The 56,734-nt window shown below is 64.6% G+C and carries 56 protein-coding genes and 1 pseudogene (2 of these 57 only partly in view); 32 read left to right on the top strand and 25 right to left on the bottom strand.

Translation table 11 applies throughout. The features are described from left to right. Positions 1–1,001, top strand: partial view of a rod shape-determining protein RodA gene (gene rodA / locus SIL87_RS04525; RefSeq protein WP_319613014.1) — the 3' portion only. 157 nt of this gene lie to the left of the window's left edge; the window shows 1,001 of its 1,158 coding nt (coding positions 158–1,158); its start codon lies off the left edge, out of view; its stop codon occupies positions 999–1,001. A gap of 2 nt (positions 1,002–1,003) precedes the next feature. Here the strand turns inward: rodA and gshB are convergent, their stop codons facing one another. Together gshB and SIL87_RS04515 are read right to left on the bottom strand one after the other, a co-directional pair. Beyond that, positions 1,004–1,996: a glutathione synthase gene (gene gshB, locus SIL87_RS04520; RefSeq protein ID WP_319613013.1), complete on the bottom strand. Its 993-nt coding sequence runs from the start codon at positions 1,994–1,996 to the stop codon at positions 1,004–1,006. A 25-nt stretch (positions 1,997–2,021) separates the two neighbouring features. Beyond that, a complete protein-coding gene (locus SIL87_RS04515; protein ID WP_319613012.1) occupies positions 2,022–2,336 on the bottom strand; it encodes a hypothetical protein in 315 nt (104 codons plus the stop codon). A gap of 5 nt (positions 2,337–2,341) precedes the next feature. On the opposite strand from SIL87_RS04515, the gene SIL87_RS04510 reads away from it, so the two are divergent. Further along, positions 2,342–2,785, top strand: coding sequence for a DUF29 domain-containing protein (locus tag SIL87_RS04510; RefSeq protein ID WP_319613011.1), 444 nt, complete (start codon positions 2,342–2,344; stop codon positions 2,783–2,785). Positions 2,786–3,025: 240 nt separating this feature from the next. Here the strand turns inward: SIL87_RS04510 and SIL87_RS04505 are convergent, their stop codons facing one another. Together SIL87_RS04505 and SIL87_RS04500 are read right to left on the bottom strand one after the other, a co-directional pair. Further along, positions 3,026–3,379 (bottom strand): hypothetical protein, encoded by a 354-nt coding sequence (locus tag SIL87_RS04505; RefSeq protein ID WP_319613010.1) that lies wholly within the window; start codon positions 3,377–3,379, stop codon positions 3,026–3,028. After that, positions 3,376–4,020 (bottom strand): bactofilin family protein, encoded by a 645-nt coding sequence (locus SIL87_RS04500; protein ID WP_319613009.1) that lies wholly within the window; start codon positions 4,018–4,020, stop codon positions 3,376–3,378. Before SIL87_RS04500 ends, SIL87_RS04505 begins: the two co-directional genes overlap by 4 nt. Before the next feature lie 252 nt (positions 4,021–4,272). On the opposite strand from SIL87_RS04500, the gene SIL87_RS04495 reads away from it, so the two are divergent. Then, entirely contained in the window at positions 4,273–5,247 is a 975-nt protein-coding gene (locus tag SIL87_RS04495) for an adenosine kinase (protein WP_319615905.1), read from the top strand. Positions 5,248–5,335: 88 nt separating this feature from the next. On the opposite strand, the gene SIL87_RS04490 is transcribed toward SIL87_RS04495, so the two are convergent. The 4 genes from SIL87_RS04490 to rpsF form a co-directional block, all read right to left on the bottom strand. Continuing rightward, positions 5,336–6,565 carry an SAM-dependent methyltransferase gene (locus SIL87_RS04490; RefSeq protein ID WP_319613008.1) on the bottom strand — a complete coding sequence of 410 codons (1,230 nt, stop codon included), beginning with the start codon at positions 6,563–6,565 and terminating at the stop codon, positions 5,336–5,338. Between the two features lie 220 nt (positions 6,566–6,785). Further along, the gene (gene rplI / locus SIL87_RS04485) at positions 6,786–7,343 is read right to left on the bottom strand and encodes a 50S ribosomal protein L9 (protein WP_319613007.1); all 558 of its coding nucleotides are present in this window, start codon (positions 7,341–7,343) and stop codon (positions 6,786–6,788) included. Between the two features lie 12 nt (positions 7,344–7,355). Continuing rightward, positions 7,356–7,640, bottom strand: coding sequence for a 30S ribosomal protein S18 (gene rpsR / locus SIL87_RS04480; RefSeq protein WP_319613006.1), 285 nt, complete (start codon positions 7,638–7,640; stop codon positions 7,356–7,358). Between the two features lie 3 nt (positions 7,641–7,643). Continuing rightward, positions 7,644–8,120 carry a 30S ribosomal protein S6 gene (rpsF, locus tag SIL87_RS04475; protein WP_319613005.1) on the bottom strand — a complete coding sequence of 159 codons (477 nt, stop codon included), beginning with the start codon at positions 8,118–8,120 and terminating at the stop codon, positions 7,644–7,646. Positions 8,121–8,351: 231 nt separating this feature from the next. Here rpsF and SIL87_RS04470 point away from each other — a divergent pair, with 231 nt between their 5' ends. The 9 genes from SIL87_RS04470 (at position 8,352) to SIL87_RS04430 (ending at position 20,776) form a co-directional block, all read left to right on the top strand. Continuing rightward, on the top strand, positions 8,352–9,989 hold the full coding sequence (locus SIL87_RS04470; RefSeq protein ID WP_319613004.1) for an amidase: 1,638 nt from the start codon (positions 8,352–8,354) through the stop codon (positions 9,987–9,989). Between the two features lie 254 nt (positions 9,990–10,243). Further along, the gene (locus SIL87_RS04465; RefSeq protein ID WP_319613003.1) at positions 10,244–12,862 is read left to right on the top strand and encodes a glycoside hydrolase family 99-like domain-containing protein; all 2,619 of its coding nucleotides are present in this window, start codon (positions 10,244–10,246) and stop codon (positions 12,860–12,862) included. Between the two features lie 101 nt (positions 12,863–12,963). Next, entirely contained in the window at positions 12,964–14,835 is a 1,872-nt protein-coding gene (locus tag SIL87_RS04460; protein WP_319612784.1) for an IS1634 family transposase, read from the top strand. 51 nt (positions 14,836–14,886) lie between these two features. Continuing rightward, positions 14,887–16,131 (top strand): glycosyltransferase, encoded by a 1,245-nt coding sequence (locus tag SIL87_RS04455; RefSeq protein WP_319613002.1) that lies wholly within the window; start codon positions 14,887–14,889, stop codon positions 16,129–16,131. A gap of 72 nt (positions 16,132–16,203) precedes the next feature. Beyond that, complete coding sequence (gene rfbB / locus SIL87_RS04450) at positions 16,204–17,259, top strand: dTDP-glucose 4,6-dehydratase (RefSeq protein WP_319613001.1); 1,056 nt, start codon at positions 16,204–16,206, stop codon at positions 17,257–17,259. 286 nt (positions 17,260–17,545) lie between these two features. After that, a complete protein-coding gene (gene rfbA / locus SIL87_RS04445) occupies positions 17,546–18,427 on the top strand; it encodes a glucose-1-phosphate thymidylyltransferase RfbA (protein ID WP_319613000.1) in 882 nt (293 codons plus the stop codon). Further along, positions 18,424–18,978, top strand: coding sequence for a dTDP-4-dehydrorhamnose 3,5-epimerase (rfbC, locus tag SIL87_RS04440; protein ID WP_319612999.1), 555 nt, complete (start codon positions 18,424–18,426; stop codon positions 18,976–18,978). The genes rfbA and rfbC overlap by 4 nt, the downstream gene beginning before the upstream one ends. Beyond that, positions 18,978–19,874 carry a dTDP-4-dehydrorhamnose reductase gene (rfbD, locus tag SIL87_RS04435; protein ID WP_319612998.1) on the top strand — a complete coding sequence of 299 codons (897 nt, stop codon included), beginning with the start codon at positions 18,978–18,980 and terminating at the stop codon, positions 19,872–19,874. The genes rfbC and rfbD overlap by 1 nt, the downstream gene beginning before the upstream one ends. Next, positions 19,871–20,776 (top strand): glycosyltransferase, encoded by a 906-nt coding sequence (locus SIL87_RS04430; protein WP_319612997.1) that lies wholly within the window; start codon positions 19,871–19,873, stop codon positions 20,774–20,776. The genes rfbD and SIL87_RS04430 overlap by 4 nt, the downstream gene beginning before the upstream one ends. Here the strand turns inward: SIL87_RS04430 and SIL87_RS04425 are convergent. Beyond that, positions 20,702–22,612, bottom strand: a complete 1,911-nt coding sequence (locus tag SIL87_RS04425) for an AI-2E family transporter (protein WP_319612996.1) — start codon at positions 22,610–22,612, stop codon at positions 20,702–20,704. The two genes, SIL87_RS04430 and SIL87_RS04425, sit on opposite strands and share 75 nt — an antisense overlap. A gap of 204 nt (positions 22,613–22,816) precedes the next feature. Here SIL87_RS04425 and SIL87_RS04420 point away from each other — a divergent pair, with 204 nt between their 5' ends. From SIL87_RS04420 to SIL87_RS20140, 5 genes and pseudogenes are all read left to right on the top strand, one after another. After that, positions 22,817–24,043, top strand: coding sequence for an MFS transporter (locus SIL87_RS04420; protein WP_319612995.1), 1,227 nt, complete (start codon positions 22,817–22,819; stop codon positions 24,041–24,043). 86 nt (positions 24,044–24,129) lie between these two features. After that, positions 24,130–25,296, top strand: a complete 1,167-nt coding sequence (locus SIL87_RS04415; protein ID WP_319612994.1) for a glycosyltransferase family 4 protein — start codon at positions 24,130–24,132, stop codon at positions 25,294–25,296. A gap of 260 nt (positions 25,297–25,556) precedes the next feature. Further along, the gene (locus tag SIL87_RS04410; RefSeq protein WP_319612993.1) at positions 25,557–26,975 is read left to right on the top strand and encodes a hypothetical protein; all 1,419 of its coding nucleotides are present in this window, start codon (positions 25,557–25,559) and stop codon (positions 26,973–26,975) included. Further along, on the top strand, positions 26,947–28,119 hold the full coding sequence (locus SIL87_RS04405; RefSeq protein WP_319612992.1) for an IS4 family transposase: 1,173 nt from the start codon (positions 26,947–26,949) through the stop codon (positions 28,117–28,119). Before SIL87_RS04410 ends, SIL87_RS04405 begins: the two co-directional genes overlap by 29 nt. 103 nt (positions 28,120–28,222) lie before the next feature. Beyond that, positions 28,223–28,300 (top strand): annotated as a pseudogene (locus tag SIL87_RS20140) (SEC-C metal-binding domain-containing protein); the annotation flags it as partial. 387 nt (positions 28,301–28,687) lie between these two features. Here SIL87_RS20140 and SIL87_RS04400 read toward each other — a convergent pair. Continuing rightward, entirely contained in the window at positions 28,688–29,362 is a 675-nt protein-coding gene (locus tag SIL87_RS04400; protein ID WP_319612991.1) for an Npun_F0296 family exosortase-dependent surface protein, read from the bottom strand. A 305-nt stretch (positions 29,363–29,667) separates the two neighbouring features. Between SIL87_RS04400 and SIL87_RS04395 the strand changes: the two genes are divergently transcribed. The 10 genes from SIL87_RS04395 to tolB all read left to right on the top strand — a co-directional run bounded on the left by SIL87_RS04395 (position 29,668) and on the right by tolB (position 37,629). Next, complete coding sequence (locus tag SIL87_RS04395; RefSeq protein WP_319612990.1) at positions 29,668–30,417, top strand: YebC/PmpR family DNA-binding transcriptional regulator; 750 nt, start codon at positions 29,668–29,670, stop codon at positions 30,415–30,417. A 269-nt stretch (positions 30,418–30,686) separates the two neighbouring features. Further along, positions 30,687–31,178, top strand: a complete 492-nt coding sequence (locus tag SIL87_RS04390; RefSeq protein ID WP_319612989.1) for a hypothetical protein — start codon at positions 30,687–30,689, stop codon at positions 31,176–31,178. 198 nt (positions 31,179–31,376) lie between these two features. After that, the gene (gene ruvC, locus SIL87_RS04385; protein WP_319612988.1) at positions 31,377–31,895 is read left to right on the top strand and encodes a crossover junction endodeoxyribonuclease RuvC; all 519 of its coding nucleotides are present in this window, start codon (positions 31,377–31,379) and stop codon (positions 31,893–31,895) included. Then, positions 31,892–32,503, top strand: a complete 612-nt coding sequence (ruvA, locus tag SIL87_RS04380; protein ID WP_319612987.1) for a Holliday junction branch migration protein RuvA — start codon at positions 31,892–31,894, stop codon at positions 32,501–32,503. The genes ruvC and ruvA overlap by 4 nt, the downstream gene beginning before the upstream one ends. Further along, entirely contained in the window at positions 32,500–33,543 is a 1,044-nt protein-coding gene (ruvB, locus tag SIL87_RS04375; protein ID WP_319612986.1) for a Holliday junction branch migration DNA helicase RuvB, read from the top strand. The genes ruvA and ruvB overlap by 4 nt, the downstream gene beginning before the upstream one ends. Then, the gene (gene ybgC / locus SIL87_RS04370) at positions 33,540–34,001 is read left to right on the top strand and encodes a tol-pal system-associated acyl-CoA thioesterase (RefSeq protein WP_319612985.1); all 462 of its coding nucleotides are present in this window, start codon (positions 33,540–33,542) and stop codon (positions 33,999–34,001) included. The genes ruvB and ybgC overlap by 4 nt, the downstream gene beginning before the upstream one ends. Before the next feature lie 2 nt (positions 34,002–34,003). Then, the gene (gene tolQ / locus SIL87_RS04365; protein ID WP_319612984.1) at positions 34,004–34,720 is read left to right on the top strand and encodes a protein TolQ; all 717 of its coding nucleotides are present in this window, start codon (positions 34,004–34,006) and stop codon (positions 34,718–34,720) included. Continuing rightward, a complete protein-coding gene (gene tolR / locus SIL87_RS04360; RefSeq protein WP_319612983.1) occupies positions 34,720–35,163 on the top strand; it encodes a protein TolR in 444 nt (147 codons plus the stop codon). Before tolQ ends, tolR begins: the two co-directional genes overlap by 1 nt. A gap of 65 nt (positions 35,164–35,228) precedes the next feature. Continuing rightward, positions 35,229–36,188: a hypothetical protein gene (locus SIL87_RS04355; protein ID WP_319612982.1), complete on the top strand. Its 960-nt coding sequence runs from the start codon at positions 35,229–35,231 to the stop codon at positions 36,186–36,188. Positions 36,189–36,219: 31 nt separating this feature from the next. Then, positions 36,220–37,629, top strand: a complete 1,410-nt coding sequence (tolB, locus tag SIL87_RS04350) for a Tol-Pal system beta propeller repeat protein TolB (protein ID WP_319612981.1) — start codon at positions 36,220–36,222, stop codon at positions 37,627–37,629. Positions 37,630–37,655: 26 nt separating this feature from the next. Here tolB and SIL87_RS04345 read toward each other — a convergent pair whose 3' ends face one another. After that, on the bottom strand, positions 37,656–38,522 hold the full coding sequence (locus tag SIL87_RS04345; protein WP_319612980.1) for a lytic transglycosylase domain-containing protein: 867 nt from the start codon (positions 38,520–38,522) through the stop codon (positions 37,656–37,658). A 359-nt stretch (positions 38,523–38,881) separates the two neighbouring features. On the opposite strand from SIL87_RS04345, the gene SIL87_RS04340 reads away from it, so the two are divergent. Genes SIL87_RS04340 through SIL87_RS04325 form a run of 4 tightly spaced genes read left to right on the top strand, consistent with a single transcriptional unit; the run spans position 38,882 to position 41,969 of the window. After that, entirely contained in the window at positions 38,882–40,303 is a 1,422-nt protein-coding gene (locus SIL87_RS04340) for a lactate utilization protein B (RefSeq protein ID WP_319612979.1), read from the top strand. Beyond that, positions 40,300–40,992, top strand: coding sequence for a LutC/YkgG family protein (locus tag SIL87_RS04335; protein ID WP_319612978.1), 693 nt, complete (start codon positions 40,300–40,302; stop codon positions 40,990–40,992). Before SIL87_RS04340 ends, SIL87_RS04335 begins: the two co-directional genes overlap by 4 nt. A 30-nt stretch (positions 40,993–41,022) precedes the next feature. Beyond that, positions 41,023–41,595: a Smr/MutS family protein gene (locus SIL87_RS04330; RefSeq protein ID WP_319612977.1), complete on the top strand. Its 573-nt coding sequence runs from the start codon at positions 41,023–41,025 to the stop codon at positions 41,593–41,595. Then, positions 41,592–41,969 carry a helix-turn-helix domain-containing protein gene (locus tag SIL87_RS04325; RefSeq protein WP_319612976.1) on the top strand — a complete coding sequence of 126 codons (378 nt, stop codon included), beginning with the start codon at positions 41,592–41,594 and terminating at the stop codon, positions 41,967–41,969. The genes SIL87_RS04330 and SIL87_RS04325 overlap by 4 nt, the downstream gene beginning before the upstream one ends. On the opposite strand, the gene SIL87_RS04320 is transcribed toward SIL87_RS04325, so the two are convergent. The 9 genes from SIL87_RS04320 to SIL87_RS04280 form a co-directional block, all read right to left on the bottom strand. Further along, positions 41,962–43,020 (bottom strand): threonine aldolase family protein, encoded by a 1,059-nt coding sequence (locus SIL87_RS04320; RefSeq protein ID WP_319612975.1) that lies wholly within the window; start codon positions 43,018–43,020, stop codon positions 41,962–41,964. The two genes, SIL87_RS04325 and SIL87_RS04320, sit on opposite strands and share 8 nt — an antisense overlap. Positions 43,021–43,157: 137 nt before the next feature. Continuing rightward, positions 43,158–43,625 carry a type II toxin-antitoxin system RatA family toxin gene (locus SIL87_RS04315; protein ID WP_319612974.1) on the bottom strand — a complete coding sequence of 156 codons (468 nt, stop codon included), beginning with the start codon at positions 43,623–43,625 and terminating at the stop codon, positions 43,158–43,160. Between the two features lie 2 nt (positions 43,626–43,627). Next, positions 43,628–44,572, bottom strand: a complete 945-nt coding sequence (gene lipA / locus SIL87_RS04310) for a lipoyl synthase (RefSeq protein ID WP_319615904.1) — start codon at positions 44,570–44,572, stop codon at positions 43,628–43,630. Between the two features lie 7 nt (positions 44,573–44,579). Next, positions 44,580–45,977: a dihydrolipoyl dehydrogenase gene (gene lpdA / locus SIL87_RS04305; protein ID WP_319612973.1), complete on the bottom strand. Its 1,398-nt coding sequence runs from the start codon at positions 45,975–45,977 to the stop codon at positions 44,580–44,582. After that, entirely contained in the window at positions 45,970–46,464 is a 495-nt protein-coding gene (locus SIL87_RS04300) for a GNAT family N-acetyltransferase (RefSeq protein ID WP_319612972.1), read from the bottom strand. The genes lpdA and SIL87_RS04300 overlap by 8 nt, the downstream gene beginning before the upstream one ends. Before the next feature lie 144 nt (positions 46,465–46,608). Further along, the gene (locus tag SIL87_RS04295) at positions 46,609–47,907 is read right to left on the bottom strand and encodes a pyruvate dehydrogenase complex dihydrolipoamide acetyltransferase (RefSeq protein ID WP_319612971.1); all 1,299 of its coding nucleotides are present in this window, start codon (positions 47,905–47,907) and stop codon (positions 46,609–46,611) included. A gap of 15 nt (positions 47,908–47,922) precedes the next feature. Beyond that, positions 47,923–49,275, bottom strand: coding sequence for a pyruvate dehydrogenase complex E1 component subunit beta (locus SIL87_RS04290; protein WP_319612970.1), 1,353 nt, complete (start codon positions 49,273–49,275; stop codon positions 47,923–47,925). Positions 49,276–49,278: 3 nt separating this feature from the next. Beyond that, positions 49,279–50,313, bottom strand: coding sequence for a pyruvate dehydrogenase (acetyl-transferring) E1 component subunit alpha (pdhA, locus tag SIL87_RS04285; protein ID WP_405055210.1), 1,035 nt, complete (start codon positions 50,311–50,313; stop codon positions 49,279–49,281). Positions 50,314–50,515: 202 nt separating this feature from the next. Further along, positions 50,516–50,899: an FtsB family cell division protein gene (locus tag SIL87_RS04280; protein WP_319612968.1), complete on the bottom strand. Its 384-nt coding sequence runs from the start codon at positions 50,897–50,899 to the stop codon at positions 50,516–50,518. A 238-nt stretch (positions 50,900–51,137) separates the two neighbouring features. Here SIL87_RS04280 and SIL87_RS04275 point away from each other — a divergent pair, with 238 nt between their 5' ends. Beyond that, a complete protein-coding gene (locus SIL87_RS04275) occupies positions 51,138–51,479 on the top strand; it encodes a hypothetical protein (RefSeq protein ID WP_319612967.1) in 342 nt (113 codons plus the stop codon). Positions 51,480–51,505: 26 nt separating this feature from the next. Here the strand turns inward: SIL87_RS04275 and SIL87_RS04270 are convergent, their stop codons facing one another. From SIL87_RS04270 to nusA, 5 genes are all read right to left on the bottom strand, one after another. Then, on the bottom strand, positions 51,506–52,465 hold the full coding sequence (locus SIL87_RS04270) for an L-threonylcarbamoyladenylate synthase (RefSeq protein WP_319612966.1): 960 nt from the start codon (positions 52,463–52,465) through the stop codon (positions 51,506–51,508). Continuing rightward, on the bottom strand, positions 52,462–52,926 hold the full coding sequence (gene rbfA, locus SIL87_RS04265; RefSeq protein ID WP_405055209.1) for a 30S ribosome-binding factor RbfA: 465 nt from the start codon (positions 52,924–52,926) through the stop codon (positions 52,462–52,464). Before rbfA ends, SIL87_RS04270 begins: the two co-directional genes overlap by 4 nt. Next, positions 52,896–55,613 carry a translation initiation factor IF-2 gene (gene infB, locus SIL87_RS04260; protein WP_319612965.1) on the bottom strand — a complete coding sequence of 906 codons (2,718 nt, stop codon included), beginning with the start codon at positions 55,611–55,613 and terminating at the stop codon, positions 52,896–52,898. The genes rbfA and infB overlap by 31 nt, the downstream gene beginning before the upstream one ends. Positions 55,614–55,696: 83 nt before the next feature. Beyond that, positions 55,697–56,464: an RNA-binding protein gene (locus SIL87_RS04255; RefSeq protein ID WP_319612964.1), complete on the bottom strand. Its 768-nt coding sequence runs from the start codon at positions 56,462–56,464 to the stop codon at positions 55,697–55,699. Beyond that, positions 56,400–56,734, bottom strand: partial view of a transcription termination factor NusA gene (gene nusA, locus SIL87_RS04250; RefSeq protein ID WP_319612963.1) — the 3' end only. The gene runs 1,180 nt beyond the window's last position; the window shows 335 of its 1,515 coding nt (coding positions 1,181–1,515); its start codon lies beyond the right edge, outside the window; the stop codon is at positions 56,400–56,402. The genes SIL87_RS04255 and nusA overlap by 65 nt, the downstream gene beginning before the upstream one ends.

Here is a 56,734-nt window from a genome sequence, read left to right as displayed (position 1 = left end):
ACGGCCAGCCCTATGCCACCCCGCAGATCGAGCGCTTCTTCGCCGCCCTCATCATGATGATCGCGATCGCCATGATCGATATCCGCATCATCGCCAAACTCGCCTGGCCGCTCTACGGCCTCGGCATCGTCCTTCTCCTCGCAGTCTGGAAATTCGGCCATGTCGGCCTCGGCGCCAAGCGCTGGCTCGATGTCGGCGGCGTCCATGTCCAGCCTTCCGAACTCATGAAGCTGTTCCTCGCCCTCGCCCTCGCCTCGTGGTTCCAGCGCGCCAGCTACGAGCGCGTCGGCAACCCGCTATTCCTGATCCCGCCGGTCCTCGCCATTCTGGTTCCCGCCGCCCTCATCCTCAAGGAGCCCAATCTCGGCACCGCCGTCATCACCATGAGCATCGGCGCCGCCATCCTGCTCGGCGCCGGCGTGCGCTGGTGGAAATTCGCCATCGTGATCGCTTTGGTCGCCATCATCGCGCCCTTCGCCTACGCCCATCTGCACGGCTACCAGAAAGAGCGCATCCTCACCTTCCTCCACCCGGGGCGCGACCCGCTGGGTGCCGGCTACAACATCATCCAATCCAAGATCGCCCTCGGCTCGGGCGGCATGTGGGGTCAAGGCTTCCTGCACGGCACGCAGAACCAGCTCAACTTCCTGCCCGAAAAACAGACCGATTTCGTCTTCACCATCATCGCCGAGGAATTCGGCTTCGCCGGCTCGCTGGTCCTGCTCGGCATCCTGTTCTCGATGGTTGCAATGGCGGTCTACACCGCGCTGCGCTGCCATCACCAGTTCGGCCGCCTCGCCGCCCTCGGCATCGCGACCAACCTGTTCCTCTACTGCTTCGTCAATCTCGCGATGGTGATGGGCCTGATCCCGGTCGGCGGCGTCCCGCTGCCGCTGGTCTCCTACGGCGGCTCGGCCCTCACCGCGGTCATGCTCGGCTTCGGCGTCCTGATGTCGATCCACGTCCACCGGGACGTGGAATTCGCCCCCACCGACGACTGAATCTATCCCGCCCGATCCTGGCCCACCCGATCCTGGCCCACCCGATCTTGCCCTGCCCGCTTCGCCTCGATCCGGTCCCAGATCGCCGCCGCCAGATCCGCCCCGCCGAACCGCGCGACCTGCTGAATCCCGGTCGGCGATGTCACATTGATCTCGGTCAGGTAATCCCCGATCACGTCGATCCCGGTGAACATCAACCCGCGTTCCTTGAGCGTCGGCCCGATCCGCGCGCAGATCTCGTGATCCCGTGCCGTCATCGTGGTCGGCCGCGCCACCCCGCCGGCATGCATGTTCGAGCGCGCATCGCCGTCCACCGGCACCCGGTTGATCGCGCCCATCGCCTCGCCGTCGATCAGAATGATCCGCTTGTCCCCCGCCCGCACCGCCGGCTCGTAGCGCTGGATCATCAGCGGCTCGCGTGAAACCCCGAAATGCATGTCCATCAGCGCGCCCAGATTCTCATCATCCGGCTTGATACGGAAAATCCCCGCGCCGCCATTGCCGAACAGCGGCTTGACGATGATGTCCTTGTAGCGCGCCCGGAAATCCCGCACCGCCGCCCGGTCCCATGCGATCATGGTCGGCGGCATCAGGTCGGGAAACTCCATCACCAGCAGTTTCTCCGGCGCATTGCGCACCGAAGCCGGGTCGTTCACCACCAGCGTGCGCGGATGGATATGTTCGAGCAGATGCGTCGCGGTGATATACGCCATGTCGAAGGGCGGGTCCTGGCGCATCAGCACCACATCCATCGAAGCAAGGTCGATCACCTCGGTCTCACCGGCGGTGAAATGCGCCCCGCGCTCGCGCCGCACCGTCACCTTGCGCACCCGCGCGCGCAGCACCCCCGCTTCCAGCCACATATCCGGCACCCGATAGTGCCACAGCGCATGCCCGCGCGTCTGCGCTTCGAGCATCAGCGCGAAACTCGAATCCCCATCGATATCGATGCTCTCCATCGGGTCCATCTGGACCGCGACCTTCAAACCGCTCATGCGTCCTCCGATCTCTCGTTGACGCTCATCTACCAGCCCCGGCCCCGCCATGCCAGACAAGCGGAATCGGCCGCCGCCCCATCCCCACCCCCACCCACAACCCGAACAAACAAAAGTCTTTTGCTTCTTTTCTACAGAAAAGAAGACCTTGCGTTGCCTCAGTTCCCTGCCGGAGAAAATAGCCCTCCAAATCAATACGTTGTCTGAAAGCTTCCACGCCAGCTATGATGCAGACACCCTCATTCTCGTTGACTTTCCAGCCGGAAAAGCCGAAAAATTTTGCAGATATCTTCATCTGATCTGGAAAAAGAACCAATCGCGCGCCTTCCTTGCGGAGCACTCCGAATGAGCAATTCCACCCTCTACGACCACGATTTTTACGCCTGGGCAAATGAACAGGCAGCCCTCCTGCGCGCCGGCCGTCTGTCCGAGGCGGATATCGAACATGTCGCCGAAGAGATTGAGAGCATGGGCAAAACCGAAAAGCGCGAACTCACCAGCCGCCTGACGGTGCTCCTGCTTCACCTGCTCAAATGGCAATACCAGCCAGGCCGCAGGGGCGCATCATGGCAAGCGACTATCCGCGTGCAACGCCGCGATCTCGCTGTGCATATGAACGACAACCCAAGCTTGAAAGCCATCCTGCCGCAAGTTCTCGATCAAGCCTACGGTAACGCGTTGATCGAAGCCGGCGCTGAAACAGGCTTGCTCGAATCAGCCTTTCCCGCCGTCTGCCCCTGGACCTTCGACCAGATCAAAAGTCCCGATTTCTGGCCTGATGAGGGCTGATGTCTCTGACCCATCACCTCTTGCCAAGTATTGCGCCCCCTTGGCGGCCTCTCAACCAGTCCCCGCGCGCCTGAGACGCCCCCCTCGCCCCCGGGATTTCCGCGGTGAAGTCCCGGCGACTACCCCGCGCTTTCCATGATGCCGCTTCTGGGGCAGTCCATTCCCGGCTCCCTGGGGATTACCGGGACAACAAACCGGCCCAACGAAAGCAATCTCAAATTATAGGCGCGGTCCCGCACTTCAAACCCGCCCATCCCCCCGTTCGCGCATCAAGCTCGCCACGCAGGAGGATTGCGAAACCCCACGCGGCAACGGCATCGCCGCGCTCACTGCGGGCACGCCGGTCGGCCCAGGGTACAAAATCACATTGAGCCGGCAGACCGAGGAATCGTAGAGCCACACCTGCGCCGACCCATCGATCCGCCGCAACGCCGGCTTGCCGAGATCGGCCTGCAACCCTTCGGCCGAGGTGCCCACCAGCGTCACCGGCACCGCCGTCCCGGTTGCCGCCGCCGCAACCGGGCGCGGCCCCGCGCTGCAACCGGCGAGGCCGGTCGCCAGCAGCAGCACCGCAACCCGCGTCCGCAGCCTCATTCCGAAGCGGCGGCGCCTTCGGTGATCATCTCGATCCGCCCGGTGATCTGCCCACCATCCTCGACCTGCAGGCGGCGGCAGCGCGCAGTGCCCAGAACCCGCCCGGTCGCGCGCACGATCAGCGCATGCCGCGCGGTCAGCGTCCCGTCGATCGTCCCGGCGATCTCCGCCTCCTCGACCTCGACCTCACCCTTGAACACCCCGCCCTGCGTGATGGAGAGTTCGGTCGCCTTGATCATGGTCGCCTCGACGGTGCCTTCGACCACGAGCCGCTCGGCATCCTGCACCACGCCCTGCACGGAAATCCCGCGCCCCACCACCAGGGTCCGCCGCTCCGCATTCTCGGCGCGCGGCCCCACCGTCGGGCGGAACGTCGCACCGCTCAGCGGCGAGGCGGGCGGCGTCGGCTGCGCCGGGGTCGGCTGGGTCGGGGCAAACGGTGATCGTGCCATGGACATCTCCTGTTCGGTCGATTCGGGGGAATTTCGTGCGGAACCCGGTACTGCGGGCCGAAACGGCGGCATGCTCAGGCCGTCATCGGAACCCGGCACGCGCGCTGCGCCATCCGGTCCCGTCGCGCCGGGCGTGTCATCCGCTTTGGTCGAGGTCGGCTGCTCGTCGCGTTTTCTGAAACTGATCATGAACCCTCCGCTCGCTTCGCGCTCAGCGCAGCTAGCACGCGCCCTGCCGCACCGACAATCGCTGAACCCGAAAAAACCCTCTTTTATCCCCAAGGTTCCGCAAACCCATCAAGTTGCCGAACCGCAATCTCTCGTCCATCTGAAATCGAGATTCCGTCCATGTTCCGGTCATATGCCAGCACGGTCTGGCATCTCACCACCGCCGATGCTACGCGCAGCCCGATCCCATCATCGTCCGGCCAGGAGTTCCGCATGAGCGCACGCTACGACATCATCGGCATCGGCAACGCCATCGTCGACGTCCTCGCCCTCACCACCGACGATTTTCTCGACCGGCACGACATGCGCAAATCCAGCATGGCCCTGATCGACGCCGCCACCGCCGAACGCCTCTCCGCCGCCATGCCCCAGGGCAAAACCGCCTCAGGCGGTTCGGTCGCCAACAGTTGCGCCGTCGCCGCCGGTCTCGGCGCCCGCGTCGCCTTTCTCGGCAAAGTCGCGGACGATGCCCTCGGCCACGCCTTCGCCGCCGACCTCGCAGCCATCGGCGTTGATTTTCCCACCGCCCGCGCCGCCACCAGCGCCCCCACAGCCCGCTGCCTCATCCTCGTCACGTCGGACGGCCAGCGCACCATGAACACCTATCTCGGTGCCTGCGTCGAATTCTCCGAAGCCGATCTCGACGAATCCGCCATCGCCGACGCCGAAATTCTCTACCTCGAAGGCTACCTGTTCGACCCGCCGCACGCCCAGGCCGCCTTCCGCAAAGCCGCCGCGATCGCCCGCGCCGCCGGGCGCAAAGTCGCCCTGTCCCTCTCCGATGCCTTCTGCGTCGACCGCCACCGCGCCGGCTTCCTCGATCTGCTCACCAGCGTCGACATCCTGTTCGCCAACGAAGTCGAAATCTGCGCCCTGTTCGAACAGAACGAATTCGACAGCGCCGCCAACATCGCCGCCCAAACCATCCCCCTCGCCGTCCTCACCCGTAGCGAAGCCGGCAGTGTCGTCATCCAGGGCGCAACCCGCCACCACGAAAAAGCCGCCCCCGCCACCGTGGTCGACACCACCGGCGCAGGCGACGCCTACGCCGCCGGCTTCCTCGCCGCACTTGCGAAAAACCAACCCCTGCCCGAATGCGCACGCCTCGCCAGCGCCGCCGCCGCCGCCGCGATCAGCCAGATCGGCGCGCGGCCTGATGCGGCAACGCTGCGGGCGCTAGTGGTGTGACAGGGGAACGTCAGGATAGGACAGATAAAAGCGGTTCTTTTTTGTAAAAAAGAACCAAAAAACTTTTTTTAGTCTGGGCCGGTGCCGCCTATGCTGTCTGGCGGGCGGCTTTGCGTTCGGTCTCGGTGATGTAATCGCGCGTCAGAGGCACGGCATCCTGACGGCGGGCAAGCTGGAGTTGGAATACCATGTGGTCCTGCACGGCAAAGGCGAGTTCGGACCCTGAAAGATAGAATTCGAACATCCGGCAGAACCGTTCGTCGTAGAGCGAAGCAATGGTATCGCGGTTGGCCGCGAAACGTTTGCGCCAGTGGTTTAACGTCTTCGCGTAATGCAGCCGCAGGATCTCGATATCGGTCGAGCGCAGCCCCGACCGCTCGACCGGCCCGAACACTTCCGACAGCGACGGCGAATACCCGCCGGGGAATATATACTTCGCCAGCCACGGGCTGGTCCCCGCCGGCCCGTCGAACCGTCCGATCGCATGGACGAGAGCGACACCGTCAGGATGCAGACAGCGCTTGATCGTGTCGAAATACGCCTGATAATTCGGCAGCCCGACATGCTCGAACATCCCCACCGACACGATGCGGTCGAACGTCCGGTTCATATTTCGATAATCCATCAACTCGAACGTCACCCGCTCCGCAAGCCCCTCCGCCTGCGCCCGGCTTCGCGCCTCGTTGAGCTGCTCGACCGAAAGCGTAATCCCGGTCACCCGCGCGCCATAATCCCGTGCCAGCGTCAGCGCCATCCCGCCCCAGCCGCAGCCGATATCGAGCACGGTGAGGTCCGGGCGGTCGAGCATCAGCTTGGCCGCGATATGGCGCTTCTTGGCAATCTGCGCCTCATCGATGGTCTCATCCCCGCGCGGAAAATAGCCGCAGGAATACTGCCGGTCACGATCCAGAAACAGCGAATAGAGCCGCCCGTTCAGATCGTAATGATGCGCCACGTTCCGCCGGGCCTTGCGGGCATCGTTGATCTGAACCAGCGGACGCGCCGCCCGGTTGAACACCGCCTGCGCACGCAACAGCGGCACATCCCGTTCGGCCCGTTCCACGCTCGCCATCAACACATGGAGAACATCGTGGATCGAACAATCGACCGGGGTGATCGTCCCATCCATATACCCTTCGCCGAGCGCCATCCCGGGTCCGAACGCAAGGCGGCGCACCGTCGCATCGTCATGGATCGCAATGGTGGCGGTGGGACCCGGCTCACCCGCGTAATGGCTCGCCGTTCCGTCCGGCCAGATGACATCGAGTTCGCCGTACACGATCAACCGGGCCAACAGCTTGTTCAACATCCCGCGCATCGCCCACCTCATCACGAAAGCTTAACCTTTTCATGATTTAGGTATATCGCGGGGTCGAAAAAAGGGGCTTGAAAGGGTATGAGTGCTGCCCGATTTACATATCAGCCACCGAAACGACCCCGCCCGAAGCGCACCTGCCCGAAGCTCACCCGCACCGGACATAAAAAAACGCCGGGGACTGACCCCGGCGCTGTCTTTCTCGTCCTGAACCCGCCCGGGTTCAGGCGGTTTCGCTGGACTCGTCGTCCTCGAAGGTCGCTTCCATCTCGTACTCGTCCTCATCGCGCGTGAGCGCCTCACCACGGGCCTGCTTGTCGGCCTCCTCGGTGCTGCGCGCGACATTGACGGTCACGGTCATGATCACTTCCGGGTGAAGAGCCACTCGCACCGTCGCCAGCCCGAGCGTCTTGATCGGGTGGTCGAGCAGCACCTGGTCCCGATCGATCGTCAGACCACCGGCCACGCAGCCATCCGCGATATCCCGCCCGGTGACCGACCCATAGAGCGACCCGGCATCGCTGGCCTGACGGATCAGAACCACCGACAGCCCATGCACCCGCTCGGCCAGACGCTCGGCCTCGCCCCGGCGCTTGATGTTCTGCGCCTCCAATTGCACCCGCTCACGCTCGAAGCGTTCGCGGTTGTTCTTGGTCGCACGAACCGCCTTGGCCTGCGGGAGCAGGAAATTGCGGGCATAACCGGGTTTGACTTTGACCACTTCGCCCATCTGGCCGAGTTTCTCGACGCGCTGGAGCAGGATCAGTTCGACTTGTGCCATGTTGCGTGCTCCTCAATCGACCACGTAGGGCAGCAGGGCGAGGAACCGGGCGCGCTTGATGGCGCGCGCGAGTTCGCGCTGCTTCTTGGCGGAAACCGCCGTGATCCGGCTCGGCACGATCTTGCCACGCTCGGACAGGAAGCGCGACAGTAGCCGCACGTCCTTGTAATCGATCTTCGGTGCCCCGGCGCCCGAAAACGGGCAGGCCTTGCGGCGGCGATAGAACGGGCGGCGGGCGCCAACGGCGGCGCGACGGGCGCCGGGGTTGACTTCGGTATCGTCAGTCGTGCTCGACATAGCTCAATCCTCCTCGACCAGATCGTCATCGCGATCGGTGCGGAACTCGTCACGGGCGCGGAATTCCTCACGGTCCTCAGGACCACGGCGGCGGCCACTATCGAACCGCCCGGCGGGCTTCGGCCCGCGGAACCCGCGTTCACGCTCACGGTCATCGCCGCGACGCGCCAGCGGTGCCGACGGCGCTTCCTCGATTTCCTCGACCCGCAGGGTCATGAACCGCAGAACGTCCTCGTTCAGCCCGAGCAAACGCTCCATCTCGTTGACCGAAGCCGATTCAGCCTCCAGCCCGAGCAGAACGTAATGCCCCTTGCGATTCTTCTTGATCCGGTAAGCGAGGTTGCGCAGCCCCCAATATTCCCGCTTCCTGACCGCACCGCCCTCGCCTTCGAGCTGGGTGGTGATGTCATCCGCGATCACATCGACCTGCTGCTGCGTGATTTCGCTGCGCGCAATCAGCACGCATTCATATAACGGCATGATACCCCCTATGGGTTGCTTCAGCCCCGGCGCGACCATCACTGATGAACGCACCAATTTCCCCCATGGAAACGGGCATAGCCGCGCACGATGCCACGTACCCGGCAGGGAGCGCGCCCTCTCGCACACCTTCCCCCCCAATGCAAGGCCAACATTTGCAAGGCCAACATCCCGCTTGCCCTGTCCCGCAACACCCTTATGCTACTGACGCAGAGGTTGCAGGAGCATCGCATGGATCAGTCGGCCGGCCCCATCGTCACGAACCGCGACATCGAAGGTGCCGAACGCACCCTGGGTGTCAGCTTCACCCCGGCCGAACGCACCCTCCTCGCCCCCGCGATCGCCAACCAGATCGCCCACGCCGCCGCCCGCCGCGCCATGCCCATCCCGCTCTCCGACATCCCGCCCGCCACCATCTTCGATCCCCGCCTCCCCGGCACCACCATGCCCGCACCCGCTGCCCTCCATCTCCCCCGAACCGAAATCCCCTGCCCCACCGACGACACCGAAATCGCCTTCGCCCCGGTCACCGCGCAAATCCACTGGCTCCGCACCGGCGCCCTCACCGCCACCCGCCTGACCCGGATCTACCTCGACCGTATCGCCCGCCAGAACCCCGCTCTCCTCTGCTACGCCCGCCTCAACCCCGCCGCCCTCGATCACGCGGCCCACCTCGATGCCCGCGCCGCCACCGGCGCCTGGGCCGGCCCGCTCCACGGCATCCCCTACGCCTGCAAGGACATCATCGACACGGCAGGCATCATCACCGATTGGGGTGCCGAACCCTATCAGGGCCGCACCCCGGACACCGACGCGCTCGTGGTCCAGCGCCTCCACGCCGCCGGCGCGATCCTGCTCGGCAAATCCACCGTCGGCGCCCTCGCCTATGGCGACCTCTGGCACGGTGGCCGCACCCGCAACCCGTGGAATCCCGAGGAAGGCTCGTCCGGCTCCTCCGCCGGTTCCGCCGCCGCCACCGCCGCCGGGCTCTGCAGCTTCGCCCTCGGCACCGAAACCTACGGCTCGATCGTCTCGCCCACCACCCGCTGCGGCACCACCGGCCTGCGCCCCACCTTCGGCCGCATCGCCCGCACCGGCACCATGCCGCTCTGCCCCAGCCTCGATAAAATCGGCCCGATCGCCCGCACCACCACCGATTGCGCCCTCATCCTCGCCACCATCAACGGCGCCGACCCCTCCGACCCCTCCAGCATCGCCTCCTCCTTCGGCGGCGACCTCCGCACCCTCCCCGCCAACCTCCGCCTCGGCTATTTCCCCGACGACATCGCAACCGACGACACGATCACCCCGGAACTCCTCGACCATTGCCGCGCCCTCGGCCTCACCCCCACCGCCTGCCGCCGCCCCGACCTGCCCTATGACAGCCTGAGCTCGATCCTGATGGCCGAAGCCGCCGCCACCTTCGAGCCCCTCACCCTCAGCGACCGCGACGACCTCCTCACCTGGCAGGACGAAAACGCCTGGCCCAACCAGTTCCGCGCCGCCCGCCTGCTCTCCGCGGTCGACCACATCCAGCTCGACCGCCTCCGCCGCCGCACCATGCAGGTCATGAACGACATCTTCACCGAAATCGACATCCTGATCGGCCCCAGCCTCGCCGGCCCGATGCTCGGCATCACCAACTTCACCGGCCACCCCTGCCTCTGCCTGCCCGCCGGCTTCATCCACTCCCCCAGCCGCATCGCCGATACCCTCGCCGGCACGAAAACCGCCGCAACCAGCACAACCCACCGCGTCCCCCACTCGATCAGCCTCTGGGGCCGCCTGTTCGACGAAACCCCGCTCCTCGCCCTCGGCCACGCCCTCGAAACCCGCCTCGCCCTCGATCTGAGGCCGTCCGGGTGCTGATCGAAGACAAGTCAAGCGAGCGCTTCTTTTTTGGAAAAAAGAAGCAAAAAACTTTCTTCAACTTGGTCTCAGACCTGTTCAACAGCACAGCCCCAATTACAAAAGTTTTTTTGCTTCTTTTTTTACAAAAAAAGAAGATCCTTCCTTCTCCCACCCCAACCCCAGTCCCCCCATGACATCCGCCCCGCCCCGTGTCATAATTTGGACAATCCGATGAACCATGACGACAAACCGCAGGGAACGTAACGACTGACATGGGCGACACGGCTTCACGTCCCGGCGATCTATCCGCCCCGCTCGCCCGTGAGGTCGCGATCATCCTCGAAAGCGGCCTGTTCGATCCCGGCTATTACGCCGCCCAGAAGCCCGATCTCCCGCCCGATTCGGAACCCGCGATCCATTTCTGCGTCATCGGCTGGCGGGATGGCCGCAAGCCCAACCCCTATTTCGACCCCGCCTTCTACCGCGACCGCAACCCCGACATCGCCGCCGCCGACGTCAATCCCCTGGTCCATTACATCGAATTCGGCGACCGCGAAGGCCGCGATCCCTCGCCCATGTTCCATGCCCTCTGGTACCGCGACGCCTACGGCATCACCGGCGGATCGGTCGCTCTGGCCGACTACCTCAACCGCCGCCGCACCGGTCAGGTCAGCCCGGTCCCGCTGTTCAACCCGGTCTTCTACCTCGAACAGAACCCGGACGTCGCCGCCACCGGCTCGGACCCGTTCGAACATTTCTGCGCCTTCGGCATCCACGAATCGCGCGACCCCTCGCCCGATTTCGACACCGGATTCTACGTCGCCCGCTACCGCGACGACATCGGCGACCAGAACCCCCTGCTGCACTACCTCGCCCATCGCAACGGCCGCTTCCTGCCCAAACGCCCGGCCCACGAACGCCTGATCGCCGGTGCGGTCCGCGCCGCAACCCGCCCCGCGCCGGAATTCGAAACCGTCCAGCGCCTGCCCCCCGCCATGCCGCGCCTCGCCACCCTCCTCGCCTACTACCTGCCCCAATTCCACCCGATCCCGGAAAACGACGCCTGGTGGGGCACCGGCTTCACCGACTGGACCAACCTCGCCCGCGCCACCCCCCGCTTCGCCGGCCACTACCAGCCCCGCGTCCCGCGCGATCTCGGCTATTACTCATTGAACGACCCCGCCACCCTCCCCCGCCAGATCGACATGGCCAAAGCCGCCGGAATCGACGGGTTCGTCTTCTATTACTACTGGTTCAACCGCAAACGCCTGCTCGAAGCCCCGCTCGAACGCCTCCTGTCGGACCCCTCCCTCGACACACGCTTCTGCCTGATGTGGGCCAACGAAAACTGGACCCGCCGCTGGGACGGGCTGGAACGCGAAATCCTCCTCGCCCAGGATTACGAAGCGGAGGACGACGCCGCCCTGATCGACGATTTCGCCCGCCATTTCGCCGACCCGCGCTACATCCGCCTCGAAGGCCGCCCCCTGCTGATGATCTACCGCGCCGCCCTGATCCCGGACGGCCCGGCCACCATCGCCCGCTGGCGCGCCCTGTTCGCCGAACGCCACGGCGAAACCCCCCTCATCTTCATGGCCCAGAGCTTCCACGACAACGACCCCGCCCCCCACGGGCTCGACGGCGCGGTGGAATTCCCGCCCCACAAACTCGTGGTCGGCGCCCCCATGATCAACGCCAGCCTCGACCGGTTCGACCCCGAATTCGCAAGCGACGTCTACCGCTACAATGATATCGTCACCGCCTCCCTCGCCGCCCCCGATCCCGCCTACCCGCTGATCCGCACCGCCGTCCCCGGCTGGGACAACGATGCCCGGCGCGAAGGCCGCAACGGCGTCATCCTGCAGGACGCCACCCCCGCCGCCTACCAGACCTGGCTCGCCACCCTGATCGACCGCGCCGTCCGCACGCCGGTCTTCGGCACGCCGCTGGTCTGCATCAACGCCTGGAACGAATGGGCCGAAGGCGCCTACCTCGAACCCGACCTTCATTTCGGCGCCGCCTTCCTCAACGCCACCGGCCGCGCCGCCTGCGGCATCCACACCGCCGATACCGCGCGCAACCTCCTCCTGGTCGGGCACGACGCCCTCACCCACGGCGCCCAGCTCCTCCTGCTCCACCTCGCCCGCACCCTGCGCCGCCATCACGGCATCGCGCCCCGCATCCTGCTGCTCGGCGGCGGCGAACTGATCGCCTCCTACCAGACCGAAGGCCTCGTCGATCTCGCCCCCGATGAAGGCGCGCTCATGGCCCATATCGGTCGCTACCGCGCGCAGGGCATCACCACCGCCATCGTCAACAGCGCCGCCTCGGCCCGGGTCTGCCGCCTCCTCGCCGATGTCGGCATCGCCTCGACCCTGCTGATCCACGAAATGCCCCGGCTGATCCAGGAACGCTCGCTCCGCGGCGTCACCCGGCAGGCCATGGCCGCCGCCCGCGCCGTCGTGTTCTCCTCACCCTTCGTGCGCGACGCCCTCTGCACCGCGCTCGACCTCACCCCGCCCCACACCCACATCCTGCCGCAAGGCAATTACCAGAACGTCCGCTTCTCCAACGCCGCCCGCGCCGCCTTCCGCACCCGCCACGGCCTGCAACCCCACGATTTCGTGGTCCTCGGCGTCGGCTTCGCCGATCTGCGCAAAGGCTTCGACCTCTTCCTGCAGGTCTTCCGCCTGATCGCCGCAACACGCGCGGACGTGCATTTCTACTGGATCGGCGAAGCCCATCTCTGGATCAGGGATTACCTCAGCCTCGAAATCGCCACCGCCACCGCCACCGGGCGCTTCCACCTCCTCGCCTTCGACGATCACGTCGCCACCGCCTACCCCATCTTTAGCACTAAAACGATCATAATTTGCAACCAAAGCGCATAACATATTGATATTGTATACTTTATGTTTTGCTTTTATTTGTAGTGCCATAATATTATTGATGATCCCTTGACCCCCCACGGCACCAGCCTCATGTCTCGGCAATGTTTATCCGCAAAACAAAAACCCGGAATAAGTCCGATAACGAAACATACTTCACCTATCGCCTCGTCGCCTCCGAGCGCATCGGTAAGCAGGTCCGCCAGATCACCCTGCTCAACCTTGGCCGCCAGTTCGACCTGCCACAGAGCGACTGGCAGGCCCTGTGCGCCAGGATAGACGCCTTGCTTGCCGGACAGGTCGGTATGCTCGCAGAACCCGAGATCATCGAGACCTTGGCTCAACGATATGCCGCCCGTCTTATTGCGGCCCAGCCAGGGGCAGCCCGATCGGATGCTGGACACCAAGCTCCACCGACCCCGTCGACCGCCGTTCAGGCATCCTTATTCCCATCACCTGCCGCGCCATCTGCAGTTTACGCCGAGGTCGACATCGCCTCGCTGCAACTCATCCGGCCCCGGTCGGTCGGGGTCGAAGCGGTCGGCCTTGCAGCGATGAACTGGTTGGGAATCGATCAGATTCTCCGCGATCTCGATTTCAATGGTGTCCAGCGAGCCGCGGTGGTCGGCAGCCTCATAGGTCGCATGGCAGCGCCGGGCAGCGAACTCGCAACCTGGCGCTGGCTGCGCGAGCGCAGTGCCCTCGGCGAACTGCTGGACGTGGACTTCGAAGCCATGCCGTTGATCCGTCTGTATCGGACCTCCGACCTTCTTGTGCGACACCGTGACAAGATCGAGACCGCACTGTTCAGCCGGATCCAGGATTTGTTTGGACTGCCGGTTACCGTCACCCTCTACGATCTGACCAACACGTATTTCGAAGGTACCGCCAGCGGTAACGCCAAGGCTGCTCGCGGTCGATCAAAGGAGAAGCGAACCGACTGCCCTCTGGTTACCCTCGGCCTGGTCCTCGATGGCAGCGGCTTCGTGCGCCGCTCAAAGATGTTCGCCGGCAATGTCGGTGAAGCCACGACCCTTGAGGAGATGCTCGACGGCCTCACCGCTCCCAAGGGGGCGCTGGTCATCATGGATGCCGGCATCGCGACCGCAGCCAACGTCGCTTGGCTCATAAAACACGGATACCGTTACCTGGTGGTCAGCCGCGAACGCACCCGCCAGTTCGATCCGGATCAGGCGATCAGCACGCTGACCGCGTCGAACGAGACGGTCCAATTGCAACGTGTGCTGAGCGAGGATGGCACGGAGGTTCGGCTCTATTGCCATTCCGAGGGGCGCAAGACCAAGGAGACCGCAATCACTGATCGGTTCATCACCCGGTTCGAGGCCGGTCTCACCACGCTCGTCGACGGACTGGCAAAACCCCACGGACAGAAAAACCTGGCTGATATCCAGCGACGCATCGGCCGATTGATAGAGAAGAGCAGCGGCATCGGGCAACACTACGAGATCATCGTGACTCCCGATGAGACCGGAACCAAGGCCGCGTCGATCACCTGGGTCAAGGTTCCACTCGAGGGTTCAATGCTGACACATCCCGGGGTCTATTGTCTGCGCAGCAATGAAACCACCTGGGACGCCGCCACCTTGTGGCACACCTACACCATGTTGACCGATCTGGAGGCGGTGTTCCGCGGTCTCAAATCGGAACTCGGCCTCCGACCGGTGTTCCATCACAAAGCGGACCGCACCGAAGGGCATCTGTTCATCACCGTGCTGGCCTATCAACTGGTCCAGGCAATCCGGCATAAACTGAAAGCGGCAGGGGAGCCCCTGTCATGGACCCGATTGCGCGAAATCATCTCGGTGCAGCAACGGATCACCGCAACCTTCCAGCAGCGCGACGGTCGCACCCTGCATGTCCGCAAGGCCACAGTCGCCGAACCAGCCTTGCGCCGGATTTATGATGCGTTGGCACTCAATGCCTCGCCAAGAGGGATCCAGAAACTCACCGTCTGATCCCCTTTGGATATGTTTGTAGTGCCACTCGGATTTTTTTAAGAGTGTAAGATGCTGATATTATGTGGTTTATTCGAGGCACTGCTAAATATGGGCTACGCCGGCGCCGACCTCTACGCCCTCACCTCGCGCGAAGACCCGCTGCCCACCACCGTCATCGAAGCCATGGCCACCGGCATCCCCAGCATCGCCTTCGAGGGCACCGGCGGCATCCCCGACCTCCTGCGCGAAACCGCCACCGGCAGCGTCGTCCCGATGGGCGACATCACTGGCTTCGCCCACGCCATCACCCAGCGCCTCGACCACACCACTTTGGAATCCGACCGCCCCCGCATCGCCGCGATCGCCGAACGCCGGTTCGATTTCCCCGCCTACACCGCCAACCTCCTCACTTTGGCCCACCCTGCCCTGCTCCGCATCTCCGCCGCCATTCTCAGCTTCAACTACCGCGACTACCTCGCCGACCGCCTCGCCACCGTGTTCGGCCAGACCTACCCCCTCACCGAAACCCTCCTGCTCGACGATGGCTCGACCGACGGATCGGTCGCCGAAGCCCTCCGCCTCGCCTCCGACTGGCAACGCCACCTCGCCCTGCACCGCAACCCGACCAATAACGGCTCGGTCTTCGCCCAATGGCGCCGCGCCGCCCACCTCGCCCAGGGCGATTACGTCTGGATCGCCGAAGCCGACGATCAGGCCGACCCCCGCCTGCTCGCACGCCTCGCGGACGCCATCGCCCACACCCCGGACACGCTCATGGCCATCGCCGATTCCCGCGCCATCGATGCCACCGGCAAAACCCTGATGGCCGACTATCAGCGCTACTACGCCGAATCCGGCGCGCCCGCCCTCGGCCAGTCCTTCACCATGCCGGGCCGCGACTTCGCGACAAACTTCCTCGCCACCCGCAACCTCATCCTCAACGTCAGCGCCGTGCTGTTCCGCCGCACCGCCCTGCTCGCCGCGCTCGACCGGCTCGGCACCGAACTCGACCAGTTCAAACTGGCCGGCGACTGGCGGGTCTACCTCGAAATCCTCACCACCCAGCCCGGCAGCGTCGCCTGGGTCGCCGAACCCCTCAACCACCACCGCCGCCACGAACGCGGCATCACCGCCTCCCTCGCCCCGGAACGCCACCTCGACGAAATCGCCCTGATCCACACCCTCGCCGCCGAACGCCTCGACCTCGACGCCACCGCCCGCGCCCGCCAGACCGCCGATCACCAAACCCTGGCCGATCGGTTCGGTGTCGCAAAATTCGACACTGCGTTGCACAATTCGATGAGGCCTGCTTAATATGCCGTAAGGCTTCCACCTGCGGCTGCAACGACAAAACGACTCAACAGACCAGAACAACTGGGGTTCGGCATGAATATCATGATCACCGGAGGCTGCGGCTTCATCGGTTCGGCAGTGATCCGGCACATCATCGCCACGACCGACCACACCGTCGTCAACATCGACAAAATGACCTACGCCGCCTCCGAAGCCGCGCTCGATCAAGCCCGCTCCGACCCGCGCCACACCCTCATCCGCGCCGACATCACCGACGCCGAAGCCATGCGCAGCGCCCTGGCCACCCACCAGCCCGACCTCATCATGCACCTCGCCGCCGAATCCCACGTCGATCGCTCGATCGACGGACCCGCCGACTTCATCAACACCAACATCACCGGCACCTTCATCCTGCTGGAAGCCGCCCGCACCTACTGGGCCGCCCTGCCCGAACCCCGTAAATCCGCCTTCCGCTTCCACCATATCTCAACCGATGAAGTCTTCGGCGCCCTCGAAGCCAACGACCCGCCCTTCACCGAAACCACCCCCTACGACCCCCGCAGCCCCTACTCCGCCAGCAAAGCCGCCTCCGACCATCTGGTACGCGCCTGGCACCACACCTACGGCCTGCCCACCATCGTCTCCAACACCACCAACAATTACGGCCCGTGGCAGTTCCCCGAAAAACTCATCCCCCTCATCCTGCTCAACGCCCTCGACGGCAAACCCCTCCCCGTCTACGGCGACGGCTCGAACATGCGCGACTGGCTCTACGTCGACGATCACGCCGAAGCCCTCGCCCTCATCGCCCTCAACGGCACCCCCGGCGCCACCTACGCCATCGGCGCCCGCCAACCCCGCACCAACCTCGACGTCGTCACCACCATCTGCAACCTCCTCGACCAGCAACACCCCGACCCCGCCGGCCCCCGCACCCGCCTCATCCGCTTCGTCACCGACCGCCCCGGCCACGATTTCCGCTACGAAATCGACCCCACCACCTCCGAATCCGCCCTCCACTGGCACGCCACCCACAATTTCGAATCCGGCATCGCCCGCACCATCCAATGGTACCTCGCCAACACCGCGTGGTGGCACCCCATCCGCACCGCCCGCTACGCCGGCCAACGCCTGGGAACCGCGGCATGAGGGGGGTGCCGGTGCCGCAAAGGCCGGGGCTTCGCCCCGCGCCCCACCAATGGGCGCTGCCCCTTGGAACCCCGCCAAAGGCTGAGCCTTTGGAATCCATCAGTTTCAGGATGGGGGTGGGCTGTCGAGGCCATGGCCGCGAACCATCCCGTGCCGCGCCCACCCCCATCCTGAAACTCCGGGTTCTAAGGGCTAAGCCCTTAGCGGAGGTCCAGGAGGCGGCGCCTCCTGGTGGGGTCCGGGGCAACGCCCCGGCCTTCCCGGCAACCGGCACACCCCTCACGCCATGATTACCAAGGGCATTATCCTGGCGGGGGGGTCGGGGACGCGGTTGCATCCGACGACGCAGGCGACGTCCAAGCAGTTATTGCCGGTTTATGACAAGCCGATGGTGTATTATCCGTTATCGACGTTGTTATTGGCGGGGATACGGGATGTGTTGTTGATTTCGACTCCGGCGGATCTGCCGCAGTTCCAGCGGTTGCTTGGGGATGGGTCGCAGTTCGGGATTTCGATGACGTATGCGGAGCAGGCGTCGCCCGACGGGTTGGCGCAGGCGTTTCTGATCGGCGAGGAGTGGCTGGGGGGGCAGGCGTGTGCCTTGGCGCTGGGCGATAATCTGATTCATGCCGATCATTTGTCGGTATCGTTGCGGGCGGCGGCGTGCCGGCCGGAGGGGGCGACGGTGTTTGCCTATCAGGTGCGCGATCCCGAGCGGTATGGTGTGGTGAGTTTCGATCATGAGGGTCGTGCGGTCGAGATTGTCGAGAAGCCGGCGGTGCCGTCCTCGAACTGGGCGGTCACCGGGTTATATTTTTATGACGATCGGGTTACCCGGTTTGCCCATGCGATCAGGCCGTCGCCGCGTGGCGAGCTGGAAATCACTGATCTGAACCGGCTTTATCTCGAAGACGGGTCGCTGCATGTCGAAAGGCTCGGGCGCGGCACGGCGTGGCTCGATGCCGGGACGCCGGATTCCCTGTTGCAGGCGGCGTTATTCGTGCAGACAATCCAGCAGCGTCAGGGCAATCTGGTCGGCTGTCCGGAGGAGGTGGCGTTTCGCATGGGATTCATCGATGCGGCAACATTGAGGGGGCGGGCGGTGAAGCTGGGAAAAACCGAACTGGGCCGCGTGCTGGTCGAGCTGGCGGATGGGTTGCACGCATGATCGAGGCACAGGCGATTGCGGAGGTTCTGGTGATCTCGCCGCCCCGGTTCGGCGATTCCCGGGGCTGGTTCAGCGAAAGCTGGAACAGCGCGAAGCTGGCGGCGCTCGGCTTCACCGAGCATTTCGTTCAGGACAACCATTCCTATTCCGCCCAGACCGGCACGATCCGGGGCCTGCATTGCCAGATCGCCCCGTTCGTGCAGGGCAAGCTGGTGCGGTGCGTGCGCGGATCGATCTGGGATGTCGCGGTGGACATCCGCAAGGGCTCACCCGACTATGGCAGGTTCGTCGCGGTCGAATTGTCGGCGGCCAACGGCAGACAGCTCTGGATTCCGGGCGGCTTCCTGCACGGGTTCTGCACGCTGGAGCCCGATACCGAGGTGATCTACAAAGTCACCGTCGGCTACGACAAGGCCTCCGAGCGTGGCGTGATCTGGAACGACCCCGATCTTGCCCTGCCCTGGCCGGTCGCCCCCGATCAGGCCGTGCTGTCGGACAAGGATGTGATCATGCCGCGTCTGGCCGCGTGCGAGCCGTGGTTCGCGATGTGATGACCGACCGCCCGATCCTCATCACGGGCGCAACCGGCCAGCTCGGCATGGCTCTGGCGGCGCAGGCCTCCCTCCCCTATCGCGCGGTCAGCCGCCCGGATTTCGATTTCGAGCGCCCCGAAACCATCGCGCATTGTTTCGCCGAAACCGCCCCCTCGCTGGTGATCAACGCGGCGGCGTGGACGGCGGTGGATGCCGCCGAGCAGCACGAGGCCGAAGCATGGCGCGCCAACTGCGACGGTCCGGCCCAGCTCGCCCGTCTCTGCCGCGATGCCGGGGTACCGCTGCTCCACGTCTCGACCGATTACGTGTTCGATGGCGCCAAGGGCAGCCCCTATCTGGAATCCGATCCCGTCGCCCCGCTCGGCGTCTATGGCGCGAGCAAGGAGGCGGGCGAGCGCGCGGTCCTCGCCTCGGGTGCGGAGGCCATGATCCTGCGCACCGCGTGGGTATTCTCCGCCCGCGGCAAAAACTTCGCCCGCACCATGATCAACGCCTCGCGCAAAACCAATGCGCTCCGCGTGGTGGGCGACCAGCGCGGCACCCCCACCGCCGCCGAGGATCTCGCCGGCGTCCTCCTCGCCATCGCCACGAAAATCCGCACCACTGGCTGGCAGCCCGCCTATCAGGGCATTTTCCACGCCACCAACGCGGGCGACACCACGTGGCACGGCTTCGCCGAAGCCATTTTCGACATCGCCGCTCCCTTGGGCGAATCCCGCCCCACCGTCACCGCCATCACCACCGCCGACTGGCCCACCCCGGTCCGCCGCCCCGCCGACTCCCGGCTCGACAACACCAAACTTGCGAACACGTTCGGCCTCCGCCTGCCCGACTGGCGCGACGCCACCACCCGCATCGTCACCGCGATGCTGTCAGCCGACGCCTCGCCATGATCGCGATCCTGCTTTCCACCTACAACGGCGCCCGTTTCCTGCCCGAGCAGTTGGAAAGCTTCGAACGCCAGACCGACGATGCCTGGCGCATCGTCTGGCGCGACGACGGCTCGACCGACGACACCCGCAGCATCATGGCCGCCTTCGCCGCCCGGATCGGCGATCACCGCTGCCGCGAAACCGCCAGTTCCGGCACCCATCTCGGCGCCGCCCAGAGCTTCCTCTCGCTGCTCCCCGAAGCCGCCGACGCCGATGCCGTCGCCTTCGCCGATCAGGACGATGTCTGGCTGCCCGACAAGCTCGCCCGCGCCCGCGATGCCCTCAAAGCCGCCGGCAACCAGGCCATGCTCTACTGCGCCCGCCAATATCTGGTCGACGAACACCTGCAGGGCCACAATCTCTCGATCCTCCCCGGCGACAAACCCGGTTTCCCCGCGAGCCTCACCCAGAACATCGTCCACGGCAACACCATGGTCATGAACCGCGCCGCCGCCGATCTGGTCGCCCGCATCCCCGGCCCGCCCGGCACGGTGCACGACTGGTGGAGCTACATCGTGATCACCGCCTGCGGCGGCCTCGTCGTGATCGACCCCAAGCCCGTCGTGCTCTACCGCCAGCACCGCGCCAACCTGATCGGCTCGCCGCCCTCCACCCTCGCCCGCGCGGTCGCCGCCCTCCGGCGCGGCCCCGGCATCTTCATGACCATGATGCGCCGCCACGTCACCCAGCTCGCCGCCCACACCGAATACCTCACCGATCAGGCCCGCGCCGACATCGCCCGCATCGGCGATGGTCTGCGCGGCGGCGTCGCCCCCCGCTCGCGCGCCCTACGCTGCCCCGGGCTGAAGCGGCAGACCGAGCTTGAAAACATGCTCTTCCGCCTCTGGTTCATGATCGGCTGAAACCACCCGGCCGCGCGCCGCCGTCGCCACCGCCTCGCCCAGCACCTGATCCACCGCCTCGCGCAGCGACGTCGGGTAAAACCTGGCCCCGATCGCCGCCTGAAAATCGCTGTAGCGCTCGTAATCCTCCTTGGTGGTCCAGAACCCCGCCGCCACCTTCACATCCGGCCGCAACCCCCGCACCCGCTGCGCCAGATACCGCAGGCTCGAAGGTGCCGCCGCGATATCGAGGTAGCACAGCACGATCATCGCCACCCCGTCGGTATCGAGGCTCGCAATATGCGTCCGCGCCGCCGCCTCATGCCCGACCACCCGCACCCCGACTCCGTGCCGCCCCAGCAATTGCGCCACGATATCGCACCCCTGCCGATCCAGCGGCCCGCGCCCCGCAATGCACAGCACCGGCGCATCGCCCTGCCACACCGCGGCCCAATCCTCCCGCGCCGGCAGCCCAACCGTCGGCCCAGTCTCATCCTCCCGGTCCCGATGCCCCGCAAGCCCGGCCAGCAATTCCTCGACCGTCTCGGTAATCCGCTCCAACTGTCCCGGATACAACGCCCCCCGCGTCGCATCCCCCGCCGCCAGCCGCAGCGCCGGCAGCACCACCTCGTCGTAATATTCCACCAGCGTATGATCCCGCAGCACCGCCTCGGCCTGATCCAGCGCCTCGTCCGGGTCCCCCGCCAGCGCCCGCTGATACAAAGTCTCCACCGGCGTCAGCGCCGGCCGGTCGCCCAGCAGCACATCGAGAAACTCCAGCCGCTCCACATGCCGCCCCAGCACCACGAACAGCAGCGTCAGCGGCGTCGACACCAGCAGCCCGATCGGCCCCCACAGCCACCCCCAGAAAATCGCCGCCACGATCACCGAAACCGGCGACAACCCGGTGGTCCGCCCATACATCATCGGCTCGACCACCTGCCCGGTCACCGTCTCGCCCACCCCGAACAGAATGAGCACCGCGATCACCATCCCCCACCCCGGCTCGATCGCCGCCGCCAGCAGCAACGGCGGCACCGCCGCAATAAAACTGCCGACATACGGAATGAACCGCGCCAGCGCCGTCAGCACCCCCCACAAAATCGCCCCCGGCACCCCGATAAGCGCAAGCCCCACGCCCACGATCACCCCGAAGGCGGCATTGATCAGAAACTTGGTCAGAAAATACCGACTCAGCCGATCCGCCGCATCATCGATCGCCGTGGTCGTCCGGTGCAGATCGTTCGACCCGAACAACCGGATCATCCGGTCCCGCAGATCCTCCCGATACAACAAAATGAACGTCGCCACCGTAAACACGATCACCATGGCCGCCAGCGGCCCCAGCACCGGCCCGATAATCCCCTTCGCCACATCGGTCGGCGAAACCGGCGGCGGCACCACCGAAACCCGTTCCGGCGGCTTCGGCGCACCCGCCACCGGCGCGCTTGGCGCCTTCGGGGCCGCCGCGCGCTGCAACTCCTTGCCCGCCTGCTTCACGAAACTGTCCAAATTGCCGATCGTCGCATCCCGGATTGTGTCGATCTTGTGCACGATCACCGTCTGCTCCTCCGGCACCTCCTGCACCAGCGCGCTCACCTGGGTACCGATCACCGCCCCCAGCCCCATCAGCACCACCAGCGGCAGCAGCATCGCCACCACCACCGAACCGCTCCGCCCGAAATGCCATCGCCGCAGAAACGCCGCGATCGGCGCCACCAGAAAACTCAGCAACACCGCCAGAGTAATGGGGATCAACACCTCGCGCGCGAAATACAGCGCGCCCACCACCACCACCGCCACCGCCAGCGAAAGCAGTCCGCGCAACCCCGGCGTCTCCGCGGGCGAAACACTCACAGGCCCGTCCGTTACCGGCCTTGGCCGCGAAATACGCATGTCTGGTCCCCCATCCACCCCATATGGGGCGGCCCATCGTCACAAAACAACCGCCCATCCCTCCTGCCCGCGCCCTGCGGCAGAATTGAAGCACGCCCGCCTTGTTTCAGCCCCACCTCCCGACCCCCTCGTGACTCCCGCCCCGAAACCGGGCATCCCCCCGCCATGGGGTTCATCTTCGCCGTCCTGGTCATCGACTCGCTCGGCTTCGGCCTGATCGCGCCCATCCTGCCCGAACTGGTCCAGAAACTCGCCCACGTCCCCGCCTCCCACGCCGCCCTCTGGGTCGGTGTCCTCAGCATGACCTTCGCCGCAACCCAGTTCTTCGCCGCCCCCATCCTCGGCCAGCTCAGCGACCGCTACGGCCGCCGCCGCCTCATCCTCATCTCCCTGTCCGGAAGTGCCGCCAACTACATCCTCCTCGCCTTCGCCCCCACCATCGGCTGGCTCTTCATCGGCCGCTTCCTCGCCGGCGCCACCGCCGGCAACGTCTCCGCCGCCAGCGCCTACATCGCCGACATCACCCCGCCCGAAAAACGCGCCCAGCGCTTCGGCCTGATCGGCGCCGCCTTCGGCCTCGGCTTCATGGCCGGCCCCATGCTCGGCGGCTTCCTCGGCGCGATCGACCTGCGCCTCCCCTTCCTCGTCGCCGCCGGCCTCGTCGCCCTCAACGTCACCTACGGCATCTTCGTCCTGCCCGAATCCCTCCCCGTCGAACGCCGCCGCCCGCTCCGCCTGCGCGAAGCCACCCCGCTCGGTGCCATGCGCCTGCTCACCACCGTCCCCCGCCTCTGGCGCCTCGCCGCCGCCTGGAGCGTCCGCTGGTTCGGCCTCGGTGCCCTCCAGGCCGTCCTCGTCCTCTTCACCGAACTCCGCTTCAACTGGGGCCCCCAGCAAAACGGCCTCCTCTTCGCCGCCGTCGGCGTCAGCTCGACCATCGTGCAATTCACTCTGGTGAAACGCGCCGTCGCCTGGTTCGGCGAACGCGGTGCCGCCCTCATCGGCTTCACCTCCAGCGCCATCGGCTACCTCCTGTTCGGCTTCGCCCCCACACCCGCCTTCCTCTTCATCGGCGTCGCCTTCACCTCCCTCGGCTCGATCGCCAACCCCGCCATCCGCAGCATGATCTCGCGCGCCCTCCCACCCGACCAGCAAGGCCGCATGGCCGGTGCCCTCTCCTCGATCGAAGGCCTCACCGCCATCGCCGCCCCCCTCACCGGCGCCTTCGTGTTCGACCTCTTCAGCCGCCACACCGCCTGGCGTCTCCCCGGCGCGCCCTTCGTCATGGTCAGCGCCATGCTGATCGGCGCCGGCTGGCTCATCCTCACCTCCGCCCCACCCAAACCCGACACGTCCACCCCCTCCACACCCCCGGCACCCGACACAATCTAGCCCACCCCCCTTGAAATCCGCCCGCCTTGCGCTTTTGCTCGATACATCGGAAACGACGATCTGAACCAAGGGCACCACCGCGCAGCATGTCGATCAGCGTCCACCTCGACCGAATCGGCACCGCCCCGCCCGGCACCGCCTCGCGCGACGACGCCCACCCCATCCACGCCGACACCATCCGCGTCCTCATGGCCACCCGCTACGCCCGCCTCGGGGCCAGCAGCCGCCTCCGCCTCCTGCAATACGCCGCCCCCCTCGCCACCTACGGCATCGCCTGCACCCCGCGCCCCTTCCTCTCCAACGATTACGTCACCGCCCTCTACGAAAACCGCTCGCGCCTCCCCGCCATCCTCGCCGCCTACGCCCGCGCCCCCGCACTCCACCGCGCCATCCGCGAACACGACATCGTCTGGATCGAAAAGGAACTCCTCCCCTTCCTCCCCGCCGCCTTCGAACGCACCCTCCTCGGCGCCGACCGCAAATTCATCCTCGATTTCGACGACGCCTGGTTCCTCCGCTACGGCAACGAACCCGGCGGAACCCTCCGCAACCGCCTCCTCCGCGCCACCCTCGGCAACAAATTCCCCGCCCTCCTTCGCCGCGCCGCCCTCACCATCGTCGCCAACCAGACCCTGCGCGACTGGGCCATCCGCAACGGCGCCCGCAACACCCTCCTCCTCCCCACCGTGGTCGACCTCGCCCACTACCCGATCACCCCGCGCCCACCCCACCCCACCTTCACCATCGGCTGGATCGGAACCCCGGTCACCGCCCCCTACCTCACCCGCCTCACCCCCACCCTCCAAACCCTCGCCCGCGAATCCCCCACCGAACTCCTCATCATCGGCGCCCCCAACTTCACCATCCCCGGCATCCCCTGCCGCCACCTCCCGTGGAGCGAAACCACCGAAGCCGCCACCATCGCGGAAATGGACGTCGGCATCATGCCCCTCCCGGATGACGCCTGGACCCGCGGCAAATCCGGCTACAAACTCATCCAGTATATGGCCTGCGGACGCCCCACCATCGGCAGCCCCGTCGGCGCCAACACCACCATCATCGACGACGGCACCACAGGCTTCCTCGCCACCACCGACACCGACTGGCTCACCCGACTCCGCCAACTCCGCGACACCCCCACCCTCCGCCAAACCATGAGCACCGCCGCCCGAACCCGCGTCGCCACCAACTACGCCCTCCAATCCACCGCCCCCCACCTCGCTCAGGCAATCCGGGCGATCGCAGGGAAGTAAGGTTAGGTCAGGTCAGGTAGAAGAATCTTCTTTTTTGTGAACAAAAAAGAAGCAAAAAAAACTTTGATCATTAAGAGCGGCCCGAAAAGCGGTCGTGAAACTAAAACTGCATCATTCCAAGACCGTTGACATAGCATTTACTTCGTGACGCTTTAGGCTGGATCGAATACTCCATGTCCGTTCTTGATTCGTTTCAAGAGTTCAGTTAGAGAGTGCTTGGTGAATGCTCGTGCATTTTATATTTTATTGGACGGTTGGAAGTGATCTCAAAATCTTTGGGTGTGACGGCTACTGAGCGTCTACTTGCTCAGCTTTGCGACCGAACGTTCCTCCGCTTATGGAGTTATGCAAATCCGTTCCGCAGCCCTGGAACTGAAATGTGCGACTTGATAGCCATCTCAGACGAGAATATTTTCTTATTTTTTGATCGTGAGGTCCGCATATCCAACGATACTGACGATCTTGAACTTGCATGGACGCGTTGGCACAAAAAAGTAATAACCGATCAGATAAATACAGCAAGAGGCGCAAAGCGGCACATCACAAGCGGCAGACCTATTTTTTCTGATCCAAAGTGCAAAAATCATATATCATTGCCTAACGATCGTTCTAAAATTAATATATTTCAGATAATTATCGCACACGGCGCAAAAGAAGCCTGCGAAGGATTTTCAACTGAAAACGTATATGGCAGTATGGCTATCGGATACGGTGATGTAAAATTACCTTTACAGCTCCCATTTATGATATCACTTAATAAAGATGATCCTACTCATGTATTAGATAGTCACAATCTTGAAATCATACTGAAAGAATTGGATACGATAAAAGATCTAACAGAGTATTTTGTTGAAAAAGAGCGTGTAATCAAAAAATATGATGGTCTAGTGTACGCTGGAGAAGAAGATTTACTTGCTCACTACTTCCTGAATTTTGATGATAAGGCCGAGAAATATCGCATCGGCCCACAGAAAAATAGCTGTAATTTCTTGGTAATTGGTGAGGGAGAGTGGAAACGTTTTGCAGCGTCCGCGCAATATCGTGAGCGGAATGAAGCCAATAAAATATCGTATCTTTGGGATAGATTGATTCAAAAGACCAGCAGACACATACTGGACGGGACCGCATTAGGTAATACAACTCCGTTTGGACCAAGCGCCGTTCAAGAGATGGCTAAGGAGGGACGTTTGGCCCGTCGCGCTCTAGCAAACGGGATAGCCGAAGCTATTAATTCGTTTCCTTATGAAGAACTTGATGAGGACAGTATCCAACGAAAAATGATCTTTATGACTTCATTCGATAGAACCAAAGGCTATGTTTTTCTTCAGATTAGAAAATTAAGAATTTCGAATTATGATATCTACAGAACTTTTCGTCAAAATTTACTAAAAATAGCTTGCGGCAGCGCTAAAAATAAATTTCCTGATCTGAAAAAAATTGTAGGAATAGCAACAGACGCCCCGAGATTCGCTGCGGAGAACTCAGAAGATCTTATTCTTCTCGAATGCGAAAAATGGTCGGATGAAGACTCTATCGAATACAAACGGGCGAACGAGCTCACGACTCCCCTTATTTTCCATAAGCGTAGGTCTTGCGCCGATTCGCTGCGATTCTCTACCAAGCGTTGGAATGCATGGATGAGGGTGGATCATGGGAATTGCAGCATCGAAAAAGCGTGACGGTGGGCGGTTGAAGGACATCCGCGCATTCATTGACGAGTTGTATGCCCACGATCTCCACGCCAAACGCGTTGACTCCCTGTCTGCTGCGACACTGGGCGTGATGACCGGCGCGTCGCTCGCCGTCGCGATGATCGGTCAGGCGTTGGCACAGGCGCGCGGGCTGGTGACCAAGCACGCGATCAAGCAGGTTGATCGCATGCTCAGTAACGAGAGTATCGACGTCTGGGAAAGCTTCGCCCGTTGGGTACCGCATTTGGTGGGTTCGCAGACCGACATCGTCGTTGCCATGGACTGGACGGATTTCGACGGCGACGATCAGGCAACGTTGGCGCTCAACCTGGTGAGCAGCCATGGCCGGGCAATGCCTCTGTTGTGGCTGTCGATGTGGAAAGATGAGCTGAAAGATCAGCGCAACGCCATCGAGGATACTTGCCTGCGCCGCCTGTCGGAGGTTGTCCCGCCCGGCTGCCGGGTGACCATCCTCGCCGACCGCGGCTTCGGTGACCACAAGCTGTTCGCGTATCTTGCGGAGCTTGGCTTTGCCTATGTCATTCGCTTTCGTGGCAACATCCATGTCACCGATGCCGCAGGCGAGACGCGAACCGCGGCGGACTGGGTCGGCAAATCAGGCCGGGCGCGCAAACTGCGTGGTGCGCGCGTCACCGCCTCGCACGCCTATCAGGTCGGTGCCGTGGTGTGCGTACATGCGCGTGACATGAAGGAGCCGTGGTGCCTGGCGAGCAGTGACGCCGTGGCGTCTGCAGGGACATTGATCAAGCAATATTCCCGGCGCTGGACGATCGAACCCAGCTTCAGGGACGTCAAGGATTTGCGTTTTGGGATGGGGATGGCTGAGATCCGCATCGCCGAACCAGAGCGGCGCGATCGGCTGCTGCTGATCAGCGCGTTTGCGATGGCGCTGCTGACCATGCTCGGGACGGCGGGCGAGAGCCTGGGAATGGATCGACTACTCAAGTCCAACACATCGAAGACCCGCTCACACTCGTTGTTCCGTCAGGGGTGCATGCTCTATGAATTGATCCCGAACATGCCGAAGCACCGGCTACTGCCTCTGATGCGGCGGTTCACGGAAATGCTGCGCAGCAGCGGCATATTCGGCAATTCCATGCCGGCTACGTAATGAGGGGATGAGTGAGGCGAACGAGATGTTGGGATTTTTTGAAACCGGAACCCCAAAGGACCGGAGATTTACAGATTTTGTGAGCCAATAGAAACTCCTTGGTCGAAACGATCGATGTCACTGTGGTTCGGGAAGAAAATATAAAAATTGGCATGGATCAACCGCTTCTCAGCAAGGTTAAGGCAAAGTGGCGAAGCACGCGTAGGGTGGGGTGCACTTGAGCACCCCACCACGTCGCCGCCCCAACCTTTCGGCCTGATACGCCCACGCCCAGCCGTCTTGCCAAAACTACCTGCACGGTAAAAAATCGTAGGGCGGAAAAGCGAAGCGCAATACGCCGCTATCGTGCGCCACCTACCCCATCGCCTATCTCTCCGTCCTGAACCGCAAACTGGAAGACGCCAAACTCCGGTTCAGCGACCTCGGCAGCCGTGCCGCAGCAAAGGCCAGCAACGCGTCACCGTGCATGTGATTCGCAGCACAAATCACATGCGTAACCCGGCCCGGCCGCCGGGTGGTGCGGCGATCAACCGCCGCCTCACCCGGCGCTACCGACCGCTCAGTGCAATCAGCCGCGCGTCTTGCGCTTGCGAAGCACCAGACCCAGCCCCATCAAACCGGTGCCGAGCAGCAGAAGCGATCCGGGTTCGGGAACAGGAGTGCTCGGGTTGAATTCAAACGGCGATTTGGTGGTCACAACGACCGTCGTAAACGGCGCCAGACTCCCGATCGAGACGTAAGCATTCAACGACTTGCCATCCAGTTGCGGAATCGCGTCGAATATCTGCCGACCATCGATGGTCTGACCAGCCGATGTCTTGAACGACAGGACATTGTCGCTGCTCACACTGCCCCAGATCAGATCGAACGTCGTCTGCGGCGACTGAAAGGTAATAGTGACATTCGAAGGGTTCGCATGAAACGCTTTTGGCTCCGCAACCAGATAATTCTCGTCGCTCGTGCCAAAGGGCGACGCCGCGATACCGGTTTTGCTGCCCGAATAGACGCCCGAATTTCCAACGAAACTGATCGTTTCACCGGAGACGGTAAACGGGCTGGTGACCGTTTGCTTGCCGGAGCCATTGCCGGTGCCAAGATCAAGCAAGGTAAAGGGCAACTTTGTTTTACTGGTGTAAACACCACCAAAAATCGTCGGCATGGTCCCGGCGTTGGCCACGGCAATGCCGCCCACCGACAAAGCCAGAAATCCCAGCCCACGAAACAGATAAGAACGAAGTTTCATAAATGATCCTCAATAAGTGCGTCTAAAAACTTAAGCAAAAACCATGCCAGACATGAATTAATCGTAATTTCAATAATTTACCAATCTCACGAACGCGTGAGTGAAAAAAATCCTGACAATCCTGCCAATTCTCGCAAAATGAGATCGGTCTGGCGCTGATCGCCACGCTCCGTCTGGTGAGCCACATTTCCCCATCCCATCGCGTCCCCGCCCACCCTGACAAACCCGCCCACCCCTGCTATGCCGCCCCCCTCGACACCGAACCCATCGAGCGAACCCATCGAGCGAACCCATCGAGGCAGACCATGGCCGGACATTCCCAGTTCAAGAACATCATGCACCGCAAAGGCGCGCAGGACATCCGCCGCGCCCGGCAATTCGCCAAACTCATCCGCGAAATCACCGTCTCCGCCAAACAAGGCCTGCCGGACCCCGCCGCCAACCCCCGCCTCCGCGCCGCCTGCGCCGCCGCCCGCCAATCCAACATGCCCCGCGACACCATCGAACGCGCCATCAAAAAAGCCGCCGGACAAAACGGCTCGGATGACTACGTCGAAGTCCGCTACGAAGGCTACGGCCCCGCCGGAATCGCCATCATCGTCGAAGCCCTCACCGATAACCGCAACCGAACCGCCTCCGATATCCGCACCGCCTTCTCCAAACACGGCGGAACCCTCGGCGAATCCAACTCCGTCTCCTTCATGTTCGACCGCATCGGCCTCATCCGCTACCCCGCCACCGCCGCCAGCGCCGACGCCATGCTCGAAGCCGCCATCGAAGCCGGCGCCGACGACGCCCAATCAACCACCGACCACCACGAAATCACCTGCGCCGTCGAATCCTTCTTCGCCGTCCGCGATACCCTCGAATCCCACTTCGGCGAACCCGAAACCGCCAAACTCGACTGGCGCCCCACCACCACCACAACCCTCGACGAAGACGCCGCTCGCGCCGTCCTCAAACTCATCGACGCCCTCGAAGACAGCGACGACGTCCAAAACACCTACGCCAACTTCGAAATCCCCGACACCATCATGCAATCCCTCGACTCCTGACCCACGCCACCGCGAGCCCAGCGAAGCAATCAGTTTCGCAAAAGATAAGGCAAAAAGAGTTCTTTTTTGCAAAAAAGAACCAAAAAACTCTCTGACTCTGAGCCCGTTCCCCTGACACCGCCCATAGCCCAAATAACAAAAGTTTTTTGCTACTTTTTTTCAAAAAAGTAGCCCTTCCTCGCCTGCCCTTCCCTTCTCTCCGCTTTCTCACCTCCCGCCTCCTATGCTTATAGTCCCGTGTGACCCAAGCATCTCCCCCTCGTGAAGCCTTGACCGAAAACTTCAAAGTCATATTTGAAGACTTCCGCCATGCCTACGAGGCGGGCGCCGATCACCATCATCCCGCCATCGTAAAATTCATGGAACTTCTGTTCCTCCTGCTCGACAGCATCGCCGCCAGCCTCGCGAAAGCCGTCGCAGCGCTATCCAACCCGCTCGCGCCCACCCGCGAACAACGGCACACCCCCAATCCCACACCCGCAAAACCCCGCCGCCCGCGCACCCCCGCGCCGCGCCCGCACGATTCTGGCTGGTTGGACGATCCATATCCCACAACCCCCATTCCCGCCGCCCCGGCCGTCCGCGAGCCCGTCGCTCCGGTCGAACCCCCGGCACCGCGCGCTCACACCGCGCCCCAACCAACCCCGATCCGCCGCATCATTGACCTCGACCACACCACCCATTTCCGCCCCCCAAAGCGAAAATTTGCCGCTCCCAATCCGCAATCAGTCACGCCTATATCGTTACGATATCGTAACTAAATAGGGAAAAGGCAAAGGCAGGCCTTCTTTTTGTGAACAAAAAGAAGCAAAAAAACTTTGCTCCTCTGGGTCCGTGACCTTTCACCGCCACGCCCCGGCGAATAGAAGTTTTTTGCTACTTTTTTTCAAAAAAGTAGCCCTTCCTTCCTCACAGCCCCGAATTTGGGCCACCGCCGCCCCCGGCGTATAACCCCGCCAATGGCGATTCGCGCGCGCATTCTGGGGCTTGATCCCGGCCTACGTTTCACCGGCTTCGGCATCATCGAGGTCGATGGCAACCGCCTGCGCCATATTGCGGACGGGGTCATCCCCACCGATGGCGATACCTCGGTCGCCGAGCGTCTCCGCGTTCTCGATGCCGCCCTGACCGAACTCCTCCAAACCTACGCCCCCGATTTCGCCGCTGTCGAGGAAACCTACGTCAACCGCAACGCCACCGCGACCCTCAAACTCGGCTACGCCCGCGGTGTCGCCCTCCTCGCCCCCGCCCGCGCCGGCATCCCGGTTGCGGAATACGGGGCCAAAACCGTCAAACGCGCTGTTGTCGGTACCGGCAACGCCGAAAAATCCCAGGTCGCCCTCATGGTCCGCCGTCTCCTCCCCGGTGCCACGATCAAACGCGCCGACGCCGCCGACGCCCTGGCCGTCGCCATCTGCCACGCCCATCACCTCGCCACCGCCTCCGCCATCCCCGCTCCATTGGCCGCAACCGCATGATCGGCAAACTCACCGGCCTCGCCGAACAGATCGAAGACGGCCGCTGCCTGATCGATGTCGGCGGCGTCGGCTATGTCGTCTTCCTCTCCGCCCGCAGCCTGTCGGCCCTCCCCGCCCCACCCGCCCGCGCCAGCCTGCTGATCGAAACCCAGGTCCGCGAAGACGCCATCACCCTTTACGGTTTCATCGACAGCGCCGAACGCGACTGGTTCCGCCTCCTCACCACCATTCAGGGCGTCGGCTCCAAAGTCGCCCTGGCCCTGCTCTCCGCCCTCCCGCCCGACAAACTCGCCAGCGCCATCGCGAGCGCGGACCGCGCCGCCATCACCCGCGCCCCCGGCGTCGGCCCCAAACTCGCCGCCCGCCTGATCGCCGAACTCCGCGAACGCATCGCCGCCATGCCCACCGGCACCAGCTTCGCCCCCGTCCCGATCCTCCCCGCCACCACAACCCCCACGCTCGCCGGCGACGCCATCTCCGCCCTGACCAACCTCGGCTACCGGCGCGGCGAGGCCGAACAGGCCGTCGCCGCCACCCTCGCCACTCTCGGCCCCGACACCACGCTTGATGCCCTGATCCGCGACGGCCTGCGTCGCCTCGCCCGATGACCGAACCCGAAGACTCCCGCCTCCTCTCCGCCGCCCGCGACACCGAGGACGGACCCGAAGCCGCCCTCCGCCCCCAAACCCTCGCCGATTTCACCGGCCAGCAGGCCAGCCGCGAAAACCTCGCCATCTTCATCGCCGCCGCCCGGGGCCGTGGCGACCCGCTCGATCACGTCCTCCTCCACGGCCCGCCCGGCCTCGGCAAAACCACCCTGGCGCAAATCATCGCCCGCGAAATGGGTGTCGGCTTCCGCGCGACCTCCGGCCCGATCATCCAGAAAGCCGGCGACCTCGCGGCGATCCTGACCAACCTTCAGCCGAAGGACGTCCTGTTCATCGACGAAATCCACCGCCTCCAACCCGCGATCGAGGAAGTCCTCTACCCCGCGATGGAGGATTTCGTCCTCGACCTCATCATCGGCGAAGGCCCCGGCGCCCGCTCGGTCCGGATCGACCTGCCCCGCTTCACCCTGATCGGCGCCACCACCCGCTCCGGCCTGCTCGCCAACCCGCTGCGCGACCGCTTCGGCATCCCGCTCCGCCTGATCTTCTACACGCCGGAAGAATTGACACGGATTGTAACCCGCGCCGCCCATCTGTTGAACATGAACCTCACCCCGGACGGCGCCGCCGAAATCGCCAAGCGCTCGCGTGGCACCCCCCGCATCGCCGGCCGCCTGACCCGCCGCATCCGCGATTTTGCAACCGTCGCGGGCACCACCACCATCGACCGCGCCGCCGCCGACGCCGCCCTCCGCCGGCTCGACGTCGATCATCGCGGCCTCGACGCCATGGACCGCCGCTATCTCCGCCGGATCGCCGAACATCATAACGGCGGCCCGGTCGGCATCGAAACCCTCGCCGCCGCCCTGTCCGAACCGCGCGACACGCTGGAAGACGTGGTCGAACCCTTCCTGATCCAGGAGGCCCTGCTCACCCGCACCTCGCGGGGCCGCATGCTCGGGCGCGACGCCTGGTCCCATCTCGGCATCATCCCGCCCCCGTCGCCCAACGGCCAGCAGGACCTGCTGTTCGAACCATGAACGAACTGCGCAACGGCATCCACCGCCTGGGGTTGCGGATCTATTTCGAGGATACCGATGCTGGCGGCATCGTCTATCACGCCAATTACCTGCGCTACGCCGAACGCGCCCGTTCCGAGGCCCTGCGCACCCTCGGCGCCCCCCACGCGGAAATGATCGCCACCCACCACCGGATGTTCGTGGTGCGCCGCGCCAATATCGACTATGAGCGGCCCGCGCGACTCGATGACTGGCTGGTGGTAACAACCCGTGTCCTCGCCATCGGCGCGGCGCAGGTCACGCTTGACCAGACGATCTGGCGCGACGATGTGGCGCTGGTGCGGATCGACCTCGGGCTTGCCTGTATCGACGCGGTCAGTCAAAGGGCCGCACGACTCCCGGTGCCGATGCGTGCGGCGCTGGAGCGGATGCGGGTAGGCGGAATTGCAGACGGCCCTCGTGCCGTGGAAGGGACTTGAACATGGATCAGGCTGTCAACGCCGCGGGGCTCGCCGCACCGAGTGCGAATCTGTCACTGCTCAGCCTGTTTATGCAGGCGAGCTTCGTGGTGCAGTTCGTCATGCTGCTGCTGCTCGCCGCCAGCATCTGGGTCTGGGCGATCATCATCGAGAAAACCATCACCATCCGCCGGGTCAACCGCGACGCCACCGCCTTCGAGGACAAATTCTGGTCGGGCCGCAGCCTCGATGAGCTTTACGAACAGGAAGGCTCCGAACCCGGCCACCCGATGGCCGCGGTCTTCGGTGCCGCCATGGGCGAATGGCGCCGCTCCTCCCGCGTCGCCGGGGCCGATATCGTCCGCTCCAGCATCAACGAACGGGTCGACCGGGCCATGGGTGTGACCACAATGCGCGAGATGGAACGGCTCGAACGCCACATGGTGTTCCTCGCCTCGATCGGCGCGGTCGCGCCCTTCGTCGGCCTGTTCGGCACCGTCTGGGGCATCATGCACTCCTTCGCCGCGATCGCCGCGATGCACAACACCAATCTCGCGGTCGTCGCCCCCGGCATCGCCGAGGCGCTGTTCGCCACCGCGATCGGCCTGGTCGCCGCTATTCCCGCCGTGCTCGCCTATAACAAGCTCTCGACCGATCTCTCCCGCGTCGCCGCGCGGCTCGAAGCGTTCGGCGCGGAATTCAGCGCCATCCTGTCGCGCCAAGCCGAAGAGCGCGCATAATGGCCGGCGGTCTGCTCGACAACAAACGCGGCAACCGGCGCAGCCGCTATCGCCCGATGGCGGAAATCAACGTGACCCCGCTGGTCGACGTCATGCTGGTGTTGCTGATCGTGTTCATGATCACCGCCCCGCTGATCACCTCGGGCGTCTCGGTCAATCTGCCCCAAGCCAACGCCAAGCCGGTCAATACCGACGCGACCCCCATCACCATCACCATCAACGCAGCGGGCGATGTCTACCTCCAGAACTCGAAGGTGGCGCTGACCAATCTGGTCGCGACCCTTCAGCAGATCGCGAAGAACAACACCGATCGCCGGATCTTCGTCCGGGGCGATACCAGCGTGCCCTACGGCACCATGCTGAAAGTGATGGCCACCATCACCGATGGCGGTTTCGACAAGGTCGCCCTGCTCGCGCAGCAGCCAACCCCGTCAGCCCGCTGAACCGGTCGGTCGGAATGCGGGATCGCGACCATATCGGCGGGAAGGCCTGACCGGTGGAACCACGGTTGAAGCGGAGCGCGCTGATTTCGGGGCTGGTGCATCTGGCCGTGATCCTGCTCGCGATCGTGGTGCTGCCGACCGAAAAGCTGAAATCGCCCGCGACCGCCGCGGTGGACGTGACGATCATCGGGCCGCACGTGCCCCAGCAGGCCCTGCACAAGGGCAAAGTCCCGGCGCCGGCCAACACGAAACAGGTCCATAAGGCGCATCTCAGCAAGGAAAGGCCGAAGGACCAGCCGAAAGTCGCGCCACCGCCACCGCCCCCGCCGCCGCCGCCCACACCGCACGCCCAGCCGAAACTGCCGCGCCCGCCCGCCCCCGCACCGCCGCCGCCGCCGCCAACCCGCGCCCCGACGCCACTGCCCACACCGCCGCCACCGCCGCCGCAGCCGCCTCGTCCGCCACCGAAAAAACCGGTGGTGAAGCCTGCCAAAAAACTACCGCTGCCGCCGAAAAAGCAGCCGCCCACCCCGGCGCCAAAGAGCCCGACCAGCCAGAAGCACGTGGTCAAGACCCCGGCGGCGATGAGCCAGTCGGTCCTGAACACGATCGCGAAACTGCGGTCGCTGGAAAAACAGAAAAAAGCGCCGACCGCGAAGTACAACCCGCGTCAGGGCGGTGCCCCGCAAGGCGGGGGCACGAAAATGAGCACGGCGAATTCCGGCCTCTCGGCGGCGCAGCGCAATGCGATCGGCTCGGAAGTCCAGCCGTGCTGGGGGATCGATGCCGGTGCGCCGGGCGTCTCAAGCTTCAGCGTGCTGTTGCAGGTGGTGACCGATGCCTCCGGCGTGGTGCGCGAGGCCGAAGTCGCCCCCGCCGATCAGGGCAAACTGGGCGACCCGGTATTCGCGGCGTTCGCGCAGAGAGCTGTCGATGCGGTGAAAAACTATCAATGTGCCAAGCTGCCGCTTCCGCCTTATATGCTCGGCTCGGTTCATACCTTCATATTCCGCTTCACGCCGTAATACCGCCGAATTTACACGATAGAGGTTACCGATGACGACAGATCGCCCAAGCCCACAGCCCCATCCGCGCGTGCCCGGCACGATGGTCGAACGCCTGGCACCATTATCGCGCCGCTTCATGCTCGGCGCGGGGGCGGCGGGTCTGGTCCTGCCCGGCATCGCGCGGGCGCAATCGGCAACCAGCGGGCCGAGCGATGCGATCAACGTGTCCGGCGCGCACAACGCCCCGATCCCGATTGCCCTGCCCGCCTTCACCAATGCCAGCGGCGGGACGTCGGAGCTGGGGGATCAGATGATCCAGGTGATTACCTCCGATCTCGATCATTGCGGCCTGTTCCGCTCGATCGGGCAGAGCAGCTTCGTGCCCAATTCCACCGCGAACGGCGTGCCGGTCTGGGCGAACTGGTCGATCCTGGGCGCTCAGGCCCTGGTCACCGGCAGCGTGACCGATCAGGGCGGCGGTCAGGTCCGGGTGGAATACCGGTTGTGGAGCATCGCCGATCAGAAGCAGCTGCAAGGGACCGCCTACACCACGGCCTCGGGCAACTGGCGGCGCATCGCTCACATCATCGCCGATGACATCTATCAGCAGATGATCGGGGAAAAAGGCTATTTCGACACCCGCGTCGCGTTCATCTCGGTGTCCGGCCCGCCGACCAGCCCGACACGGCGGCTCGCGATCATGGATTACGACGGCGCCGAAGTCCGCTTTCTGACATCGGGCCGCTGGATGGCCCTGACCCCGCAGTTCAACCCCACCCGCCAGCAGCTCGCTTTCGTCAGCTTCGAAAACAACCGCCCCCGCGTGTTTCTGTTCGATCTGCAGACCGGCGCGCGTTCCGTGGTCGGCGGGTTCGGGGAAATGAGCATCGGGCCGCGTTTCAGCCCGGACGGCAGCGCATTGCTGATTTCGGTGACCAAGGGCGGTGGCGCGATGATCGTGAAATACGATCTTGGCAGCCGCCAGATGCGTCCCCTGACCGATGCCAATTCGATCAACGTGACGCCCTGCTACAGTCCCGATGGCACCAAGATCGTCTTCGCCTCCGACCGCGACAGCCCGGGCGAGCAGCAATTGTTCGTCATGGGGGCGGATGGATCGAGTCCGAGCCGGATTTCCTACGGCAAGGGCAGCTACGCGGAGCCCGACTGGTCGCCGCGCGGGGATTTGATCGCGTTCACCCGGATCGGTTCGGGCGGGTTCGGGATCGGGGTGATGAAGCCCGATGGTTCGGGCGAGCGCCTGCTCTCGCAGGGGTTTCTCGAAGGCGGCTCGACCTTCTGCCCGAACGGGCGGGTCATCATGTTCTACCGGCAGACCCCGCTGCGGGTCGGCAACGTGTCGCATCTCGTCACGATCGGCAGTGACGGGTTCAACGAGCGGGTCACGCCGACGCCGACCGATGCGACCGATCCATCCTGGGGTCCGCTGCTGTCCTGATCGTGAGCGGGGCGCGGAGATAGCCCTCATTTCGCCCCCGTGATCGGGATCGGGTCGCGCCGGTAGGCGGCGAGACCGCGCCCGACCGCACCGGCGGTGCCACCGCCTGAAGGAATCGCGGTGGCGATCGGGATCAATGCGGCGCGGCCCCGCAAGCCGGTGAAGGCGAAACCGCCGACGCCGAAATGGCGCAGCGGGATCGCACCGGCCTGCGGCTTGACGCTTTTGGTATCCGGTGTGGGGATCGCCGTCATCGCGCCTGGCGTCATTGCGCTGATCGGGGTCAATTGCGGCAGATTGCCTGGTGCCGGGCCGCCCTGATCGTGCCACACGGCGAAGACCTCGCGCGCATAGGGCGTTCCGAGTGCGGCGGTCTGCGAGTGGTAGGCCGCCACGGCCTGGGTCCAGCCGCCGGTCCGGGTTTTGAGGCGGCGAAGGAATTGCGCCCCGTACACGGCGTTGGCGACGGGGTCGAATGCCTGGGCCAGACTGGTGAACGCATCCGGATGATGGGCCAGATTGATCTGCATGCACCCGATATCGAGCGAATTGATCCCCTGGCTTTCGAACGATTGCGCCGCGGCAATCGCTTCGGCTTCGGTGGCATACATGTGACCCGCGCCATTCGCATCGATCGTCCAGGGCCAGGCCGCGCGATGCCCGGTCGCCGCATCCTGGCGACCGCTTTCGACCGTGGCGATCGCGTTCAGCAGACCCGGCGGGGTGTGAACCATGGCCTGCGCCATATTGACCGCCGCGGCGCACAGGGTCGAAGGATCGGCAACGGGGACGAAAGCCGGCACCGCCCCTTCGGGCAGGGCCGCAGCGATCCGCGGCCAGACCATGCCGACCCACGCCACCATCAATGCCACGACGATCCGATACCGGTTCATGACGGGTGGTATGCCGGTAAATGATTAATTTGGAGTTAGTTTCCGCCCATATCGACGCCACGCCGGACAAATTGATGGCAAATCAGGCGAATCCCCATCGGAATCGCGATGCTGCACTGCAAAATAGTTCTTGCATCATGCTTAGCCTATGCGTATAACCATCTTCAGCAACACGGCGGCTTGTTCGCTATGTTTGCTTTCTTGGACGTTTCCTCCCTAAACTTGGCGGCACGAAAGTGTCGCCATTTTTTTTGACCTGGAAACAAACCGGATCTCACGCGCGATGATCGTCGGCCCCAAGGCGGTCTTTGCGCCGCGCAATGGAGCTTCTACACTGGTTTCCAGCCCCGGAGTAGCTCATGCTCAATACCAGTCCTGCCTTCAAGTCCAACGTTCGCGCCGCGCTCGACGATGCCGGGCTGCAGAAGGCGCTCGCCCGGGCGAAAAAGCCCTTCGCTGAAACCCGGACCGCCGCGGTCGGGCGGCTTCCGGAATTCGAGGCGCTTCGCGAGACCGCCAAAGGCATCAAGAACCACACCATCGCCCATCTCGATGTCTATCTCGATCACTATACGCGCCAGGTCGAGTCGCATGGCGGCCAGGTGCATTGGTGCCGCGATGCCGCCGATGCGCGCGACGCGGTGCTGGAAATCTGCCGCTCGGTCGGGGCGCGAACGGTCACCAAGGGCAAGTCGATGATTTCCGAGGAGATCGGTCTCAACGAGTTTCTTGCCGAACAGGGGATCGAGCCGATCGAGACCGATCTCGGCGAATATATCCTGCAACTGCGCAACGAGGCCCCCAGCCACATCATCGGCCCGGCCTTCCATCTCAATCGCGAGGATTGGGAGGAAAGTTTCCGCGCCGCCCACACCCATCTGCCGAGCGACCGGGTCTTTCCCGAAAAGCGCGATATCCAGGCCGAGGCCCGCGCCGTGCTGCGGGAAAAATTCATCGCCGCCGATGTCGGCATCACCGGGGCCAATTTCCTGATCGCCGAGACCGGCACCTCGATCATCGTGACCAACGAGGGCAATGGCGACCTCACGCAAACCCTGCCGCGCGTGCACATCGTGCTGGCTTCGCTGGAAAAAGTGGTGCCGACCATCGAGGACACGGTTTCGCTGCTGCGGGTATTGGCGCGCTCGGCGACCGGGCAGGAGTTTTCGGTCTACACGACGTTCTCGACCGGCCCGAAACGCGCGGGCGATCTCGACGGGCCGGAGCAATATCACGTCATCCTGCTCGATAATGGCCGTTCCAACATGGTCGGCACCGAGTTTCAGGACATGCTGCGCTGCATCCGCTGCTCGGCCTGCATGAACCACTGCCCGGTCTATCTGACGGTCGGGGGTCATGCCTATGGCTCGATGTATTCCGGGCCGATGGGCAGCGTGCTGACGCCGGCGATCTTCGGCGCGGATCAGGCGCATCTGCTGCCCAGCGCCTCGACGTTCTGCGGCAAATGCGAGAGCGTCTGTCCGATGAAGATACCCCTTACCGGCATGATGCGGCATTGGCGGGAACGCGCCTTCGAGCGCAACCTCGCCCCGGCGACGACGCGCTACGGCATCGGGGTCTGGGGATTTTTTGCGCGCCGCCCCGCCCTCTACCGCGCCGTGACCCGCATGGCCGCCGGGGCGATGGGGCTTGCCGGGCGCAAACGCGGCCGGTTCGGCTGGTTGCCCTTCGCCGGAGCCTGGACCACGGCGCGCGACATGCCGGCACCGGAGGGCGAGACCTTCTTTGCCCGTTACGCACGGGAGCAGCGCGGCCGATGAAAATCGACAACCAGGCCCGCAAGGCCGCGATTCTCGGCAGCATCCGGCGCGGGCTCCGGCGCGATGCCCTGCCGGCGGATCAGGCGATGATGATCGAGGCGCGGCTGGCCGCCCATCCGCGCCAGATCATTCCCGCCCGGTCATTGCAGGATCACGAGGCGCTGGTCGCGCTGTTCATCGCCAACGCCACACGCGAATATGCCACGATCGACCATATCGCCGACCGGGCCGACCTGCCCGAGGCGATCGCGACCTATCTGCGCGGCCAGAACCTGCCGCTCGACCTCGTGATCGCGCCCCATCCCGAGTTGGAGTCGATCGACTGGGCGGCGCACACCCTGCTGACCACCCGCTACGGGCGTGCCACCCCGACCGACATGGTCTCGCTTCAGGCCGGGTTCGCCGGTATCGCTGAAACCGGCACCCTGATGCTGCCCTCCGGTGCGGCGACGCCGACCACGCTCAACCTGTTGCCGGATACCGAGATCGTGGTGCTCGACGCCGACGCCATCGTGGGGCCGTATGAGGATGCGTTCGACCGGCTGCGCGCTGCGGGGCCGATGCCGCGCAATGTCATGCTGGTCACCGGCCCGTCGCGCTCGGCGGATATCGAGCGGACGCTGGAACTCGGCGCGCATGGGCCGCGCCGGCTGCATATCGTGCTGGTCGGGGCGCAGAACGCCGGATAAACGCCACGTTATCTGTTAAAGATCCCGATCATGGGAGTCAGACGGAAACCTATTCCTGCGGCCGAGCTGGAGGCATGGGCACGGTATCTGCGGCACGTGACGCCGCTGCCGGGCGTTTCCGTGCCGATGCCGCCCGAGCCGAAGTTGACCGAGCCGAAGTTGACCGAACCCGCTCCGGTCGATCGGAAGGCCACCCCGGCACAGCCCACCGCTGGGCCGGAGCCGAAAGCCGCAGGGAAAGCCCCGCGCCGGGCGGCGCTTTCGATCGGCGTGGCACCCCCCGGTCTCGATCGGGCGACCTGGGCCCGGTTCCGCGCCGGCAAGATCGCCCCCGAACGCGTGCTCGATCTGCACGGCATGACCAAGGCATCCGCCCATGTCGCGGTAACGGCACTGATCGCCGGGGCCGCCGGGCACGGGCTGCGCTGCGTTGAAATCGTCACCGGTCACGGCAGGCGCGGCGGCGGTGAGGGCGTGCTGCGCCGCGAGGTGCCGTTCTGGCTGAACGATGCACCGCTGCACGCCCTCATCCTCGCGGTCTGCCACCCCCACGCCGCCAATGAAGGCGCGTTGCGGGTGCTGCTCCGGCGCAACCGGGCATGACACCGTTCGGCGCCCGGCTGCGCGCGCTCCGCGCCGAACGCCGGATCACCCTGCGGGCCATGGCGGCGGCGCTCGATATCTCGCCCGCCTATCTTTCGGCATTGGAACATGGCCGTCGCGGCGCGCCCTCACCGGGGCTGATCCATCAGATCTGCGAGAAGTTCGGCCTGATTTGGGACGACGCGCATGATCTGGCCGATCTGGCGCGGGTGTCGAAACCGAAACTCCGCCTCGACAGCGCGGGGTTGACGCCCGAGCAGACGGCCCTGGCCAACCGCTTCGCCCGCCGGCTCCGCCATCTGCCGCCTGCGACTGTCGCGGCGATCGACGCGTTGTTGCAGGAGGGCGAAACCGAGGGTGGCCGGGTCAGTTGATCGCGGTGAAGGCCGCGATCGTCGTCTCGATCATCCCGGCGGTCACATCGAGATGCGTGCAGAGCCGCAGCCTTGTGCGGCCCATCACCGAGACCATGATACCCTGGGCGCGCAGTGAGGCCGCCCAGTCGTTCGGCGATCGGCCACTGGCGGCGACATCGGCATAGACCAGATTGGTCTCGGGGGTTTCGACCTGCAACCCGGCAATCCCGGCCAGCCCCGCCGCGAGCCGCCGCGCATTGGCGTGATCCTCGGCCAGCCGATCGACATTGTGATCGAGCGCATACAGGCAGGCGGCGGCGCAGATGCCGGCCTGGCGCAGCGCGCCGCCGAGCCGCTGCTTCCAGCGCCATGCCCGGTCGATCACCTCCGCCGATCCCGCGAGCACGGCACCGAGCGGCGCGCCGAGCCCCTTGGTGAAATCGATCCACGCAGTGTCGAACGGGGCGGCATAATCGGCGGCGGCAATGCCGGAGGCGACCACCGCGTTCATCAGCCGCGCGCCATCCATATGGGTGGCCATGCCCGCCTCATGCGCGATGCCGGCAAGCTGTTGCAGCACATCGAGCGGCCAGATCGCACCGCCGCCGAGGTTGGAGGTCTGCTCGACTTCGAGCAGGGTCTGCGGGGCGGAATAGCGCGAGGGGGCGCGCAGGCTGGCGCGCAGATCGTCCGGGGTGAAAAAGCCGCGTGCACCGTGCAGCCCGTGCACCCGCGCGCCGGCCAGCGCCCAGGGTGCGCCGCCCTCGGCCTCGATGATATGGGCGGACTCGTGGGCGATGATTTCATCGCCGGGGCGGCAATGGGTCAGGATGGCGACCGAATTGCACATCGCCCCGGAGGGCAGGAACATCGCCGCCTCCTTGCCGAGCAGGGCAGCGACCCGGGCACAGAGGGCGTTGACCGTGGGGTCGAGCCCGAGTTGTTCGTCGCCGACCTCGGCATCGAGCATCGCTTCGCGCATGGCGCGCGAAGGGCGGGTCTGGGTGTCGGAAAACAGATTGATCGTGACCGGCGGGGCGGTCGGGTCGAGCGGGAGGGGGGCGTACATGGGGTGCTTTCAGGAAGGAAGGGTTCTTTTTTGCAAAAAAGAACCAAAAAACTCTCTTTGGTTGGGGCACGGTGGCGTGACCGGATCGTGCCGCAGGGAGCGGAAGTTTTTTTCTACTTTTTTTCAAAAAAGCAGCCCTAAACCTTAACCTCCTCCGGCACTTTCGCAATCTGCGGCGCGCCATAGATCGCCCGCGCCCGGGTGAGGAACGCCGCGACCATTCGCCGCACCGCTTCGGCGAATACCGCGCCGATCGCTTTCTGCAGGATGAAGCTGCGGAACTCGAAATCGACGTAGAAATCGATCACGGTGCCGCGCGGATCGGGGATGAAGCGCCATTCGTTGCGCAGATATTTGAACGGCCCGTTCTCGTAGTGAACATGGATGCGTTCGGGCGCGTCCAGCGTCACGCGGGAGGTGAAGCTTTCGCGGAACGGGCCGAAACCGATGGTGAGGTCGGCGACGAGATTGTCGCCCTGGCGCGAGCGGATTCGCGCGCCGACGCACCACGGCAGGAATTGCGGGTATTTGCCGACATCCGCGACCAGATCGAACATCTGGTCGGGGCGGTAGGGCACCAGTTTGCGCTCGGAATATTTCGGCATGCTCAGGCGGCCAGACGGGCGGCGCGCGCCGCGCGGAGCGACGCGAAATCGGCATCGGCATGGTAGGAGGAACGGGTGAGCGGGGTCGCCGAGACCATCAGGAACCCCTTGGCCCGCGCCATCGCGGCCAGTTCGGCGAACTCGTCGGGCGTTACGAACCGGTCCACCGCCGCGTGCTTGACGGTGGGTTGCAGATATTGGCCGATGGTGAGGAAATCGACCTCGGCGATCCGCAGATCGTCCATCACCTGACCGATCTCGGCCCTGGTTTCACCGAGCCCGACCATCAGACCCGATTTCGTGAAGATCGATGGATCGAAGCGCTTGGCCTGATCGAGCAGGCGGAGGGACTGGAAATAGCGCGCGCCGGGGCGGATGGTGGGGTAGAGGCGCGGCACGGTTTCGAGATTGTGATTGAACACGTCGGGCCGGGCGGCGGCGACGGTCTCGACCGCGCCGGGCTTGCGCAGGAAATCCGGCGTGAGGATTTCGATGGTGGTGTCCGACGTCGCAGCCCGGATTGCCGCGATCACGGCGGCGAAATGCGCGGCCCCGCCATCCGGCAGATCGTCACGATCGACCGAGGTGATCACGACATGGCGAAGACCGAGCCTTGCGACGGCGCTGGCGACACGCTGAGGTTCATCGGCGGCGAGCGGGTTGGGGTGGCCGGTCGCGACATTGCAGAATGCGCAGGCACGGGTGCAGATTTCCCCCATGATCATCATGGTGGCATGGCGCTGCGACCAGCATTCGCCGATATTCGGGCAGGCGGCTTCCTCGCAGACGGTTACCAGCCCGCTTTCGCGCATGAGGTCGCGGGTTTCGAGATAGATCGGGTGCGTCGGCGCCTTCACCCGGATCCACGCCGGCTTGCGCTGGATCGGATTGTCGCTCCGGTGCTGCTTTTCCGGGTGCCTCACCCGGTGATCTATTTCGATACGCATCATGCGCTCAGAAGTGGATGACCTGACCATAGGCGTCAAGCACCGATTCATGCATCGCTTCACTGACCGTGGGATGGGGGAAGACCGTGTGCATCAGGTCGGCTTCGGTGGTTTCGAGCTGCCGGGCGATGACATAGCCCTGGATCATCTCGGTCACTTCGGCACCGGCCATGTGGGCGCCGAGCAACTCGCCGGTTTCGGCATCGAAAATCGTCTTGATGATACCTTCAGGTTCGCCCATCGCGATCGCCTTGCCGTTGCCGATGAAGGGAAACCGCCCGACCCTGATGGTCCGGCCGGACTCTTTCGCCTTCGCTTCGGTCATGCCGACCGAGGCCACCTGCGGGCGGCAATAGGTGCAGCCGGGGATGTTGCCGGTCTCGAATTCGTGCGGATCGAGGCCCGCGATTTTCTCGATGCAGATGATCCCCTCATGGCTGGCCTTGTGCGCGAGCCAGGGCGGCCCGGTGAGGTCGCCGATCGCGTAAATGCCCTCGATGCCGGTGCGCCCGAAACCATCGACCACGACATGGGTGCGTTCGACCTTTACCCCTGCCGCCTCAAGCCCGAGATTCTCGAAATTGCCGACGATACCGATGGCCGAAATCGCGCGATCGGCGGTGATCCTGTGCGCCGTGCCGCCGGCTTCGACGGTCACGGTAATGTTGTCCCTGCCCGTCTCCGCCGATTTGAACACCGCCTTGGTCAGCAGCTTCATGCCCTGTTTTTCGAACTGCTTGTGCATGAAGGCCGAGATTTCCTCGTCCTCGACCGGGAGGATGCGCGGCAGGGCTTCGATCACCGTAACCTCCGCCCCCATGTTGCGATAGAAGCTGGCGAATTCGATACCGATCGCGCCGGACCCGATCACCACCAGCGATTTCGGCATCATGTCCGGCACCATCGCCTCGCGGTACGACCAGATCAATTTCCCGTCCGGCTCCAGCCCGGGCAGAATGCGGGCGCGGGCGCCGGTTGCGAAAATGATGTGGTTCGCGGTCAGCGTGGCGACCGCCTTGCCGTCCTTTTCAACCGCGAGCGTGTTCTTGCCGGCCAGTTTGCCCGAACCATCGAACACGGTGATCTTGTTCTTTTTCATCAGATGCGCGACGCCCGAGGATAATTGCTTCGCGACCCCGCGCGAGCGCTTGACGACCTTGGCGAGATCGAAACGTATATTGTCCGCCGCAAATCCGAACTCGCCGAGATTATGCAGCAAATGGTTGATCTCCGATGAACGCAGCAGCGCCTTGGTCGGGATACAGCCCCAGTTGAGGCAGATGCCGCCCAAATTCTCGCGCTCGACCAGCGCGGTCTTCATGCCAAGCTGCGTCGCGCGAATGGCGGTGACGTAGCCGCCCGGCCCGCCGCCAACCACGATGACGTCGAATGTCTGATCAGCCATGAAGGGTCTCCTGATTGGCGAGGGCCGCGAGCGCCGCGCCTTTGACGCGATAGCGCGTCCATTCATCGAGCGGTTCGGCACCGAGGGATTTGTAGAACGCGATGGCGGGCTCGTTCCAATCGAGCACCTGCCATTCGAGCCGGGCGCAATCGCGGCGGATCGCCTCGCCGGCCAGATGCCGCAGGAGCGCCTTGCCGATGCCCCGGCCCCGCGCTTCGGGTTTGACGAACAGATCTTCCAGATAAAGCCCGGCCTTGCCGGTCCAGGTCGAGAATGTCGTGAAATAGACCGCGAAGCCGAGGATGTCGTCGGCGACGGCAACGACCGCGCGGGCCAGCGGCGCATCGCCGAACAAGGCCGCATGGAGCATCGGCGCGGTCATTTCGACGGCATTGGGGGCGCGCTCGTAAATTGCGAGGTCGTGAACGAGGCCGAGCAGCGCGGGCACGTCATCCGGTTGGGCCGGGCGGAGGGAGATACTGGCCATCAGGAAGGGAAGGCTTCTTTTTGTAAAAAGAAGCAAAAACTTTCATTGATCCGGGTCCGGGGCGCACGGACGCCACAGCCCACGGCCCAGCTCAAAAAAGTTTTTTGGTTCTTTTTTTCAAAAAAGAACACCTTCCTCGCCCCCTTAAAGCATCAAACTCAACGGCGCCTCGACGATCGCCTTGAACGCCGCGAGGAACTCCGCCCCGATCGCGCCATCGACCACGCGGTGATCGCACGACAGCGTCACGGTCATCACCGTGGCGATCGCGAGTTCCGACCCGCGCACCACCGGGCGTTTCTCGCCCGCGCCGATCGCGAGGATGGCTCCTTGCGGCGGGTTGATGATGGCGGAGAAGCTGGTGATGCCGAACATGCCGAGGTTGCTGATCGAGAACGATCCACCCTGGAATTCCTCGGGTTTCAGCTTGCCGGATTTGGCGCGGGCCGCGAGGTCCTTCATTTCGTTGCTGATCGCGGCGAGGCCTTTCTGGTCGGCCTTGCGGACGATCGGGGTGATCAGTCCATCGGGAATCGCGACGGCAACCGAAATATCCACATCGTGATAGCGGATCATGGCCTCGTCGGTGAAGCTGGCATTGGCGGCGGGGACCCGGCGCAGCGCGATGGCGCTGGCCTTGATGATCAGGTCGTTGACCGAAAGCTTGAACGCGCCCGCGCCATCCTTGGGCGACTGGGCATTGAGGTCAGCGCGCAGTTTCAGCAGGGCGTCGAGTTCGACATCCATCGACAGATAGAAATGGGGGATCGTCTGCTTCGCGGCCTGAAGCCGCCTGGCGATGACCTTGCGCATCGAGGAATGCGGCACAGCATCGTGCGGCGCGGTGATCGGTGCCGCCTGCGGCGCGCTGACGGGGACCGCCTGCGGCAGGCTGGCTTGTGTCGCTTGCGGCGCGCTGGCCGGGGCATGTGCCTTGCCGCGGGCGGCATCGATATCGGCCTTGACGATGCGCCCGTTCGGCCCGGACCCTGTGATGCCCGCCAGATCGAGTCCGGCCTGCTGCGCCATGCGGCGCGCGAGCGGCGAGGCAAAAATACGCTCGCCATGATCGCTGGCATCGTGCCCGTTCGCCTTGGGTTCGCCGCGCGGCGCAGGGGCCGGCGTCGCCTCGGCGGCGGCCTTTGGTGCGGGAGCCTCAGCTTTTGGAGCCGGAGCCGCTGCCGCGCTCGGCACCGCCTCACCGGCATCGACCAGCACGGCGATCGGCGCGTTCACCGCAACGCCCTCGGTACCCGCCGCGACCAGAATTCTGCCGAGGACGCCCTCATCGACCGCCTCGACCTCCATGGTCGCCTTGTCGGTCTCGATCTCGGCGATGACATCGCCGGATTTGATGGTATCGCCCTCTTTTTTCAGCCATTTCGCGAGGGTGCCCTCGGTCATGGTGGGCGACAGGGCCGGCATCAGGATGTTGGTGGCCATGGCAGCGCTCCCGGTTCAGAACAGTTTTTTCACGGCATCGACCACCCAGTTCGGCTGGGGCAGCGCCAGTTTTTCGAGATTGGCGGCGTAGGGCATCGGCACATCGAGGCCGGAAACCCGGGTCGGCGGCGCGTCCAGCCAGTCGAACGCGTGTTCGGTGATCTGCGTGGCAATCTCGGCGCCGATGCCGGCAAACGGCCAGCCTTCCTCGACGCTGACGACCCGGCTGGTCTTTTTCACCGAGGCAACGATGGTCTCGATATCGAGCGGGCGGATGGTCCGCAGATTGATCACCTCGGCCGAAATCCCCTGCTGGTCGAGCAGTTCGGCGGCTTTCAGCGCGACATCGACCATCAGCGAAAACGCGACGATGGTGACATCCTCGCCCGACCGCTCGATTTTGGCCTTTCCGATCGGCAGGATGAAATCCTCATCGGTCGGCACGTCGAATTTATGCCCGTAAAGAATCTCGTTCTCCAGAAAGATCACCGGGTTGGGATCGCGGATCGCCGCGCGCAGCAAGCCCTTGGCATCCGCCGCGGAATACGGTGCGACGACCTTGAGCCCCGGGCAATGCGCATACCACGAGGCGTAGCACTGGCTGTGCTGGGCGGCGACGCGGGCGGCAGCCCCGTTGGGACCGCGAAACACCACCGGGCACCCCATCTGCCCGCCGGACATATAAAGGGTTTTCGCCGCCGAATTGATGATCTGGTCGATCGCCTGCATCGCGAAATTGAAGGTCATGAACTCGACGATCGGTTTCAGGCCGGACATCGCTGCCCCCACCGCCATGCCGGTGAACCCGTGTTCGGTGATCGGCGTATCGATCACGCGCGTCTCGCCGAATTCGTCGAGCAGGCCCTGGCTGATCTTGTAGGCGCCCTGATACTGCGCAACTTCCTCGCCCATCAGAAACACATCGCCATCGCGGCGCATCTCGGCGGCCATCGCATCGCGCAGGGCCTCGCGGACGGTGATTTCGCTCGTCGGTCCCCAATCCTTGTCGCTGGACGGGGCCGATGAAGGCTTCGGCGCGGCCTTGGACTCGGATTTTGGTTCCGGTCTGGTCGCAGCAGCGGGTTCGGCTTCGGGCTTCGGCGCGGGAGACGCCGCCACGCTTTCGCCCTTGGTGCCGAGCACGGCGATCGGCGCGTTGACCGCCACGCTCTCGGTGCCTTCGGGAACCAGGATTTTCAGCAACTCGCCCTCATCGACCGCCTCGACCTCCATCGTCGCCTTGTCGGTCTCGATTTCGGCCAGAACGTCACCGGATTTCACCTGATCGCCGACTTTCTTGAGCCATTTCGCGAGCTTGCCCTCGGTCATGGTCGGGCTCAGCGCGGGCATCAACACTTCAGTGCTCATGATTTATGCTTCCACCAGAATATCGGTCCAGAGTTCGGCTTCATCCGGTTCGGGACTCTGCTGCGCGAAATCCGCCGCATCCTGAATACGCTTCTTGATATCGTCATCGATCTTCTTGAGCGCCTCTTCGGTCTCGCCCTGCTGCTCCAGCGCCTTGCGGACCAGATCGATGCAATCATGCTCGGTCCGCATTTTCTGGACCTCCTCGCGTGTGCGGTACTTCGCGGGGTCGGACATCGAATGTCCGCGATAGCGATAGGTCTTCATTTCGAGCAGAAACGGCCCGTTGCCGGCGCGGCAATGCGCCACCGCCTGCTCGCCCGCCGCCTTCACCGCCATCACGTCCATCCCGTCCACCTGCAAGCCTGGAATGTGCCACGGCGCACCGTTCTGGCTGAGATCGCGCGAGGCCGAAGCGCGCTCGACGCTGGTCCCCATGCCGTAACGGTTGTTCTCGATCACGAAAATCACCGGCAGCTTCATCAGCGCGGCGAGGTTGAAGCTTTCGAACACCTGGCCCTGGTTCGACGCGCCCTCGCCGAAATAGGTCACGCAGACCCGGTCGTTGCCGCGATAGCGATTGGCGAAGGCGAGACCGGTTCCGAGCGACACCTGCGCGCCCACGATGCCGTGCCCGCCATAGAACCCCTTCTCCTTGGAGAACATATGCATCGAGCCGCCCTTGCCGTGCGAATACCCGCCGGATCGGCCGGTCAACTCGGCCATCACGCCCTTCGGGTCCATTTCGCAGGCCAGCATATGCCCGTGATCGCGATAGGAGGTGATGACCTGATCGCCCGGTTCCAGCGCCATCTGCATGCCGGTCACCACGGCTTCCTGCCCGATATAGAGATGACAGAAACCGCCGATCAGCCCCATGCCGTACAATTGCCCGGCCTTTTCCTCGAACCGGCGGATCAGCAGCATTTTCGAATAGGCGGCGAGCAATTCGTCACGACCCGGCGCCACAGGACGCGCCCCTTTGCGACTCGGTTTCGCGGATGCCTTAGACGCAGATTTCGCTTGGCGCGCAGCCATGATCCCCTCCATGCGGTCAGACTGTTCCTCAATCGCCGCAACGCGATCAAATGGCAAGCGCGGCAGCGGAAAAACATTGGTTGTGCAACGCAATATGAACGTTAACCGATTTATGGTTAACGCGCTTCATCCACTCGACAAATCGGGCAGACCGGCGGATCGGGGCGTCAGCGATGCAACCGAGACGCGCGCCAGTTGCGGTTCAGGGTGGCGATGGGGATTTGGACTCGACATGCGGCTTGGCACCCGGCTGCGAACCGGTCTGAGCCGCCGGGGGCGCGCTATTCGGGGCCGGCGGCAGGGGCACCGCCAGATCGTCCGGATTGGCAAGATTGAGCACGGCGCGCGCCTGTTCGTTCAGCATGTCGCGGGCGATGGCGTGATGGCGCAGGGCGTCCACCCGCGACTGCCAGCGATCCTGCCGCTGCTTCACCGAACCGAGAGTGGCGGTATCGGTCGCGAGAATCGCGCGGTCATGGCGCTGGGCGGTGATGCCTCGCGAGCCGTTGATCGCATTGAACACGAAATACCCGGTCACGATCAGCAGGAGGAGCGGCAGGATGATGCCGCGCAGACGACGCTTCACGACCCGCTATCCGCCAGGTCGCAACGGCCATTTCTACCGATGCTCGGTCCGGGACATGTCATTACGCCGGACAATGCCCGCCCGGTCGCCCGTTCCGCAAGGGGCACAGCCGATTTTAACGCCACGCCCGGCCCGGTTCAGATGAAATTTCGGTCAGCCACATTTTGCCCGAATTGCCGCCCCTCCCCTGCCATGATGACTGCTTATATCATGGCGAGGTTAACAAGGAGTTTCGACCATGAACGGCAACCTGGATCGTTTCGCCCGGCGCAAACGCTTCGTCGTCGCCCTGCTTGCGGGCACCATCGGTCTTGGCGCGACAGCCGGCACGGCGCTGGCCGATCCGCCCTGGGATCACGGCGGCTGGCACGGTCATGGTTGGCACGGCCATCCCGGCTGGCATCACCGCCACTGGCACGGCGGGTATTACGGTGGACCGCCCGGCTTCTATCCGCCGCCGCCGCCGGTCTATTATGCGCCACCACCACCGCCGCCGCCGCCAGTCTATTACGCACCGCCGCCCCCGGCCTATTACGGCCCGCCGAGCGTGTCCTTCGGGATCAGCGTCCCTCTTCACTGAGCCGCTCCGCCCGATCGCGGCCCCCGTCAGCGGGGTGCCGCGGCCCGGGCCAGACGGTCGTTGATTGCGACACCCAGCCCATGGCAGGGGATCGGCGCGACCGCTATGCCGGTCAGACCCTGCGCGGTCGCGCGCGCTTCCAGGGCGTGAAGCGCATCGAACAACGACGCCGCCGCTTCGGTCAGATCGCCCGCTTCCGAGAGATTGATCATTAGGGCCCCGGTGACGCCATCCGGCCCGAAACCCAGCCATGCCTCGCTTGAGGTCGGTGCCCTTGCATCGAGGCGCACTGTCTGGCGCGGGGCGTAATGCGAAACCATCATGCCGGGGGCGATGACCGCCTCATCGGCCCCGATGATTTCGATATCGCCGATCACCGCGATCAGCTCCTCGATCGCGATCCCGCCGGGACGCAGCATGCGGGGTCGGGCGCCGGAAAGATCGAGGATGGTGGATTCCAGCCCGACCCGCGCGGCACCCGAGTCGATCACCGCCGCAATCCGCCCCTCCAGATCCGCGAGCACGTGGCTGGCCGTGGTCGGGCTGAGCCGCCCCGATCCATTGGCCGAGGGCGCGGCGATCGGCACGCCAGCCGCCCGCAGCAAGGCGCGGGCGGTTTCGTGGGCGGGAACGCGGACCGCAACGGTCGGCAGTCCGGCCCCGGCCAGCGTCGCAATCGTGCTGTCGGCACGCCGCGGCAGCACCAGCGTCAACGGCCCCGGCCAGAACACAGCGGCCAGCGCCGCGGCACGTTCATCCGGCGTCACATGCGCGAAAGCCTCGGCCCCATCGGCGAAATGGCAGATCAGCGGATTGAACCGGGGACGCCCCTTGGCGGTATAGATCGCGGCGACTGCTTGCGCGTTGCGCGCATCCGCCCCGAGTCCGTAAACCGTTTCGGTCGCGAAAGCCACGAGTTGCCCGTTACACAACAGGGACGCAGCCTGCGCGATGCCCTCGGCATCGTCACGCAGACGCAGGGTCATTTATCGTCGGCGTCTGATCGCGGGGCCAGATCGCGCACGACTTCCGGTGTGTGGAGCAGCCGGTTGATCCGGGTCGCCTCGTCGAGCGCCTGATCCGGCTGGAAATGCAGATCGGGCACGAATTTGGTCCGCATCCCCTGCCCGATCGCGCTCCGCAGGAACGGGCTGACCCGCTTGAGCGCCGGCAGCAACGGGTCGGTCGGAATGTTGCCGAGGCGCGAGACGAAGATCGTCGCGTGCTTCAAATCCGGACTCATGCGGACTTCGGCGACGGTGAGATGCACGCCGATCAGGTCGGGATCGCGGAAATCGGTGCGCGCCAGCACCGCCGAAAGCCGGTGGCGGATGTCCTCGGCGACCCGGCGCATGCGCTGGGTCGGGCCGTCCTGAACCTTGCCGGTGACCCCGGCCCGATCGGGCTTGCCCCGGCTTACGCCGGAACGAGTTCGGTCTCGTAGCATTCTACCACATCGCCTTCGCGAATATCGCCGAAGCCGGCGAAGGACAGGCCGCATTCGTAGCCGCGCGCCACTTCGCGGACATCGTCCTTGAAGCGCTTGAGCTGCGAAAGCTCGCCCTGATGGACCACGACGCCCTCGCGCAGCAGGCGCACACCGGCGCCGCGCTTGACCAGCCCTTCGGTGACATAACAACCCGCGACCTTGCCGGTCTTGGTGATGTTGAACACCTGGCGGATTTCCGCATAGCCGAGGAATTTCTCGCGATGGACCGGAGCGAGCTTGCCCTTGACCAGTTTCTCGATGTCGTCCGCCACCTGATAGATGATGGAATAGTAGCGGATATCGACCCCGTCGCGGTTGGACAGCGCGCGGGCCTGGGCATTGGCGCGCACGTTGAAGGCGACCACGATGGCATCCGACGCCTTGGCCAGCTGCACGTCGCTCTCGGTGATCTGGCCGACCCCGGCGAGCAGGACGCGGACGCGGACTTCCTCGTTGCCGAGCTTGGTGACCAGCGCCTGGATCGCCTCGGCGCTGCCCTGCACATCGGCCTTGATCAGCAGCGCGACTTCCTTCTGTTCGCCCGCCTGAATGCGCGCGAGCATCTGGTCGAGCGTGCCGCGTGCGGCGGCGCCGGCGACCGCATTGGTCTCGCGCTGGCGACGCTGGCGGAACTCGGCGATTTCGCGGGCACGGCCTTCATCCTCGACGACCACGAACGCCTCGCCCGCCGACGGCACGCCGGACAGGCCGAGAATTTCGACCGGCACCGACGGACCGGCACTGGTGACCGGTTTGCCATGCTCGTCGAGCATCGCGCGGATGCGGCCCTGCTCGGTGCCCGCCACCACGATGTCGCCCTGTTTGAGCGTGCCCTTCTGGACCAGAATGGTCGCGACCGGACCGCGACCGCGATCGAGCCGGGATTCGACCACGGTGCCTTCGGCGCTCCGGTCGGGATTGGCCTTGAGATCGAGAATTTCTGCTTGCAGCAGAATGGCTTCCTGGAGCTTGTCGAGACCTTCGCGCTTGAGCGCGGAGACTTCGACATCCTGGGTTTCACCACCCATCTCCTCGACCGCGATGTCGTATTGCAGCAACTCGCTGCGCACCCGGGTCGGGTTGGCGTCGGGCCGGTCGATCTTGTTGATCGCGACGATGATCGGCACGTTGGCCGCCTTGGCGTGGCGGATCGCCTCGATCGTCTGGGGCATCACCCCGTCATCGGCGGCGACCACGAGCACCACGATGTCGGTCACCTGCGCGCCACGGGCACGCATGGCGGTGAAGGCTTCGTGGCCCGGCGTGTCGATGAAGGTCATTTTATCGCCGCTCGGCAGCGTGACCTGATAGGCGCCGATATGCTGGGTGATGCCGCCCGCCTCGCCCGCCGCCACCGAGGTGGAGCGCAGCGCATCGAGCAGCGAGGTCTTGCCATGATCGACATGGCCCATGATGGTCACGACCGGCGGACGCGTCCGCATATCGGCATCGGCATCGACCACGCCCTCAAGGCCGATCTCGACATCGCCTTCCGAAACGCGCTTGGATTTATGGCCGAATTCCTCGACCACGATCTCGGCGGTGTCCGCATCGATCGATTGCGTCGCGGTCGCCATGACGCCGAGTTTCATCAGCGACTTGACCACATCCGGCACCCGCGCGGCCATGCGGTTGGCGAGTTCCTGGACCGTGATGGTCTCGGGGAGAATAACGTCACGCACTACACGCACCTGATCTGAACGGAGCATTTCGAGTTCGGCCTGGCGACGCTCGCGGTCGCGCTGGCGGCGGACCGAGGCGAGCGAGCGCACCCGTTCGTCCTCGCCGGACATCGCGGCCTGCACGTCGATACGGGCACCGCCGCGGCGGCGATCGTCGACCACTTTTTTGGGGGGTGGCGCGACCGGCTTGCGCGCCGGGGTGGCACCGCCGCCGGGGCGGCGGGCAACCCGCGGGGCTTCGTCGTCCTCGTCGCGGCCACCGGTCCGGCCGGTCTTGAGCCGCAACGTTTCCGGCGCAGCCGCCGGGGCCGGAGCCGTGGCGGTCGGGCGGCGCGGCGCACCGCTGGTCTCGACGCGGCGCACCGGCGGGGCCACCGGGGCCGATGCCGTTGACGATGGCGATGGCGATGGCGATGAGGGGGCCGCAGCGGTCGTCGCCGCAGGCGCGTCCGGTGCCACGGCCTCTGCGGGCGCCGCCGTCGGGGCGGGCGCGGCGGCTTCTTCCTCGCGGCGGCGCGATTCTTCCTCGATCCGCTTGCGGTTGTCCTCTTCGGCCTGCCGGGCGGCCTCCTCGTCGCGACGGCGCGCTTCCTCGGCGGCGGACAGGATCGAGATCGTTTCCTGTTCGCGGCGCTCGGCCTCGCGCTTGGCGGATTCGCGCGCCTGTTCGGCAACCGCACGCTGCCGCGCCGCCTGCTCGGTCGCGGTCAGGCCGCGCGGCACCGGCGAGACCGTGTTGCCGCCACGAACGGGAGCGGTCGCGGGCCGGGTTGCGGTGGATTCCGGCGCGCCGGGGGCCCCGCCGCGCTTTTTGCGCACCTCGACCTGGACCACTTTCGAGCGGCCATGGCTGAAGCTCTGCCGCACCGACCCGGCATCGACCGTACGGCCGAGCTCGGTCCGGTTCGCCGGCCGCAGCGAGAGCCGCCCTTTGGTTTCGCCTTGATCCTGCTCGTCGCTCATACAATCCGGTCCGTATTCAATCAGTTTCTTAGTCGTCGTATTCATCGCGGCACGGGGCCGCAATCTTCAGCCCCACTCCGGGCTCATCCCGGTTGCGGCTCTCTCTGCCCGCTCTCCGCCATGGTGGCAATCTCCTGCGCCACCTCGACCGGCCGAAATCCGGCAAGCCGTCCCGCCGCCACCGCGATCATGCCGGCCAGCTTGCCGGGCCCGATCGAGACATGAACGGTACGCTCGCGCCCGAACACCGCGCCGAGCTGCCCCGCCGTCAAAGGCCGCACGACGGATACCTGACGATGCCCGCGCAACCTGGCCTGCTCGGCCTCGCTGCCATCGGACGCCGCCACCAGCAGCGCACTCTGCCCGGAAGCCAGCCGCTCCCTGACCTTCTCGAAGCCACCGACCGCCGCCCCGGCACGCCGTGCCAGACCGAGCAGTTCGATGATCCGATTTTCCAAAACAGTTTCAACCCGATCGGCAAGCCGCTCGGGAATGATCAGTCGCTTGCGCGCGGCCTTGGAAAAGACGCCGCGCTTGATCGCCATCTCTACCACATCCCGGCGCGCACTCAACCACAGACCGCGACCGGGCAGGGTTGCAGTCACATCGAACACCAGCGCATCGCCGAGCAGGGTCGAGTCCGGCCCGACCACGAAGCGCAGCATGATTTCGCGTTCCTGCCGCTCGCGCGTGACGAGGCATCGCCGCAGCGGACCGACATGATCCGCCGCGTCGTCCTCGACCGGAACATCCGGCTCGATCGGAAAATCGGGTTCGAACGTCGGTTCAGGCAGGTGTCTGGTCTCCCTCGAACCAGTGGGCGCGCGCGGCCATGATGATCGCGTTAGCACTTTCCTCGTCGAGCGTGTCCTTGCCGAGAATGTCGATCAGTTCGTCGCTGGCGAGATCGCCCAGATCGTCGAGCGTCTTCACCCCGGCCTCGCCGAGGGCGACGAGCATGGCGGCGGACAGGCCTTCGAGGCTGGCGAGTTCGTCGGTCACGCCAAGCTCGTTGCGCTTGTCTTCCATTTCGGTCGCGCGCTTCTCGATCGCGGCTTCGGCGCGCCGCTGCAGTTCGGTGGCAATACCCTCGTCGAAACCTTCGATCGAGGCGAGTTCGT

The organism is Acidiphilium acidophilum, from assembly GCF_033842475.1.
GTDB classification, from domain to species: Bacteria; Pseudomonadota; Alphaproteobacteria; order Acetobacterales; family Acetobacteraceae; genus Acidiphilium; species Acidiphilium acidophilum.
This window is presented reverse-complemented; position numbering and strand designations above follow the sequence as displayed.

Bases quoted from the DNA above. Each gene is read 5' to 3' on its own strand.
- gshB (WP_319613013.1), bottom strand. From the start codon at position 1,996: ATGAGCGGTTTGAAGGTCGCGGTCCAGATGGACCCGATGGAGAGCATC.
- SIL87_RS04510 (WP_319613011.1), top strand. From the start codon at position 2,342: ATGAGCAATTCCACCCTCTACGACCACGATTTTTACGCCTGGGCAAAT.
- SIL87_RS04505 (WP_319613010.1), bottom strand. From the start codon at position 3,379: ATGAGGCTGCGGACGCGGGTTGCGGTGCTGCTGCTGGCGACCGGCCTC.
- SIL87_RS04500 (WP_319613009.1), bottom strand. From the start codon at position 4,020: ATGATCAGTTTCAGAAAACGCGACGAGCAGCCGACCTCGACCAAAGCG.
- SIL87_RS04495 (WP_319615905.1), top strand. From the start codon at position 4,273: ATGAGCGCACGCTACGACATCATCGGCATCGGCAACGCCATCGTCGAC.
- SIL87_RS04490 (WP_319613008.1), bottom strand. From the start codon at position 6,565: ATGCGCGGGATGTTGAACAAGCTGTTGGCCCGGTTGATCGTGTACGGC.
- rplI (WP_319613007.1), bottom strand. From the start codon at position 7,343: ATGGCACAAGTCGAACTGATCCTGCTCCAGCGCGTCGAGAAACTCGGC.
- rpsR (WP_319613006.1), bottom strand. From the start codon at position 7,640: ATGTCGAGCACGACTGACGATACCGAAGTCAACCCCGGCGCCCGTCGC.
- rpsF (WP_319613005.1), bottom strand. From the start codon at position 8,120: ATGCCGTTATATGAATGCGTGCTGATTGCGCGCAGCGAAATCACGCAG.
- SIL87_RS04470 (WP_319613004.1), top strand. From the start codon at position 8,352: ATGGATCAGTCGGCCGGCCCCATCGTCACGAACCGCGACATCGAAGGT.
- SIL87_RS04465 (WP_319613003.1), top strand. From the start codon at position 10,244: ATGGGCGACACGGCTTCACGTCCCGGCGATCTATCCGCCCCGCTCGCC.
- SIL87_RS04460 (WP_319612784.1), top strand. From the start codon at position 12,964: ATGTTTATCCGCAAAACAAAAACCCGGAATAAGTCCGATAACGAAACA.
- SIL87_RS04455 (WP_319613002.1), top strand. From the start codon at position 14,887: ATGCTGATATTATGTGGTTTATTCGAGGCACTGCTAAATATGGGCTAC.
- rfbB (WP_319613001.1), top strand. From the start codon at position 16,204: ATGAATATCATGATCACCGGAGGCTGCGGCTTCATCGGTTCGGCAGTG.
- rfbA (WP_319613000.1), top strand. From the start codon at position 17,546: ATGATTACCAAGGGCATTATCCTGGCGGGGGGGTCGGGGACGCGGTTG.
- rfbC (WP_319612999.1), top strand. From the start codon at position 18,424: ATGATCGAGGCACAGGCGATTGCGGAGGTTCTGGTGATCTCGCCGCCC.
- rfbD (WP_319612998.1), top strand. From the start codon at position 18,978: ATGACCGACCGCCCGATCCTCATCACGGGCGCAACCGGCCAGCTCGGC.
- SIL87_RS04430 (WP_319612997.1), top strand. From the start codon at position 19,871: ATGATCGCGATCCTGCTTTCCACCTACAACGGCGCCCGTTTCCTGCCC.
- SIL87_RS04420 (WP_319612995.1), top strand. From the start codon at position 22,817: ATGGGGTTCATCTTCGCCGTCCTGGTCATCGACTCGCTCGGCTTCGGC.
- SIL87_RS04415 (WP_319612994.1), top strand. From the start codon at position 24,130: ATGTCGATCAGCGTCCACCTCGACCGAATCGGCACCGCCCCGCCCGGC.
- SIL87_RS04405 (WP_319612992.1), top strand. From the start codon at position 26,947: ATGGGAATTGCAGCATCGAAAAAGCGTGACGGTGGGCGGTTGAAGGAC.
- SIL87_RS04400 (WP_319612991.1), bottom strand. From the start codon at position 29,362: ATGAAACTTCGTTCTTATCTGTTTCGTGGGCTGGGATTTCTGGCTTTG.
- SIL87_RS04395 (WP_319612990.1), top strand. From the start codon at position 29,668: ATGGCCGGACATTCCCAGTTCAAGAACATCATGCACCGCAAAGGCGCG.
- ruvC (WP_319612988.1), top strand. From the start codon at position 31,377: ATGGCGATTCGCGCGCGCATTCTGGGGCTTGATCCCGGCCTACGTTTC.
- ruvA (WP_319612987.1), top strand. From the start codon at position 31,892: ATGATCGGCAAACTCACCGGCCTCGCCGAACAGATCGAAGACGGCCGC.
- ruvB (WP_319612986.1), top strand. From the start codon at position 32,500: ATGACCGAACCCGAAGACTCCCGCCTCCTCTCCGCCGCCCGCGACACC.
- ybgC (WP_319612985.1), top strand. From the start codon at position 33,540: ATGAACGAACTGCGCAACGGCATCCACCGCCTGGGGTTGCGGATCTAT.
- tolQ (WP_319612984.1), top strand. From the start codon at position 34,004: ATGGATCAGGCTGTCAACGCCGCGGGGCTCGCCGCACCGAGTGCGAAT.
- tolR (WP_319612983.1), top strand. From the start codon at position 34,720: ATGGCCGGCGGTCTGCTCGACAACAAACGCGGCAACCGGCGCAGCCGC.
- tolB (WP_319612981.1), top strand. From the start codon at position 36,220: ATGACGACAGATCGCCCAAGCCCACAGCCCCATCCGCGCGTGCCCGGC.
- SIL87_RS04345 (WP_319612980.1), bottom strand. From the start codon at position 38,522: ATGAACCGGTATCGGATCGTCGTGGCATTGATGGTGGCGTGGGTCGGC.
- SIL87_RS04340 (WP_319612979.1), top strand. From the start codon at position 38,882: ATGCTCAATACCAGTCCTGCCTTCAAGTCCAACGTTCGCGCCGCGCTC.
- SIL87_RS04335 (WP_319612978.1), top strand. From the start codon at position 40,300: ATGAAAATCGACAACCAGGCCCGCAAGGCCGCGATTCTCGGCAGCATC.
- SIL87_RS04330 (WP_319612977.1), top strand. From the start codon at position 41,023: ATGGGAGTCAGACGGAAACCTATTCCTGCGGCCGAGCTGGAGGCATGG.
- SIL87_RS04325 (WP_319612976.1), top strand. From the start codon at position 41,592: ATGACACCGTTCGGCGCCCGGCTGCGCGCGCTCCGCGCCGAACGCCGG.
- SIL87_RS04320 (WP_319612975.1), bottom strand. From the start codon at position 43,020: ATGTACGCCCCCCTCCCGCTCGACCCGACCGCCCCGCCGGTCACGATC.
- SIL87_RS04315 (WP_319612974.1), bottom strand. From the start codon at position 43,625: ATGCCGAAATATTCCGAGCGCAAACTGGTGCCCTACCGCCCCGACCAG.
- lipA (WP_319615904.1), bottom strand. From the start codon at position 44,572: ATGCGTATCGAAATAGATCACCGGGTGAGGCACCCGGAAAAGCAGCAC.
- lpdA (WP_319612973.1), bottom strand. From the start codon at position 45,977: ATGGCTGATCAGACATTCGACGTCATCGTGGTTGGCGGCGGGCCGGGC.
- SIL87_RS04300 (WP_319612972.1), bottom strand. From the start codon at position 46,464: ATGGCCAGTATCTCCCTCCGCCCGGCCCAACCGGATGACGTGCCCGCG.
- SIL87_RS04295 (WP_319612971.1), bottom strand. From the start codon at position 47,907: ATGGCCACCAACATCCTGATGCCGGCCCTGTCGCCCACCATGACCGAG.
- SIL87_RS04290 (WP_319612970.1), bottom strand. From the start codon at position 49,275: ATGAGCACTGAAGTGTTGATGCCCGCGCTGAGCCCGACCATGACCGAG.
- pdhA (WP_405055210.1), bottom strand. From the start codon at position 50,313: ATGGCTGCGCGCCAAGCGAAATCTGCGTCTAAGGCATCCGCGAAACCG.
- SIL87_RS04275 (WP_319612967.1), top strand. From the start codon at position 51,138: ATGAACGGCAACCTGGATCGTTTCGCCCGGCGCAAACGCTTCGTCGTC.
- SIL87_RS04270 (WP_319612966.1), bottom strand. From the start codon at position 52,465: ATGACCCTGCGTCTGCGTGACGATGCCGAGGGCATCGCGCAGGCTGCG.
- rbfA (WP_405055209.1), bottom strand. From the start codon at position 52,926: ATGCTACGAGACCGAACTCGTTCCGGCGTAAGCCGGGGCAAGCCCGAT.
- infB (WP_319612965.1), bottom strand. From the start codon at position 55,613: ATGAGCGACGAGCAGGATCAAGGCGAAACCAAAGGGCGGCTCTCGCTG.